Genomic DNA, 57671 nt, shown 5'->3' with positions numbered 1-57671 from the left:
AGCGTGCTCCCCGGCGTGCCCACCCACCGGCTAGGGCTCTCCGCGCCGCTCGACCTGCCCTACAAGCTCCGCCACCACGCCGTGGACGGCTACCGCCTGGCACTGGCGGCCCGCGGGTTGGCCGCCTCCGGCTTGGATTCCGGCCAAGGCGTGGTGATAGGCCAAGACCGGGACACCGCCTTTTTCGTAGACACCACGCGCTACCAACCCTCTCTGAGTGCTGCTCTGGAGCAGCCACTACCCACTAAGCCGCGCCGGGTAAAAGAATGCGCAGTCTGCCGGTTCTGGCCGCTATGCCACGTTGAGCTCAAAACCCGCGATGACATCTCCTTGTTTTTGCCGGGTGACGAGGCTGAAAAGTTCCGCACACGGGGCATCGACACCGTGGGCAAGCTGGCAGCGGCCAACCTGGGCGAGGTCTCCACCCTGGCACGTGCATGGCAAGAAGATATAGCGCTGCTGCGCCGGCCCACCTTTGCCCCCGCACCCCGCGCCGACGTGGAAGTAGACGTGGACATGGAAGCCTACCTGGACCAAGGCGCCTACCTGTGGGGCGCGTGGCACGGCGGCAAATACCACCCGTTTGTAACCTGGAAACCCCTGGGCGGCGCCGCGGAAGCAGAGAACTTCCAAGCCTTCTGGAACTGGCTGCAAGGCCTACGGGACCGCGCCCACGCGGAAGGTAAAACGTTTGCGGCCTACTGCTATTCCGCAGGCGGGGAAAATCACTGGATGCTGGAATCCGCGCGCCGCTTTGGCCAGCCCACAGTAGAGGAAGTACAAGAGTTCATTTCCTCGGAAGAATGGGTAGACATGTTTGCCCTCGTGCGCCACAGTTTTGCCGCCACCGCCGGAATGGGCCTGAAAGTTGTGGCACCACTAGCCGGGCACACCTGGGCGGAAGATGATTTCAGCGGTGAGGAATCTGTCGATGCCCGCCGTGCCGCCGTCCACGGAGACCTGGCTGCCCGCCGCCGGTTACTGGAATACAACGAGGGCGACGTGCGCGCAACGTTGACTATCCGCGATTGGATGTCCCGGGGCGCGCCGGGCCTAGAAGATGTGAAACAGCGCCCATAATACGGCCAGGATCCCGGCGCCCACCAGCACCTCATGAGGATTGGCGGCCACCTCCGCCGGGCCAGCGGCCTGCTTGGTCAACACCGCCCGCTGGGCCTTAACGCCCCGGACCATAAAGACGGGGAACACAGCCAGCGGCGCCAGGCACAGCAGCGACATCACCACCTTGAGGTAGGAGTCCTGGCCCGTAATCCACAGCAGCAGCCCGCCGTTGATGAACGTGGCGCGCAGCAGCCCCCACCGGCCCATGGCCTGCAGTCCCGCGCGCACCGCCGCCGGGCCGCCGCCCACGGTAGTGGGGAGCAGGTAGGCCATCACGCCGATGAGCAGCTGGCCGGCAAACCCCACTAGCAGCGCAATGGTGGGCAGTTTGGGCTCCACCTGGGTAAGCAGGGTGACGGTGTAATAGGTCAAAGTCAGCACCAACCAAGTAACAGCGGCTAGGACCGACACGGAAGGGTAGTTCACCCCCTTGGCGTGGACGTTGCCCAGCCACTGCTGCCAGTTGAGAATCCAGCCGGCAGTGTAGATAACCAGCCCGGCCTCCGGGACGCCCAGGAGCGCGCCGCCGGCGGTAGCCACCACGCCCACGGCAAGCAGCGCCAACGCGGGGGTCATGAAACGGGTAATCCCGCTGGCACGCCACACGGCGGGAAACAGCACGGTAAGCGAGGCCGCCGCGGCTAGACCCACGAAACCGCCCACGTTGCACGCCACGTGAGCAATAATCAGCCGCGGGTTGCCCGGGTCCAGTGCCAGCAGGCCGCCAAAAAAGGCGCCACAAGGCAGCAAAGCAGCCGAAGCCGTGTACGCCGCCACGATTGACCGGAAGCGCTTGCCGCGGGCGTTGCGCCACTGGCTGAACAAGAACGCGGAGTGCCACAACATCAGCGCCGCCACAATGACGGCGCCGATGATAGTTACCGGCGCGATGGTGAACATGTTGCCGCACACGGTGATCAACGCGCCCACGTTGACGCCGTAAATCCGGAACAGCTGCGCGGGACGCGTGGAGTCATCCAGGCGCTGCTGGACAAACTTCTCCGTGAGGTGTTGGGACCAGATGAGAATGGAGTTAGTCAACACGCCCAGCGTGAAAATGTGGATGAGGACCCACGGGTAGTTGGGGATCACAAAGTGCGTGAGGCCGGCAACGATGAAGGCGAGCATCCAATACATCACCGGGCGGGAAGCCTTACGGTGCCATACGCGTGCAGACCATTTACTATCTTGTGCGGGGCGGCCCGGTGCGGTTGTCATTTTTCCAAGTTTAGTCGGAGAAACTCCCTGCCAACAACGCTAATAGCGCCACCGCAGCGCTCAGAGCTGTGATAACCGCCACGAATACGCCCCACGGGGCCACCCCAAAAACCCACCCCGTGGCGGCACCGACCACCGAAGAACCCAAATAATAAGAGAAGATATACATGCTAGATGCCTCCGCGCGGTCGTGCGTGGCGGCGGCCCCCACCCACCCGGAGGCGGTGGAATGCGCGGCGAAGAAACCGGCTGTAAAAGCCAGCAGGCCCGCCAGCGCAACCCACAGCGGCCCCAAGGTGGCCAGAGCTCCCGCCGCCATGAGCATCAGCGCGCCGGCTAGCGTGGACCTCCTGCCGTAGCGGGTAATAAGGCTGCCGGCCTTGGCCGAGGACCACGTGCCGGAAAGGTAGATGACAAACACCAGGCCCGCAATGACCGGTGGGATACCAAAGTGGTCAATGAGCCTAAAGCCAATGAAGTTATACAAGGAGACAAAAGCCCCCATGGTTAGGAAGGCGGTGATAAAAAACGCCGCCAGTTCCGGGTTTTTCCAGTGCGCAAGCAGCGCCTGGGTCTCCGTTCCCACCCGGATCTTCTTCGGACGGAAATGTTCCTGGGGAGGCAACAACAACGCCACTATCAGGGCAAAGAGCAAAGAAGCCGCCGCCGAGGCCCACAGTGCCCCACGCCAGTCACTAACCTCCGCTACCGCAGTGGGAATGAGACGCCCCGTCAGCCCGCCCACGCTGGTACCCGCTACGTAAATCCCCATGGCCTTGGGCAGCGCGCGGCTATCAAGCTCTTCCGCCAGCCACGCCATGGCCGTGGCGGGAGCGCCGGCCATCACCGCCCCCTGGGCCCCGCGCAGGAAAATCAACTGCCAGCCAGTGTGCGCAAAGGGAACCACCAGGCCCAAGCCCGCCGCCGCCAGCGCGGAGATGATGAGGACGCGGCCACGCCCGAAGCGCTCCGAGAGGATGGACGCCGGCACCACACACAACGCCAGGCCGCCGGTGGCAGCCGAAACCGTCAGTGCGGCCTGCGCGGAAGAAAGCCCCAAAGCGTCCACTAGCACAGGCAACATGGCCTGCGTGGTGTAAAGGCCGGAAAATACCGCCATGCCCACAAACAGCATGGCAAGCGTGGCGCGACGATTGCGTGACATGATGGCCTCAATGTTGCCCCAGAGGGTCAAAAACTACCAAAGGCTGCCCCCGCACAGTGGAATACCACCGCGGAAGACAGCCACAGGTCAGGCGCTAAACTTACTTGCTAGCTGCAGCCAAGCGCTGTGCAACGTCATCCCAGTTGAAGACGTTCCAGACGGCCTCAACGAAGTCAGCCTTGACGTTCTTGTACTGAAGGTAGAAGGCGTGCTCCCACATGTCCAGCATAAGCAGCGGGGTGAAGCTGAGGGCAGCGTTGCCCTGGTGGTCGGTCACCTGATCAATGATGAGACGGCCGGCGGTGTGATCATAACCAAGGACGGCCCAGCCGGAGCCCTGAATGCCGGTAGCGGTCGCGGAGAAGTGTGCCTTGAACTTCTCAAAAGAGCCGAAGTCACGGTCAATGGCCTCAGCCAGCTCACCGGTGGGCTCACCGCCGCCGTTGGGGGAGAGGTTCTTCCAGAAGATGGTGTGGTTGACGTGGCCACCCAGGTTGAAGGCCAGGTTCTTGGACAGCGCGCGAATGCGATCTGGGTTGGCGTCACCGTTACGCTCTTCTTCCAGGGCCTCCAGTGCGGCGTTAGCGCCGGCTACGTAGCCCGCGTGGTGCTTGGAGTGGTGAAGCTCCATGATCTCAGCGGAGATATGAGGCTCAAGCGCGTCATAGGCGTAGTCAAGGTCCGGCAATTCATAAATAGCCATAATGTAGATGTTTCCTTTCGTTGGGTACAGCGCCCATGGTAGGTACGTTATGCGACTTTGGCCACAAAGGTTTACCTAACTTTTCCTGGCTGGGTGGGGGCATAGACTGGCATAGACTATTGAGAAAAAGAAAGCAGCAAAGCGAAAGGAAAAAGGACATCCCATGTTTTTGTTCAAACCGGAACCCAAAATTGTCCCCCGGGACCAGGCCACACCCGGCCGTACCGAACCCATCCTGGCCGACCCCGCCCCGCACGCCGTCCTGGGAACCCCCATCACCGGCCCCTGGGAGGAAGGCCAGAAATCCCTTCTCGTGGGAATTGGCTGCTTCTGGGGCGCGGAAAAGCTCTTCTGGGATATCCCCGGTGTGAAGTCCACCTCCGTGGGATACGCCGGCGGCACCACCGAAAACCCCACCTACTTTGAGGTGTGCCAAGGCCGCACCAACCACGCGGAAGTAGTGGAAATAGTCTACGACCCCCAAGAAGTCAGTCTTGAGGACTTGGTAAAAACCGCGCTGGAGGCCCACGACCCCACCCAAGGCTTCCGGCAAGGCAACGACGTTGGCACCCAGTACCGCTCCGCCTTCTACCTCCACAGCGAAACAGAGCGCGCCGCCGTCCAAGCACTCGTGGACAGCTACGCCCAGAAGCTCCGCGCCGCCGGTTTCCCCGAAACCACCACCGAGGTCAAACTCCTGGCGGACACCGACTCCGGGAACTACTACCTAGCTGAGGAAGAACACCAGCAGTACCTGCATAAAAACCCCGGCGGATACTGCCCACACCACTCCACCGGCATTGCCTGCGGCTAGACTCCAAGCTCAGCCCACCGCAAGCGGCGCGCCCGAGCACCCGGTGCGGGTCAACCGGGTGCGCACGCCACCTACCGAACCCGCATGAACATAAAGCTATACTGGCACCCATGCATATAGTCGCCCACCGTGGCTACTCCGGGAAATATCCAGAGCTTTCCCCCGAAGCCTTTGAAAAAGCACTCCAGCTGCCCATTCACGGGGTGGAGTGCGACGTTCAGCTCACCCGTGACGGACAGCTGGTGGTTAATCACGATGAGACTTTGGACCGCACCTCAGACCGCTCCGGGACCATCGCGCAGATGGACTGGGAAGAAGTGCGCAAAGCCAAGTTATCCAACGGTGAGAACATCATGTCCTTCGCAGAGCTGCTGGAACTGATCAAGCCCAGTAACCAACACCTCTACGTTGAGACCAAACAGACCTTCAACTACAACCCCGAACTCGAAGAACAAGTCTTGCTGGGGCTACGCCACGCCGGGCTCATTGAAGACCCCCGCGTTCACCTGATTTCCTTTTCCCACCGCGCTATCCGCAAGATGGCCCACATTGCCCCCTGGATGGACCGCTTCTATCTGCGCCGGGAGTTCGAACGGATAATCAACCGCCCAGACCTACTCTTGTCCAAGCCCACCGGCCTGGGACTGTCCCTGCTGCGGGGCAAACTCCAACCGCAGGCAATCGGCGCGCACGGCCTTCCCACCTACATGTGGACTGTGGACAGCCCGGAAGATATGAAGTGGGCGTGGTCCAACGGAGTCGACATTTTGGCAACAAACCAGCCCGAAGTAGCCCTCCACGCTATCAACTACTAGTGCGCCAGGTATCCTAGTCAGCATGGCTAAGAAGAATAAGAAAAACAAAGAGCAACTTCCCGAGGGAATGTCCCGCCGTCAGGCTAAGTTAGCCGCGCGCGCCGCAGAGCGTGCCGCGCTGGAAAAGGATCCTCGCCCCTTTGGTGGCCTGGCCGCTGAATCCCAACTAGTTGCAATGCAGGAATTCGTTCCTTCCGCATATGCCAAGCTGGCCGTCAAGGGCTTTGACAAGGACGTCTACGTAGCCACCGTGCTACCCGGCGCTTCCGCCGCCCTAATCCGTGATGATGAATTTGGCGGAGACGCCTTCGTGGGCCTGCAGGTGCAGTCCCACACCCAGAACCCAGGCCGCGACCTGGCCTACGCCCTCAACTGGGTCAAAGAGCACGGACCGGGTTCCACCCTCCAATCCACCGCAGCAGACGGTTCCCAGCCCAAGCTGGAAGAACTCCTGGAAGAAGACTCCGTACTAGATATCAAGACCTACCAGGACTTCAGCTGGTGGATGCCGGAGGGCGCACAGGTTCCGCCGCAGGTGGCGCAGTCCATGCGTGCCGCTAATGATTCCGTAATCCCTTCCCACCAGGTTGGCCTGGATGCTGAGGGCTTCGTAGGAACCGCGTTCTGGGCAAACGCCGGTGGCAACAAGGCACATATCCGGTGGGTCCGCCCCGTCGAAGATGAAGACGCTTTGCTGGCCGCCCTGTCACGCGTAGCCGCCCGTGGGGACCTGCACCTTGGTGAGGGCACCAAGTTTGCTGGCGTATTCCGCACCCACGGTATCGTGGCTCCCGTCTTTGACCTAGACCCGGCCGTTGACCACAAGTCTTATGAGGACCAACTGGCCCGCGTTAACGCCGCCTTGGAAGAAGAGCTGGGCAATGACGCGCAGCTGACCGCCGATGAGCGCAAGCAGCTAGAAAACATCAAGTCCCGCCAGGTCACCCTGCGTTAAGCGGCAAGCGCTTAACTCTTTCGCCGCTGGGGACTGCACCACTCCCAGCACCGCCAGCCCGGCCGCGCCACCCGCGCGCCGGGCTTTTGCGTGCGCCCAGAAAAGACCGGTGTAAAGGGCCCTGAAACCACGAAGCCCGGCCACCACAAGGTGGCCGGGCGGCGGGGCACATTAGCGTTTGAGGGAGTCCCAAAGAGCGGCGGTTTCGGCGTCGTTCCACAACACCACATTGCCCACCTCTGTATCAGCAAAGCCGTCCACGGGGACGGTAACTTTCTTCACGTCATCTCCCATCGCCGTAGCTACGCGGACAAGGTTCCACACGTGGTCACCATTGCCCACTACAAATGAGCTGGCGGTGTGGTCAATGAGGGAGAACAAACGGAAGGGATTTCCCAGGGTGCCAAAGGAGAAGATCTTCTCCCGCAGGGCGGTAAAGAGTTCCCGTTGGCGGGCCACCCGGTCCAGGTCCCCCAGCGCAGTGGCGCGGGTGCGGGCGTAGCCCAGGGCGTCGTGCCCCTGCAGGGTCTGGCAGCCGGCCTGAAGGTCAATCCCCGCGAGTGGGTCCTGGATGGGTTCTTGTACGCAGAGGTCCACACCGCCTATGGAGTCAACCACGTTGGCCAAACCGCCCATGCCAATTTCAGCGTAGCGGTCAATACGCAGACCCGACCACTGCTCGATGGTTTGTCCAAGTAACGGTGCCCCGCCAAAGGCGAAGGCGGCGTTGATTTTATCCATTCCAAACCCCGGGATGTCTACGTAGGAGTCACGCGGGATGGACACTAAAGTGGCGGAACCCTTGCGCGGAATGTGCAGCAGCATGATGGTGTCTGTGCGCCCGGCACCCACGTCCCCGCCGGTGCCTAGCGCCAACTGTTGTTCTTCGGTGAGCCCCTGCCGGGAGTCGGAACCTACCAATAGCCAGTTGGTGCCGGGGGTGTTGGCCACGTGCGGGTAGTCGAGGGCGTCATTGCGGGTGAGTTTGGTGTCAGCCCATAGCGTCATAAGCACCAGTGCGACAATCAGCGCCAGGATGGCTACGCCGGTGCAGCCTAGTCCGGTGGCTATGGGGTTGGAACGTTTGGCACGCCGGTGCCCCCCGGCAACCACCGGTTGCGCGTGACGCGTGGCGTGCGCCGCAGCGGGCGGCTGTTGGTACCCCGGCTGGGGCGGGTAACCCCGGGGTGCGGCTGGCTGCTGCTGGTAATTCGCACGCGGCTGGTAGCCCTGCTGCTGTTGCCCCTGCGACTGCCATCCGGGAGTCCTGGGCTGGTAGCCCTGGGAAGGCGGGCCTGCTTGGCGGGGCGGTTGCTGGCCCGACGGTTGCTGGCCGGGCGGTTGTTGGCGGGGCGGTTGTTGGCGGGGCGGTTGCTGGCGGGGCGTCCGGGGGCGTGGCGGGCTGGGCCTTCCGGCCTGTGGTGGTGACAAAGGCACGCCCGCAGCCGGGCGGCGCCGGATGGGGCGGCCGTAGCGGTCGGTTAGTGGTTTGCCGTCTGGGCCCAGGACGTAGTCCTGACCGGCGCGCCGGGGGTCGGCTTCGTTTCCATTCATGGGCTATACATTACCGCGTGGGATTGCCAAGGACGGTCAACGTTTAAAGACGGCTCCCGGGGATCACTGCGGTAGCCCAGCAAGCCGGGCGGGGAGTGGAAGGTGTGAGCCTGGATGTGCTCACAGCCGTATCCCCAGGGCATAGCCCAGGAACGCAACAGCATCTATGAGGAAGTGCGCCAGGATTAGCGGCCAGATCTTTCCGGTGCGGTAGTAGACGTAGCCAAACAGCAAACCCATGGCTATATTGCCAAAGCCGGCCGAGACCCCCTGGTACAGGTGGTAGGAGCCGCGCAGCGCAGCGGCGGCCAGGATGGCAGCGTAAGGGTGCCAACCTAAATTCCGGACGGGAGAGTTGCGCGTTAGGCGGGAGAGGAACCAGAAGATGACCACAACTTCTTCCGCGAAGGCGTTGGCGGCTGACCGCAGCAGCAGCGTGGGCATTTCCACCCAAGGGTTGTCAAAGGTGGTGGGGATGACCTCCTTGGTCCATCCCAGGTGCAGTGCGGTGAGGTAGAAGATGAGCCCGGGAATCCCAATGAGCGCGGCTAGCAAAGCACCGCCGCGCCAATCGCGCAGCTGTAATTTGGGAAGGCGCAGCCCTTCACCAGCCAGGAGGAATAGCGCTAGAAAACCCCAGCTAAACAACACGCCTGCGGAACAGAGTTGTAAGCCAAAATCAATCCACCACACTTGCGCGTAGGGGGTGGATAGCGCGACGGACTGGTGGTTTAGGGCTTCAGGGCGCAGGTAGGCGTCTGCCAACCGGAGTGCAGAGCGCAACCCGGCCATGCCAAAGGAGAGGGCTAAGACCAGCAGGATTTCTTGGCGTAGGCGTGTCATGGGTGCAGCTCCGTGGCTAGTCCTAACAACTCTTCCTCAGAAAGTGTGATGGCTCCCAGCTGGATCCCAACCGGTTGGCGGCCTGGCACCGGCCAGGGCACGGAGATGGCCGGAAGCTGGGCCACGTTAAACAGCGAGCCCCAGGGGGACCAACAAGTTTGGGCGTCAAAGGCCTCGGCGTGGTCTTCCAGGGCGTGAAAAACTCCGCCCGGCGGCGGGTCGTAGGCCAGCGTGGGGGAGATGATGGCGTCCACGCCCCAGTACCGGTGTAGATAGTTCGGGAGCTGGGCCCCGTGGCGGTGCGCCGCAGCCAGTTGGGCCGGGGTAACCGCGCGGCCTTGCTGTCTGACCCATTCCACGTAGCCGGAGGCCTCCGGGAGTCCCGCCAGCCGGGAGGTGAAGATGTGCCGGAAAGCGCGGAAGGTTTCACCGGCCGTTGAGTAGGCGTTCACCGGTGTGCAGTCGTAGCCGCGCGCCGAAAGGGCGGCTTGCGCCTGGGCCACGGCGTCTGTCATGACAGGTGCTACTCCCGTTTCGGCAAACAGCGGCTGGGTGAGGATTCCAATTCGGGCGCGGGGTCGGGAGGGGGTGAGTTGGTGCAGGTAGGCTGCGTCCGCGACCGTGCGCGTGATAAATCCCGCTACACCCAGGTCAGTGCCGGCCGGTTTGAACCCCACCACCCCGCAGGCGGCCGCAGGCACGCGGATGGAGCCGCCGCCGTCGCTGGCGTGGGCGGCGCGCAACAATCCCCGCGCCACCTGGACTGCGGCCCCGCCCGATGACCCGCCGGGCGAGCGCCCCGGCCAAAGCGGGTTATCTAGGCCCGGGGTGTCCACCCACAAACCCAGTTCCGGGGCGGCCGATTTCCCCACAATCGTGGCGCCCTGGGATTCAAGTTCCGCGAGGAAAGGGTCCGTGGAGGTAGCAGCGTGGGTGCCGCGCATGGTGGGCATTCCGGCTACGTCTTGGAGGTTCTTGGCGGACAAAATCCACCCGTCCAGGCGCCCGCGCCCGGTGGGGCGGCGCGAAAGATCCAGGTGGGTAAACCCGTGCTGGGAAGGCGTTAAACCCGCCACGTCGTGGCACAGTTGCCGAAGGGAAAAGTCCATGGAGCTAGATCCTAGCGGGGTAGGCTAGGGTGCATGTCTTTAACCGTCGCATACCTAGGCCCCGCCGGCACCTTTACTGAGGCCGCCCTCCACCAATTTGAGCTGGGGGAAGTTGCCGGTATTCCAGTGTCAAGCCCGGGGGAGGCACTTGACTTGGTCCGCAGTGGCAAGGCTGACCGCGCGGTGGTGGCGGTAGAAAATTCGGTAGACGGCGCGGTCACCGCCACCTTCGATGCCCTGGTTGCCGGCAAGCGCGTACAGATCTATCAGGAAACGTCTCTTGAGGTGGCTTTTGCCATTATGTCCGCCCCAGGGATGACAGGGCCGCAGACCATCACTACGCACCCGGTGGCATATCAGCAGATTCGCAAGTGGGTGGAGCACAACCTGCCGGGAGTAAGTTTCATGCCGGCTACCTCCAACGCGGCGGCGGCGCAAATGGTGGCTGAAGGCAAGGCGGACCTGGCCGCAGCACCCGCGCATGCAGCGGAGATCTACGGGTTAGATATCTTGCATAACCAGGTGGCGGACGTAGCGGGTGCCACCACCCGGTTCATCCTGGTTGGCCCACCGGGCAAGCCCACCCCGCGTACCGGAAGTGACGTCACTTCCGTGGTCTTTACCCTGCCTAACGAGCCCGGAACGCTGGTTGATAGCTTGCAAGAGTTCGCCTACCGGGGCGTTGATATGGCCCGGATTGAGTCCCGGCCCACCCGCACTGAAATGGGAACGTACCGCTTTTACGTGGATATTGATGGCCACCTTGATGACCCCCCGGTGGCGGAAGCCCTGCGCGCTCTTTATCTGCGGGCCAAGGAGCTTATCTTCGTGGGCTCCTGGCCGGTGGAGGGCAGAACCACCCGCCACGATGAACAAAAACTCCGGGCGGCTAATACTTGGGTGGCGCGTATGCGCGAAGGTCAATAGGCTAGGGATTATGCGTATCTATCTAGTTCGTCACGGCAATACCTACTCCAACGTCAACCACATCATGGATACCCTGCCTCCCGGCGCGGAGCTCACAGACACAGGCCGCCAGCAGGCTACGGACGTGGGGTATGAATTAGCGGATCTGATTGAAGGCACGCCCCGGGTGTTGTCTTCGGTGGCCATCCGTGCGCAACAGACCGCCATGGCGGCCATGCGTTCTTTTGAAAAGGCCCGCGACATGCAGCCGCACTCCATCCGCATTGAGCCGGTTATGGGCGTGCAAGAAGTTTTTGCCGGAGATTATGAGATGGATGGCTCTGAGGAAGTGCGCCGGGAATACACTAACGCGCTCCACGGGTGGCTCTACGGGGACAAGCAAGCCCGCATGAAAGGCGGGGAGACTTGCGAAGACGTCCTGGCGCGCTACCAACCGGTGTTGGAAGAAGCCGTGGCCGCCGGAGAAGGCCCCTTGGTGGTCTTTTCCCACGGTGCCGCCATCCGGGTGGTGACCCGCTGGGCCTGCAACGTGGACCCGGACTTTGCCTATTCCGGGTATATCTCCAATTGCAGTTTCACCGTTATGGAAACCGGTGGCAAACCCTTTGGGGAATGGACTCTTGAGCGGTGGGCGGACTTCGAGCTGGAATAACCCCCGCGTGCCGGTGGCCCCAAGCTCCCGGCACTTCCGGCACTTCCAGCAACTAGGCGCTTAGCCCCACCCCAGGTGGTGTAGTTCGTGTTCTTCCAGCCCAAAATAGTGACCTAGTTCGTGGAACACGGTGACCTCTACCTCGTGGGCTAACTCCTCTTCGGTGTTGCATGCCCGTTGGAGAGCTTCGCGGTAGATGAAGATGGCGTCGGGTAAAAAGCCCGTGTGGTGGTGCGTGCGCTCCGGGAGGGGAACGCCCACAAACAGCCCCAGGGTCTCCGGGTGGCCATCGCGGAAATCCTCCACCTGGATGACCAGGTTGCGCATGCGCGCTACGAATTCATCCGGGACCTTATCCAGCGCGTCGTTGACCATCTCTTCAAAGCGCTGCTCGCTGACCCTAATCATGGCTGGCGCAAAGGGTTGCGGACCGGTTGCTCGGTAGGTGGTGCGCCGTTGATATTCAGCGCGGCGCGGCCGCCCTTGGCGGATCCCACGATGGTGGAAAAGGACGAGGTTTCCGGGTTGACGTGCATCAAGGAGCAGTTGACGGAGTACGTGCCGCCCGCCCAAGAGCTTTCCAACACCGAACCCCAGTAGGGCGAAAGCGTGGACTGGTAGAGGTTTTCTTCCCCACCCAGGTAGTCCTCGGAAGCGCGGGTACACACCCCGTTGAGGAAGTCATTTTGTTCATCCGGAGAGGGAAAGCGGTCCGGGAATTGCTCACGTAGGTTGATGACGGCCACGGTTTCTAGCTGGTGGGGCTCGCTGCAGTCCACGGTGCGTAGGGTCTGGCGCTCGTCGACCATACGGCAGGCACCGGGGGCGGCGATATTAGCCTGATCCGCCGCCGCTACCTTGCCTTCGGTGATAAGCGGTAACCCGGAGGCGTCGGTGGTTTGCAGGCCGCAGAGCATGGTGCGGTCCCCGTTCACCCAGCTTTTTTCCGGAGGCAGGATGGGGGCAATGGAGAATTTCCCGGTGGGGTCGTACTTGCCGTCCAGGTACTTCAGCGTGGCTCCCTGGCACAGCTCCTCGCGCAACTCCGCCTGGCGCTCGAGCGACGGCAGAGGGGACTGTTGCCCAAATTCGCTGGTGGGATAGACCGCCAGATCTTCCCGGGAGGCAACCTCAAACCGGTGTGGCTGCTCGCAAGAGACTTTTTGGAAGTTGCTCACCGTCCCCTTGTCATTCTGGTCCCAGGTCACGCAGTCCCCGGAGGTGGCGTCCGTGAAAGAGACCAGTTGGACCGGGGCGGCGGCGGAACCGGAGGCTAGGGTGCCGGCGGCGGCGCTGGTGGTAGGTTGCGCGGTGTTCGCCGGCAGGCCCCCGGTGCTGGTTAGGCCATAAGCGGCCAAAAACACGCCCGATGCCGCCGCAGCTACCAGCGCCGTATTCACAGCGGTGGCGGTGCGCAAGGTAGAAAAAGTAGTCATTATCTTCTCCAGCCTAGTCTGTTTCCTATGTTTCCAAAGCCCGGGCCACCCGGGTAGTGAGATGGTAGCGGTCAGTTCGGTACAAGGAGGAACACCATTCCACCGGCTTTTCACCCGAAACTGAGAACCGGGTGATGTGCAACAGTGGGGTGCCGGGGGCGATGTCTAGCAAGATGGCATCGGCAGCCGTGGCCGCTACCGCCGTAACAGTTTGCTCCGCCTCCGTTATTGGCACCTCGAAGGTGGTGTCCAGCAGGCGGTAGATGGACTCGTACGTGGCGTTTTCTAACAGCGTGGCGGCGTAAACCGAGTTATACCAGCCATCATCAATCGCGTAAGGCTGGCCGTCGCCTAGCCGCAGGCGCCGCAGGTGGGAGTGCGTGGTGTGCGCCTCCGAGCCAAAGAAGTTAGCCACCTCCTCCGGCGCCGGGGCGCGGCGGCTGAGCAAAATTGTGGAGGAAGACTGCACGTCTTGGGCATTCATCTCATCTGAAAAAGACGCCAGGTGCAACCGGGAAACCAGCGGGTTGGGGGCCACAAAAGTGCCCTTCCCACGCACGCGGCGCAGCAGGCCCTCCGCCACCAGATCACCGATAGCGCGGCGGACCGTGATGCGCGATACCCCGTAGGTATCTTCCAAAATACGTTCTCCCGGCAAAGCGTCCCCGGGGCGGAGCTCCGTGCGGCACAGTTGCTTCAAAATCTCTTTGAGCTGCGCGTGTTTGGGGAGGGGCCCATCGGTGAGGATGTGCGGGTTGTCTGTCATGTACGACATTCTAAGATACTGGTTATATCCGGACAATTGACGGATGGGTGGGGTAGTATAGGCGCGTGATTGATCTCAAATTTCTCCGTGAAAACCCTGACCTAGTCCGCTCCTCCCAGGAAAACCGTGGTGAGGACCCGGCCCTGGTAGACGCCCTGCTGGAAGCAGATGAGCGCCGGCGCAAAGCCATCGTTTTGGCCGATGAACTGCGCAGTGAGCAAAAGGCTTTTGGCAAAAAGATCGGTCAAGCCGCGCCGGAAGACCGGCCCGCCCTGCTGGAAGGCTCCAATGAGCTCAAGGCCAAAGTCAAGGAAGCGGAAGCCACGCAGGCGGAAGCCGAGTCCGAGGTAGCGCAGCTGCAATACCAAATCTCCAACGTGGTGGAAGGCGCACCCGCCGGCGGGGAAGATGACTTTGTGGTGGTGGAAGAAGTAGGGGAATTACCCAACTTTGACTTTGAGCCCAAAGACCACCTGGAACTGGGTGAATCCCTGGACCTGTTAGACGTCAAGCGCGGTGCCAAAGTAGGCGGTGCCCGTTTTTACTACCTCACCGGTGACGGTGCCTTCCTGCAGTTGGGCATGTTGATGCTGGCCGCGCAGAAGGCCCGCGCCGCCGGGTTTAAACTTATGATCCCGCCCGTCCTGGTACGCCCGGAAATCATGGCCGGAACCGGCTTCCTTGGCCAGCACTCCGATGAGATCTACTATCTGCCCAATGATGACCTGTACCTGGTTGGCACCTCTGAGGTAGCCCTGGCCGGCTATCACAAAGATGAGATCATTGACCTGTCTGAAGGCCCGCTGCTCTACGCCGGCTGGTCCTCGTGCTTCCGCCGGGAGGCCGGCTCCCACGGCAAGGACACCCGCGGTATCCTGCGCGTCCACCAGTTCGACAAACTAGAGATGTTTGTCTACTGCAAGCCGGAAGAAGCAGCTGATATGCACCAGCGCCTACTGGCCATGGAAAAAGACATGCTTGACGCCCTGGAACTTCCCTACCGGACCATTGACATTGCCGGCGGGGACCTAGGTTCCTCCGCAGCCCGCAAGTTTGACAATGAGGCCTGGGTTCCCACCCAAGGCACCTACCGCGAGCTGACCTCAACCTCAAACTGCACCACCTTCCAGGCGCGCCGCCTGTCCACCCGCTACCGTGATGAGAAGGGCAAGACCCAGTACGCGGCCACGCTCAACGGTACGCTGGCTACCACCCGGTGGCTGGTGGCCATCCTGGAAAACCATCAGCAAGCAGACGGCTCCGTTGTGGTACCGGAGGCACTGCGTCCGTTTGTGGGCAAAGACGTGCTCACACCAACGAAGGGCTAAAAACATGGAAGCTATGGAGATCCGGGAAGGGCTGTTCCGCGTCCCCGCCAGCCTGCCCAAAGTAGACCGCCACGCCGAAGCCGGGGAACGCGTCTACCAAGGGTTTATCCACCTGATCAAGCGGGTTTTCCAGCTCCAGGGCCTCAAAGTCACCATCGTGGGCGCGGAAAACATCCCGCAATTTGGCGGGGCGCTCATGGCGTGTAACCACACCGGCTACTATGACTTCATCTTCGCCGGCGCGGCTCCCTACATGCGCGGGCACCGCCTGACCCGGTTTTTGGCCAAGAAAGAAATCTTTGACATCCCCGTGGTCAAGTGGCTACTAAAACCGATGAAGCACGTTCCGGTAGACCGCGCTGCGGGCGCGGGTGCCATAAATAGCGCGGTGGAACACCTGCAATCGGGCCGCCTAGTTGCTCTTTTCCCCGAGGCCACGATTTCCCGCAGTTTTGAGCTCAGGGAATTTAAAAACGGCGCCGCCCGGATTGCCCACCAGGCCAGGGTCCCCCTCATTCCCATGGTGGTTTGGGGCTCCCAGCGGATTTGGACCAAAGGTGGCGTGAAGCACCTAGGCCGGAGCAACACCCCCGTCTACGTCCGGGTAGGCCAAGCAATAGAGGTCACCGGTGACTGGGACAAAGACACCCGCACGCTGAAGCAGACCATGTCCGAGCTGCTTGATCAGGTCCGCGCAGACTACGCGGCGGAGTATGGTCCCTTTGACAACGGATTGGAATGGATGCCGGCGGCCCTGGGCGGATCCGCGCCCACGCTGGAGGAAGCCAACCGGATGGATGAGGCTGAGCGGGCCGCCCGGCAGCAGGCGCGTGAGGACAAGGCCCTTTACCGGGCCCACCGCGCGACCGCCAAAGAGGAACGCAAAATTGCCAAGCGCGTGAAGAAGGCTTGGCGCCGGCTCCGGAGGGATAACTAGGTGCTAGAGGGAAGGCCGGCACCGCGTTTGATTGCCAGTGACATAGACGGCACGTTGCTTGATTCAAACCACCGGGTGTCCAAGCGCACGCGTGAGGTTCTGCTTCGCGCGGTGGGTGCCGGCGCGCACTTCGCGCTGTCCACCGGCCGGCCCTTTAGGTGGGTGGCGCCGGTACTGGAACAGCTTCCCATCCGGCCACTGTGCGTAGCTTCCAATGGCGCGGTTATTTACGACTCTTCCACCGACAAGGTGGTTCTGGCGCACGAGCTTGCCCCAGCCGAGCTTAAGGAAATAGCCACTGCCGCCATAGCCGCGTTCGATGGCCACGGCGGGGTTTCTTTCGCAGCGGAGCGTTCCGCAGAAAGCTCCCAGGTGCCGGTGGAGGAGCTATATCTGGTGGACCCTTCTTATTCGGAGAATGCCATTTACGACGGCTTTGGGGTGGCTAGCCGCGAAGATCTTCTGGCGCAGCCCTGTGTGAAACTCATGCTGCGCAACCATGTCCTGTCCGCCACGCAGATGTTCGAGCTGCTATCCGCGCACCTCGATCCAGGCATGGCGCACATTACCTATGCCATTGATGATGGCCTGCTGGAGCTGTCCTCGCCGGGAGTGACCAAGGCCAAGGGGGTGGCCTGGCTGGCCGCGCACTACGGCGTAGAACAGGAGGACACCATCGCTTTTGGTGACATGCCCAATGATGTGGAGATGCTGCGGTGGGCCGGCCTGGGGGTGGCAATGGATAACGCCACTGCGGCAGTCAAAGACGCGGCGGATATGGTCACCGCTGCCAATCATCAGGCGGGCGTGGCCAAGGTTTTAGAGCGCTGGTTCTAAAATTAGGCGACCATCCCGGTTGCTTTCTTTTTGCTTATTATTTCTGAGGGCTTAGTATCCTTTACCGTGCCCAATCTGGTGTTTTACCTGCGGTTATGGCGGGGATTTCTAAGCCGTTCCCTCCAGCTTCTCCCCCACACAGGGGTGGCCGCTGCCGCTGGGTCAAAGGGCTTAAAGCCAGGTAAGTAACCTCGCTTCCAATAGCGCTAATCACGCCTAAATGTAAATAGGAGATGTTTCACACATGAGTTACCGGCCATCGGCGGTCCTGAGCCCCCAGACTCACCGCGAATCCTGGAAAAAGCTCGGGGAAGAACACTTTGACCTAGTCATCATTGGCGGGGGCTCCGTGGGGGCCGGCGCGGCCTTGGACGCCGCTACCCGCGGCCTCAAAGTGGCCTGCATTGAGGCACGCGACTTCGCGGCCGGCACCTCCTCACGGTCGTCCAAAATGTTCCACGGCGGCCTGCGCTATCTGGCCATGTTTGACTTCGCACTGGTGGCGGAGTCCCTCCACGAGCGCGAGCTGTCCATGTCCAAGCTAGCCCCGCACTTGGTTACCCCGCTGCGCTTCCTCTTCCCGCTGACCCACCGCGTGTGGGAGCGCGCCATGATGTTTGCCGGGTTCTCCCTCTACGACCTCATGGGCGGTGCCAAGTCCGTGCCCTTCCAGAAGCATCTGAGCCGCCAAGGTGCGCTGAAGCTAGCCCCCGGCCTCAAGCACGACGCCCTGGTAGGTGGCGTGCGCTACTTTGACACCTTGGTTGATGACGCCCGCCATACCATGACGGTCCTGCGCTCCGCCGCGCACTACGGCGCCACGCTGCGCACCTCCACCCAGGTCGTGGGCTTTGAAAAAGACGGCCAGCGGGTCACCGGTGCCACGGTCCGCGACGCTGACACGGGGGAGACCACCGTCATTCACGCCGACGCCTTCATCAACGCCACCGGCGTGTGGACCAACGAAATCCAGCAACTGGCCGGGGTGGAGCCCACCTTCACGGTCCACGCCTCCAAAGGCGTACACATTGTTATCCCCAAAGACCGCTTCGAAGGGCATGCCGCCATCTGCTTTGTCACGGAAAAGTCCGTCTTGTTCGTAATCCCCTGGGGCGAGTACTGGATTGTGGGCACCACCGATACCGAGTGGGACTTAGACCGCGCCGACCCCGCGCCCACCGCAGCGGACATCAACTACATCCTGGACCAGCTCAACCAGCGGGTGAGCAAGCAGATCACACACGAAGACATCGTGGGCGTCTACTCCGGGCTGCGCCCCCTTTTAGCCGGGGAGTCGGACACCACCACCAACCTCTCGCGCAACCACGCCGTGGCCCGCGTAGCACCTGGGCTCACCTCCGTGGCCGGCGGCAAGTACACCACCTACCGCGTAATCGGAAAAGACGCCGTGGACAAGGCGCTGGAGGACGTGCGCGCCAACGCGCCGGAGTCCGTCACGGAACACACTCCGCTGCTGGGGGCGGATGGCTTCCACGCCCTCAAAAACTCGCTTCCCGCCCTGGCCCGCCGCCTGGGTGTGACCGAGGACCAGGCCAGCCACCTGCTCTACCGCTACGGCTCCCTGCTTGATGACGTCGTGGACAACGACCCCGCGGGCCTTCGCCCCATCCCGGGCGCGCCTGCCTACCTGGAGGCGGAGGTCCGCTACGCCGTCACCCATGAGGGCGCGCTCCACCTCGAGGACGTCCTAGCGCGCCGCACCCGAATCACCATGGAATATGGCCACCGCGGGGTGGACTCAGCGCAGGCCGTGGCGGATATCATTGCTCCGCTTTTGGACTGGGATGAAAAGACCAAACGCGCGGAGGTTGAATCCTTTATCGCTCGCACCAAGGCCCAGCTGGCCGCAGAAAAAGCCGTCACTGACCAGGCCGCCAACGCCAAGATGGCTCAAACCCCGGACGTCCGCCACCACTTGGATGAGTCCCAAGATGTCATCGATCCCAACTAGCGGCCACCCGGCCAGTGTGGTGGCGTCCAGCGCCGCCACAGGTCCTGGTCCACTCGCTCCGACAATCTAAGTACCTCATCAAGAAAGGCTTCACACCATGGGAAAGAAAAAGTACGTGGCGGCGCTCGACGCCGGTACCACCTCCACCCGCACCATCCTCTTCGACCATGAGGGAAACATCTGCTCCATCGGGCAATACGAGCACGAGCAGATCATGCCCGAACCCGGCTGGGTGGAACACGATCCAATGAAGCTGTGGCAAAACGCCCGCCGCTCCATGGCACGCGCCCTGACTGACATTGACGCTGACTCCTCCGACGTCGTGGCGCTGGGCATAACCAACCAGCGGGAAACCACCATCGTGTGGGATAAAAACACGGGTGAACCCGTCTACAACGCCTTGGTGTGGCAGGACATGCGCACTGCCAAGATAGCCCGCGAGCTGGCCACCGTGGACGGCCAAGAAGACCGCGACCGCTGGCGCGAGAAGGTAGGTATGGGGATAACCACCTACCCGGCGGGCCCGCGCGTGAAGTGGATCTTAGACAACGTAGAAGGAGCCCGGCAGCGCGCCGAGGCCGGAGATCTCCTCTTTGGCACCGTGGACTGCTGGCTGGTGTGGAACCTCACCGGCGGCGTGGACGGGGGCCGCCACGTCACCGACGTCACCAACGCCTCCCGCGCCCTGCTCATGGACATCCACACCCTGCAGTGGGATGAGGAACTTTGCCAGGCTATGGACATCCCCATGTCCATGCTCCCGGAAATCCTTCCCTCCGTGGGGGACTTTGGGCACACCCGCGACAAGGGGCCGTTGGCAGATGTTCCAATACGTGGCGTACTGGGAGATCAGCAGGCAGCCACCTTCGGGCAGGCATGCTTTGAGGTTGGAGACACCAAAAACACCTACGGCACCGGCCTATTTCTGCTGCAGAACACCGGCACCCAACCCCACATCTCCGACAACGGTTTGATTACCACCGTGGCCTACCAAATTGAGGGCCAGGATCCGGTCTACGCGCTGGAAGGCTCCGTAGCCATGGGCGGCTCCCTCATCCAGTGGTTGCGCGACCAACTAGCAATTGTGCCCACCGCCTCCGCAGTAGAGCCCATGGCCCGCGAGGTCAAGGATAACGGCGGGGTCTATATAGTTCCGGCCTTCTCCGGGCTGTTCGCGCCGCGTTGGCGCGATGATGCCCGCGGCGTCATTGTTGGACTTACTCGCTACTCCAACCGCAACCACCTAGCGCGCGCCGCTCTAGAGGCCACCGCCTACCAAACCCGCGAGGTTATTGACGCCATGGTCGCGGACTCCGGCACGGAAATTACTAAGCTCAAGGTGGACGGCGGCATGGTGGCCAATGACCTGCTGATGCAGTTCCAAGCCGATGTGCTCAACTCCGAGGTCGTGCGCCCCGTAGTCACTGAAACCACCGCCCTCGGTGCGGCTTACGCTGCCGGCCTGGCCGCCGGTTTCTGGGAGTCCCTAGAAGAGCTGCGCGAGCTTGCCCGCGAGGACAAGGTGTGGGAACCACAAATGGACCGCGCGGAAGTAGCCAAGCTTTACCGCGGTTGGAACCGCGCCGTTGAGCGCTCCTACGACTGGGTTGAAGACCAGGAGTAGGACTAGAGAGCCCTAGCTATGGCCTCCAACCACCGGTTAACCGGCAGCCCCATGCGGATAGCCTGGTAAGCCAAAGCCAACAAGACCGCGCCCAGGGCCACACCAATGATTGTCTCACCAACCTGTGGAGATACCGTGATTCCGGCAAAGGAAGACGTGGTATCCGTGCGGCTGGAACCAGGACCAGAGCTGCCATCCGCAGTGCCAATACTGGATTTCCGCCCCGGTTCCGGGTCTGGTGCCGGGGCAGGGTCTGGGGTCCCGTTGGTTATCGCGACATATTTCCGGTGGGCGTCGGCACGCAGCTGCGGCCAATATGGCACCGTGTTCTCCCCCGGGCACTCCGTGAAATGCAAGTCGCGGTGGCCCAGGAAGGACGGTCCGTTGTAGGTTGTACCGGCGGGGAAACGGCTGCCACGGAATCCGCCCGAGCGCAAGGAAGTCTGCCCCGCCGGGTCAAACCCGGAGCGCGCAGCCTTCCAGCCAGCTATCTCCGCCGCTGACTTCAGCATGGCCTGGCTGGGCTCGTTCGCGGAGTAGTCACCCAGCATGGACACGGACCAGTTGTTGGTGTTAAAGCCACCCACGTGCGCGCCCTGGACCGCGCGATCCAAGCCGCCATACCGGCCCTCATATAGCGTTCCAAAGCGGTCCACCAGCACGTTGTAGCCAATATCGCACCAGCCTAGAGTTTGCGCATGGTAGTGGTAGACGCCACGAACTTGCGCGGCGGCCTCTGCGCGGGTGTAGTTGGTTTTGCCTGCCGTGTGGTGCAACGTGACGGCCTGGTTGCGGGCGTCGTAGTAGGGATCCAAGCAGCGCAGGGACTCATCCGCGCCCCAACCCGCGCGGGAGACTACCAATGGCATACCAGCGGAGTCCAGGTTGGCCATCTGTGCAATACCAGCTTGGATGTTGCCGTCAATAAACACTGCTGAAATTCCGTCAACATCCCCGGTGGCTTTGACCTCTACGTCGGTGGTGTCGCCCAAGAAGGCAGGTTCCGTTCCGTTTTTCTTAGAACCCGGGGAGCTGATGAGCTCCATGTCATACCAATCAGACCAACTGCCGTCTTCCTGCTTGGCTCGCACAAAAGCGGTAGTGTCCCGGTCACCCTCCCACGCCAGCGCCAGGAGATTAAAGGGCTCATCTCGATGAAAAGCCTTGATGGTCTCAGTCTGGGCGCTCCGCGCAGCACGCGCCTCTGACACAGGTGTACCGGAGGCAAAGCTGACCTCCACGAGGGTGGTTTTAACGGGGCCGGAACCAATTTCCATCGTGGGAACAATTTGGTTGGGGCTGAAAATTACAGCTAGGAGGACCGCTGCGGTGGCGGTCATAGCTACTAGAAAATTGAGGGATCTACTAAGCACTTTCATCTCTTATCAAGTTAGGGGGGAATAATCCTGATCATGCTACACAGCTACGGCAAATTCGACACGCCGGAGGTGATACTCGGCGCGTGCCAGTAAACCGCCCTAGGCTTAGAAACCATGACTGCATATGACCTCATTGTTGTTGGCTCCGGCTTCTTTGGCCTTACCGTCGCCGAACGCGCGGCCTCCCAGCTGGGCAAGAAAGTTCTCATCGTGGAAAAGCGTGGCCACTTAGGTGGAAATGCTTATTCCGAAAAAGAACCGGAAACCGGAATTGAGGTGCACAAGTACGGCGCACACCTATTCCACACCTCCGTGGACCGCGTGTGGGAATACTGCAACCAGTTCACCGAGTTCACCGACTACCAGCACCGCGTCTTTGCCATGCACAACGGCACGGCCTACCAGTTCCCCATGGGGTTGGGCCTGATTAACCAATTCTTTGGCCGCTACTACTCCCCGGATGAAGCCCGTGAGCTCATTGCGGAGCAGGCCAGCGAGTATGACTCCAAAGAGGCCCAGAACATGGAAGAAAAGGCCATCTCTTTGATTGGCCGGCCGCTGTATGAGGCCTTCATCCGCGATTACACCGCCAAGCAGTGGCAGACCGACCCCAAGGATCTGCCCGCCGGCAACATCACCCGCCTGCCAGTGCGCTACACCTTCAATAACCGCTACTTCAACGATAAATATGAGGGCCTGCCCAAGGACGGCTATGCCGCTTGGCTGGAGAACATGGCCGCCCACGAGCTCATTGAGGTGCGGCTGAACACCGATTGGTTTGAGGTTCGTGATGAGCTGCGCGCCCAATCTCCCGATGCCCCCGTGGTCTACACCGGCCCCCTGGACCTCTACTTCGATTATTCAGAGGGCGAGCTGGGCTGGCGCACCTTGGACTTTGACATGGAGGTTCTCAACACCGGAGACTTCCAGGGAACACCTGTGATGAACTACAACGACGCGGATGTGGACTACACCCGTATCCACGAGTTCCGTCACTTCCACCCGGAGCGCGAAGGCGTCTACCCGAAGGACAAGACGGTGATTATGAAGGAATACTCCCGCTTCGCGGAGAGCGACGATGAGCCTTATTACCCCATCAACACTCCGGAGGACCGCGAGAAGCTGGAGGCCTACCGCAAGCTGGCTGCGAATGAGGCCAAAGACAACCAGGTTCTCTTTGGCGGCCGCCTGGGCACCTACCAGTACCTGGACATGCACATGGCAATCGGTTCCGCCCTGTCCATGTTTGACAACAAACTAGTTCCGTTCTGGGAAGAGGGCAAGCCCCTCGAACAACCACGCGGCCACTAAACAGTCACAACCACAACCACAGCCATAACCACTGCACTGTCAGATTAGCGGGGTGCCTAATCTGACAGTGTTTGGGTGTTTTGTGGAAAGAGTGTCAGATTAGGGGGGTGCCTAATCTGTCAGTGATTGGGCGTTTTGTGGAAAGAGTGTCAGATTAGCGGGGTGCCTAATCTGTCAGTGATTGGGCGTTTTGTGCCAGAAGTGTCAGATTAGGGGGGTGCCTAATCTGTCAGTGTTTGGGCGATTTGTGGAAAGAGTGTCAGATTAGCGGGGTGCCTAATCTGTCAGTGTTTGGGCGTTTTGTGCCAGAAGTGTCAGATTAGGGGGGTGTCTAATCTGTCAGTGATTGGGGGTTTTGTGGAAAGAGTGTCAGATTAGGGTGGTGTCTAATCTGTCAGTGTTTGGGCGTTTTGCCGAAAGAGTGTCAGATTAGCGGGGTGGCTAATCTGACAGTGTTTGGGCGTTTTGTGGAAAGAGTGTCAGATTAGGGGGGTGTCTAATCTGTCAGTGATCGGGTTATTTGTGGGAAAAGTGTTAAATTAGAGAGACTTGAACTAGTAAATGGCAGGTGGAGTGGAATGTTCCGTACCGGGATTCAGCGGCGAGACGAACTGCAGAGGCAAGTCGATATTATCCTCGAAAGTGAATTAGATGGTCGCCTGGAAGCTGCCCATGAAAGCCAGGCGATCGATTTTAAAGAGGAAGCCGGTCGACGTCGTGGTGTGGAGCTAAGCGCAAGCGACCCGAAGAATCCGGTTGCGGCCACGAAGTTGGCTAACGAGGTAGCCTGCATGGCCAACTCTCCAGGCGGCGGCGCTTTAATAGTGGGTGTAGAGGATTCCGGACGGATCTTGGGCACCGAGCTGGATATTGATTGGCTTCGTCAGAGAATTAATAGCGCAGTAAAAGTTGCTCCGGATATTACCGCGAGAAATGTCAGTGGGTTGAGGGTTCTGCTTATTTTCGTTGCTGAGTCACCGGAGCCGGTTTACGACACCTCGGACAGACTCAGGTGGCGTGTAGGTGATTCGTGTCAGCAGGTTGATCGTTCGGAGTGGTGGGAGCACCGTCGAAAGGCAGAAAACCATGACCCGATGGCCGCTGCTTCTTCCAGGTCGTTAAGTGATGTTAGCCCAGTAGCTTTACTAGTTTGTCGTCGATGGATGGGGGAAGCTGCTGAAGCCTTGAGCGATAGAGAGCTGCTTAGTCGAATAGGTGCGATAGGTAGCGATGAGAGACTCTCCGAGGCTGCGGCGCTTCTTTTTACTCCTGTAGACCGCACTTGTCTGGAACTTACGCAGTTCACTGTCCCGGCTGGCCAGATTGAAAATCGCGTGATGCCCAAGTCGGGAACCTCCTTAATCGAGCAAATCGACGAGGTTGAGCGTGCTGTGTCCGTAATGAACACGAAGATGACCGTGGAACTGGGGCCAAGCCATGTTTCGGTATCCAAGGTTCCTCGACTAGCTGTTCGTGAGGCCTTAATGAACGGCGTTATTCACCGAGATTGGAATCGTTCAACGCCCACTGAGCTGCGGTGGTACAGCATGGATTCCACGTTCGAGGTTCGCAGTCCAGGCGGGTTTGTTGGCGAAGTTACATCACAGAATATTCTGAGTCAGCGTGAAGCACGCTATCCAGCCTTGGCAGACCTTTTTAGGGCAATCGGGCTGGTCGACAAGCAGGGGGTTGGTGTGGACCGCATGTATCACTCAATGATAACCCTGGGTCACCGGCCGCCGGAGATTACAGAAACTGAGGGTGCTTACGTTGTGACGACTCTTCGGGGTGGTAGCCCAAACGTGGCGGTCACTAAGTTAGTCGAGGCCATCCGGCCTGAGGAACGTCGGCAGGACTACCGCTTGTCGATTGTCATCCATGAGTTACTGCACAAGCCGTTTGTCACCATTGCTGGTATTGCTGACGCCCTGCAAACCTCGGAAGAGTCCGCGCGCGCTGCTGTGGACATAGCGAAGCAGACTGCTGTTGGCGGGGAGCCCCTCGTTTATAAGTACCAAGAGGTTTGGTTGCTCAGTCAGGCAGCTATAGGAATTGTGCAGAGAAATCAGCCAAAAGATGTGCTGTTTCCGTTGGTTGCTTACCGGACTACGGACGAACAGGAGCTGCGGAAAGTGGTTAGCTCCTGGCTAGAGGCGCACCCTGCAATTACTACCGGCGACTTAATGGTGCTGGCCGGTGTATCCAGGGGTACGGCGCGGAAGAATCTGGACAATTTGGTAGAAGGAGGCCAGCTGCGTGCGGTTGGTCAGGGGCGGGGCTCGCGCTACGAAGCGGCGTCTGCCTGAACAGCGTAGGGTTTGTTTGTGACTAGTTGGTAGTTATTTTCCGGCTGAGGTGGCCTTCCGTGGTGCCCCCCTATCCAGGCAACAACAAACCCACCAACCCAAACCCTATGGCCCGAAAACGTCAATAACCCCGGCGATTTACTCCTACTTTCGTAGTGCAGGGATCGCTCCGAGGCTTTCAAGATAAAGGCTAACGTATCCATGCTGGATAATCCAAGACCACACCACCGGGCCGCTATCTCAGTGGTTTTCATCTGCTCGAATGAGCCGGTATGCCGACCATCCAGCACCAGAAGCGCTCTACCTCTGGAACACTCGCCTCACGAAGATCTATCTCGCTGAACTCAGCTTTGATTTCTGGCGTTTCCTCTTAAGCAGTCACTATCAAGCGAGTATCTGGCCTCAGGTAGAGAAGGCTTTAAAACAAAAACCTAACAGCAGACAGCAATTCGAAGCCCTTGTAGTCATTGTTTACGAAATGAGAAACAGGTGCTCTCATCACGAATCAATCGTCCAACAACGCGATATAGCCTGTGAAGTCGCACATCTCGATTCTGTTGATAGCGCCATCCAAATGGTGGCGAATTTCATTGACCCTCATGCTGTGATATGGATCAAGGACAATTCCCGCGTCCCCGCTATGCGAGCACAACGCCCTTAGTCATATACCTCACTAAGATAGGAAACTGGGACACTCACCGACTTCGACTGGATTACTTGGCGGAGCAAGGTCAACAGCATGCGGTTGGTCAAGGGTGGGGTTCGCGCTACGTTGCGACAACAGTCAACTGAGAGGTCGCCGACTTCGTCTGCGCGTAGCCGGGTCTGAGGCGAAGTCCCGCTGCGGTCCGTCACTGTGGCCCCGCCGTGGCGCGAGGAGAAGCGCGCGAGGGGTCTATATTTATGAGAATGAACTTAGCTCAGCGCATCCACGGTCTTGACTTGGCTCGGGCCGTGGCTATCTTCGGGATGATTTATGCCCACCTCACCCAGTTCAGTTTTCCCGGTGCTAATTTGCCGCACGGGTATTCCTCAGCGCTGTTCGCGGTGCTGGCGGGAGCGTCGGTGTCCATCATGGTTCACCGCGGTCACCGGCTGCCGCAGCTGCTCCTGCGCGGGGTGATCATCATGGCCATTGGTCTTTTCCTTATGTCCACGCAAACCGGGATTGTGGTGGTACTCAACTCCATCGCCTGGATTCTCTTCCTCATGGGCCCGGTGGCCGCGTGGCCGGTTCCCCGGATTGCGGTGCTGGTTGCGGCGCTGGTGGTGGTGGGGCCGGGGTTGGCCGCGGCGGTGTTGGCGGCCGATATTTACAACGAAACGGTCAGCGGCGTTTATCCGCTCTTGGCGTGGTTGGCTTATGGCGCGGCTGGCGTGCTCATCCACCGCGCGTTGCTTGATAGGCGTGCCGCGCAGGCGGTGGCGTTGGTGGTCGGCGCGCTGGCAGTGGGGCTTAGCTACCGGTTCCGCTATCCGGAGGGCTACGGGACGGACCCCGGGAAGGTTATTGGTGCCGGCGCGGCAAATGGGCATTTTATCGAGGATTACCTGGATATAGCCCCGCATTCGGGCGGGCTGGCGGACGTGGTGCTGAGCATAGCCTTCGCGGTCGCAGTGATATCCCTCTGCCTGTTGCTGTGCAGCCTAAAACCCGCCGCGCAGGTCACGTACCCCGTGCGCGCGGTGGGATCCATGGCGCTTACGGTGTACGTGGCCCACGTGTTGTTTACCGGCTGGGTGGTGTTTGGTGAAGTGGGGGAGCCGGCACCGGCGGATTCCTATTCCTCCGCAGAGCTCTCCGCCGCGTCGGACATCCCGTGGCCGCAGTACCAGGAGATGGTTGCTAATTCCCAGGGCTACGACGGGCTTTATGGCAAGGAGGAGGCCTGGTGGGATAGGGGCGTTACCCCGCCGCCATCAACCGAGGGCGTTGGACAGGTTGGGGTGAGCGCGGATGATTGGTATTTCTGGGAGACGGTTGGTGTCTCAGTGGTGTTTGCCAGCGCGTGGAGGTGGCGTTTCCGGCGCGGCCCGGTGGAGGAGTTGGTGGCCCGCGCGGTGAAGGCGGGAAGTTAACCTTCCATTCACCACATGGGCCGGCCAGGTGACGGGAAGGCGCCGGACTCGCGGCAGCTTGAGGGTTTACGGCGCTGTGCGCTGGGGAATTGCAATCTTAATTGCTTGGTTTAAACCTAACGTTTGACTTTTCCCACCAATCGAGTAAGGTGAACGGTAGGTTAACAAAAGGTGTTAACTTCCGGACCCTACAGAAAGCGAGTAGCAATGATTAACATTTCGCACCGCCTGGAAACCCTCCGCGAAGACGTCCTTCGCTCCTACGGACACAAGCACTCCGTTGGCGCTATTAACGCCAAGTTCGATGAACTTTGTGCACACCACATGAACCATGCACGTATCAAGCGCTTCATCCCGGTAATCGTTGAGCGTGAGATGGCTGAGCACTTTGGCGCCCACCGCATTCACGTGCGTTTTGCCTCCGGGTCCAACCCGGATCTGGCGGCTGCCGCCGTGGCGCTGACCAAAAAGCACGCGGGTGACGCCCTGGTGGTTGACGCCGCTGTAGCTCACCCCGAAAACGCCGCCACCTCGCACCTGTCTTCCGTTCTCAAAGAACGGGGTGTTGGCGCCGGGCGCGAGCGCTACCTGGAGGAGCGCCGTCTGGTTGATATGCCTGACTACATTGTCTACCTGGGCCGGGATATCAAGCGTGATGAGGCCGGGCGCGATATCAAGATCTGGGATCTTCCCGCCGCCGGTTCCATGGAAGAAACCCGGGAGTTGGCCGATGATCTGGAGGCCCGCGTTCTCTACATGCTCAACCGTTTAGAGATTGCCCCCGTCACGGCTGGCCAGAAAGCTACCGTAAAGGCATAGGCGTAGGACACCCGGAAGTTCAAGCTCCTAGATACCCCGTTGGGTCCCACCGCGAAAGTGGTGGGACCCAACGGGGTTTTTAATAGTTTCCCTGGGGGAGGGCGGGTGTGGGATGGTGGCCATCACATTCGGTGGGGGTAGTGACAAAAGGCGCAGGAAGCTATAACCTATAAGTGTGAACGGCGTAAAAGATCTACTTTCCGCCTGGCACACCTCAAAAGGCTCCGGCCATTTTATATCGACTCTCCAAGTGCGCAGCTAGCAAGGATGGCACACCATGATTGACCCTGAAGGCCTAACCATCTCAGCCCCAGGCGGCCTAACCGCTGTTATTTCCAGACGCGGTGGCTCCGTGGAGTCGCTGACCTGTCAGGGAAAGCCTTTGCTGGAGTCCAATGCTAAGGATGTCGATGCCCGCTTGGGGGCAGCCCTGCACCTAGCGCCCTGGCCCAACCGCCTGGACGCCGGGACCTTTGATTGGCAGGGGCGCACCCGCACCATGGACATCAATGAGCCGGAGCGCAACAACGCCCTGCACGGCTTGGTACACCTGAAGCAGTGGGACGTTGTCGCGGCTAACAAGGAGGCGGCAACCGTCACCCTAGGCACCGATATCCCTGAATGGCCGGCCCGCATCGAAGTAACGTACACACTCGGCGCGGACGGACTGCGGGTGGACGTGGAGGCAACCACCACGGCGGTATCGGTGCCTTTTGCCTGGGGCTGGCACCCCTACTTCAGTGCGCATGGCGCGCCCGTGGATGAGTGCACACTGGAGATCGACGCCAAATACAACCTGGTCCTAGATCCGGATCGCATGTTGCCCACGGGTGATACGCAACCGGCCAGCGCCGTCCTCCCGCAAGGGGAGATTGACGGCGCGTTTTTGGATCACGCCTTCCGCGTTGCCCCCGGAACCACCGTGCGGCTGCGCAACCGGGAAGGCCACGGCGTGGCGCTCACCTTGAGCGACAACCTCCCCTGGGTGCAGATGTACACCCCGGATAACTACCCGGGGCGGGGACGCTCCATTGCCATTGAACCCATGAGCGCGCCTCCCAACGCGCTTGCCACGGGCACGGACGTTTTCACTTTGACGCCCGAAACCCCTTTTAACTGTCACGTAACTATCTCTAACCTCTAAGAAAGGCCACGCTATGAATGCTGCAACAGCATTGCGGCTTGACGCCACGTGGGTTGACTACCTGCTAGTCGCCATCTATTTCATCTTCGTCTTGGGGATCGGCTGGGCCGCGAAATCGCGCGTCTCATCCTCCATTGACTTCTTCCTCTCCGGGCGCGGGCTCCCCGCGTGGGTCACCGGCTTGGCTTTTGTTTCTGCCAACCTGGGCGCGGTAGAGATCATCGGCCAGTCCGCCAACGGCGTGCAGTACGGCTTCCAGACCATGCACTACTTCTGGATTGGTGCCGTTCCCGCCATGGTGTTCCTGGGTATTGTGATGATGCCCTTCTACTACGGCTCCAAGGTCCGCTCCGTTCCGGAGTTCATGCTAAAGCGCTTTGGCAAAACCGCGCACCTGGTCAACGCCATCTCCTTTGCGGTGGCGCAGCTGCTCATTGCCGGTGTGAACCTGTTCCTGCTGGCCAAGGTCGTCAACGCCCTGCTGGGTTGGCCGCTGTGGGTGGCGCTGGTTATTGCCGCCGTCATTGTGCTGTCCTACATCACGCTGGGCGGGTTGTCCGCAGCCATTTACAACGAGGTGCTGCAGTTCTTCGTGATTATGGCCATGCTTATCCCTATCACCGTGCTGGGCATGATGAATGTGGGCGGCTGGTCCGGTCTGAAGGAAAAGGTGGCTAATGAGTCCCACTTCCACACCTGGCCGGGCGTGGAAATCTCCGGTTTTGAACACCCCATTGTTTCCGCCATTGGTATTACCTTCGGCCTGGGCTTCGTGTTGTCCTTCGGTTACTGGACCACCAACTTCGTTGAGGTGCAGCGCGCCATGGCTTCCGAGTCCATCTCCGCGGCCCGCAAGACCCCCATCATTGGTGCGTTCCCCAAGATGTTCGTTCCTTTCCTGGTGGTTGTTCCGGGCATGGTTGCCTCCGTTACCGTCGCAGAGTTGATGGGCGACACCCCCGTCGGTGAGCCCAACGAGGCCGTGCTCTACCTCATGCGTGACCTGCTTCCCAACGGCTTGCTGGGTGTTGCCATTGCCGGTCTGCTGGCTTCCTTCATGGCCGGTATGGCCGCTAACATCTCCGCGTTTAACACGGTTATCAGCTACGACATCTGGGAGACCTACGTGGTCAAAGACCGCCCGGATGACTACTACCTGAAGTTTGGCCGCCTGGCCACCGTGGTTGCCACCCTGGTGGCTATCTTCACCGCCCTTTTGGCGCAGAACTTTGGCAACATCATGGACTACCTGCAAACACTGTTCGGCTTCTTCAACGCCCCACTGTTTGCCACGTTCATTCTGGGTATGTTCTGGAAGCGCATGACCCCCACCGCCGGTTGGACTGGCCTGGTGGCCGGTACGCTGTCCGCAATCCTGTACTGGTGGGTCGCGTCCTTCACCGGCGCTGAGGCCACACTGTTCAACCTGCCGGGCCAGGGCACCGCGTTCATTGCCGCCGGTATTGCCTTCACCGTGGATATCGTGGTCTCCATTGTTGTGTCTATGTTCACCGAGGCCAAGAAGGACTCCGAGCTGGTGGGCTTTGTCCACTCCGTGACGCCAAAGAACCACTTCAACGACGGCTCCGAGGACGGCGCCGCGTGGTACCAGCGCACCGTGCCACTGGGTATCTTGTGCATGGTCATGGTCATCATCCTCAACGTCATCTTCGCCTAACCCCTGCAACTTTGCTAAAGGAAAATCATGCGTACTACTCAACCTAAAAAGCACACCGCGGGTGCCTTTGATATCCGCAACGTCATTGGAGCTCTCGTTGTCATCTATGGCGTCATCCTGGTCCTGGCGGCCTTTGCCCTGGACCCGGGCGTCAACCCCGCCACCGGAGCGCCGAAGAACGCCATGGAGAACTTCTGGGCCGGACTGGTAATGATCCTGGTCGCCGCCGCCTTCTTTGCCTGGGCCAAGCTGCGCCCTGTCGTGGTGGATGAGTCCAAGATCGATGAATCCAAACTAGAGGCGCACTAGGACAATGCTCAGCATCACCAAGGCCAAGCTGGCGGATGGGCGCGACATCATCTACTTTGATGACGCCGGTTCACAGCACCCGGACCGCGTGTTGGAGGACTCCCGCGATTTGCCCCAGGTCAACCCGGCCTCGGAGATCCGCCGGGATCCCTTAACCGGGGATTGGGTGGCGTTTGCCGCCCACCGGATGAACCGCACGTTCATGCCGCCGGCTAATGAGAACCCGCTAGCGCCCACGCGCCCCGGTCAGTTGCCCACGGAAATCCCCAGCCCGTCCTATGACGTGGTGGTCTTTGAAAACCGCTTCCCGTCTTTTTCCATGGACATCGAGGTCCCGGCTGACTTCCAGCACGACGTGGATGGGATGGGGCTGGTTGCGCGGGAGCCCGCGCTGGCGCGCTGCGAGGTCGTGTGTTTCACGCAGGACCCGGAGCTTTCCTTCCGTGACCTGCCGGTGGAGCGCATTCGCACCGTCATTGAGGCGTGGGCGCACCGCACGGCGGAGCTCAGCGCGTTGGACGGCGTCAAGCAGGTATTCCCCTTTGAAAACCGGGGTGCGGAGATTGGGGTCACCCTTCAGCACCCGCATGGCCAGATTTATTCTTATCCGTTTTTCTCCCCGCGCTTGGCCGCCATTGTGGACAGCTGCCAGGAGGCCGCGGCGCAGGGGCGTGACCTCTTCCAGGAGATTTTGGATAAGGAGGTGGCCGCCGGCACCCGCGTGATTACGCGAACGGAGCACTTCACGGTGTTCGTGCCGGCCGCGGCCAAGTGGCCGGTGGAGGCCATGGTCATGCCCAACCGGCAGGTGGCGGACTTTACAGAGCTTTCCGATGCCGCCAAAGCAGACCTCGCAGTCCTACTCAAGGATCTGTACGGGGCCATGGACCGCTTCTTTGAGGGAGTGGACAAACCCCCGTACATCGCGGGCTGGACGCAGGCACCCGCCAAAGCGGCGGACCGCGCCGGGACTGCGGGCAGCCCGGTGCGTATGCACCTGCAACTATTTAGTCTGATGCGCTCACCGGGGCGGATGAAGTACCTGGCCGGATCCGAATCCGCCCAGGCAGTATGGATTTCTGACACAACCCCGGAGCGGATAGCCGCCCGGTTTAGGGAGATTTGGACATGTGGATAAAAACTCGCAGCAATGACCAGCTGGTGGCAGACGCCAAGGCGCTTTTTGACAAGCACTTTGACGCACAGCCCGTCGGCGTGTGGGCAGCACCCGGGCGGGTGAACCTGATCGGTGAACACGTGGACTACGCGGGCGGAGTATCTATCCCGTTCGCGCTGGAACAAAACACGGCCGTGGCCGTGGCAACCCGCAAAGACGGCAAGCTGGTGATGGTCTCCGACGCAGCCGATGAACCAGTCAGCGTTGACCTTGCTGCGGTTGGCCCCGGCAGCCCAGACAACTGGGCCGGCTACGTGGCCGGTACCGTGTGGGCGGGCTTAAAAGACGGGGGCATCCCGTCCTGCGCGGGGCTGAGCATTGCGGTGACCTCCGATGTCCCGGTGGGCTCTGGCCTATCTAGCTCCGCGGCCTTGGAGTGTTCTACCGCCGTGGCGGCCTATGAACTTGCCACCGGCCACGCCCCGGATGACGCCGCGCGTGCGCGCCTGGTCAAGGCCTGTATGCGCGCCGAAAACGAGGTAGTGGGCGCGTCCACTGGTGGTCTGGATCAAAACGCCAGCCTCTTTGGCAAGCGCGGCCACGCCCTGGAGTTGGACTTTTCCTCCGGCGCGTTGGACCTGGTGCCTTTTGACCTGGCCGCGCGGGGCAAGGTGCTGCTCATCGCGGACACCAACGCCCCGCACTCCTTGAGTGACGGCCAGTATGCCTCCCGCCGAGGCGTTATCGACGACGTACAAGAAGCCCTGGGCGCAGGCCCCGGTGCCACGTTGCGCGATATCCCGGACGCGGTTGACCGGGCGTGCGCCTGGGCCAAGGACACCGGCCGCGATGAGGACGTCGTGCGCCGCCGCGTGGCTCACGTGGTAGAAGAGACCGCGCGCACCCTGGAGGCCGCCCAGGCCTTGAAAGAAGGCAACCTGGACCGCTTTGCCGAACTCATGCGGGACTCCCACTTGAGCCTGCGCGATCAGTACGAGGTCACCACCCCGGAGCTGGACAGCGTGTTTGACGCGGCCGGCCAGCTGGGTGCCCGCATGACCGGCGGCGGCTTTGGTGGCGCGGTCATCGTGCTGCTGGACCAAGACAAGGTCGATGACACCGTGGCCGCCATCGAGTCCGCCGCCAAGGACAGGGGCTTCCCGGAGCCCACCTTCCTGGTGGCGCTGCCCGGTGAGGGTGCTCGCCGCCTGGCTTAGAACCCGCGCCCCGCGGCGTCCTCAACAGACGCGGTGGGGTCACCTTCACTTTTGCCCCGCATAGCTTCCCCAACTAACGAAGGAATAGTCTTGAAAATTGCTCGTATTTCCACAGGTGACCGTACCCTTTTTGCCCGTGTGGCAGATGGCTTCCACGTCCTTGACGCCACGGACCTGGTGGAGGCTGCCACCGCTGCTGAAACCGGTGAAGTAATCACCGACGCGAAGCTGCTGAGCCCAGTGACCCCTTCCAAGGTGGTGGCCATGGGGTGTGCGTTCCTAGCCGAGGACCGGCCTTTTGATCCGGAAACAGACCGGGAGCCTTTTTACTTCCTGAAGCCGCCCTCGGCGATAGTGGGCCCCGGCCAACCGATTGAGGTCCCGGAAGTAGCCAGCGGCGCAATTTTTGAATGCGAGCTAGCGGCGGTCATCGGCAGCACATGCAAGGCGGTAAGTGCGGATAACGCCCTTGACTACGTGCTGGGCTACACCGTCTGCAACGACATGTCCGCGCCCGCGCTGATGAACAAAGACGGGCAGTGGTCACGCGGCAAAGGCTTGGACACCTTCTGCCCGGTGGGCCCGTACCTGGAAACCGAGCTTGCCAACCCGGATGACACGGCAATCAAGGCCCACCTCATCCGCCAGGGGAAGCGCCTGAACCTGGTGGACTCCACGACCGCCCGCCAGATCTGGTCCGTTGCGCAATCCATCGCGTACTGCTCGCAGTACATGACGCTGGAACCCGGCGACGTCATCAGCATGGGGTGCCCACCAGGACCCATCCCCGTTGAACACGGCGACGAAGTAGTCATTGAAATTGAGGGCGTTGGCACCCTTGCCAACCCCGTGCTCAACTTCTAGGACTCCGTGGGCTATCGGGGCAGTTGGCTTTTGGCGCAGGAGCTTTAACTCGCGCGACCAACCTTGAGCGTAAGGCCCGGCTTATGGAGTTCTACGGGCCAACAAGGGAGGACAAGATGTGGGGCAAGCATCTCCAGTGGCTATGGGTATTCTGCGGGAGATCGGAGAGAATCGACTTTTAGGCTAGGCTTAGCTTTGCTTTACTAGGTAAAACTGTGTATGGTTCATAAACTAGAGTATGAGTTTCTTCAATCAAAAGGATGATTTAAATTTCAAACCTTTTGGAAAAGATCGATGGAGTCTCTCATAGGATGGCTTCGGCCGGATTGATAAAGAACTTCTGGTTGTCCCCGTCACTCTCTTAAGTTTCCTGTAGTTCCTAGGGAAAGCTCATCAAAAGCTTTCCGGCCCGCTCTATTCGCAAACGGGGACTAGGACATAAACCAAAAGAAAGTACCTACATGAAGAAAACTCTCAAACCACACGCCTCGTCCCGTGCTATCGGCGGCCTTCTCAGTGCTGCGCTGGTGGCCTCCGGCCTAGGCGTTGTTTCCGCTGTTCCTGCTCTTGCTGAGACCACTGAATGTGCCAATTTCGAAGCCAAGCCTGCAAAGGGCTTGGAAGGCACCTATTCAATCAAGGACGCAGATTCGAAGAACTTTGCCTCTGGTGATACCATCTCCGTCACCGGGGTTAATGTTCCTCCGCGCGAGGGTGGCTCCATTGCCTTCAAGCTGGATTTTGGTGGCGTTACCTGGCCAGATGATCAAAATGACAATCTTTCTGCCGGAGCTGGGGGAACGGCACTAATCCTTCCGGCTGAGAATTTTGCTGACGGTAACTTGAACATCGATCTGGTTCTACCTGAGGGACTCCAAGACGGCAAGCATGTTCTCAATATTCTTGTCGGCAATGACGGTCAGGACCCACGGGGTGGCCAGCACATTGAGTTCCTGGTGGACTCGGCTCAGACTAACGACGGACATTGTGGGACCATTGCAGCCCCTGCGGCCACGGTAGCGGAAGCTTCCGTGAGTAAGGTTACAGGGCACGCGATTGACCATCGCAAGGGAAATCTTGCAGGTGACGTTGTAGTCGAGGCCTCCGCTTCCGGTTTGGCAGCTGGCGCTGCATTGACCATCAGTATCGACGGCGTTCCAATCAAGTTTAGTGAAGCACCAACCTCCGGACCAGAGGGGACCTATAAAGGGAAGGTTACCATTCCTAAGGGTGCAGCCCTGGCCGGTGAGCACACGCTTACCGTTAGTGATGGTACGACTTCAGCTGATGCCGCTTTCTCCACCGGTGTTTACGCAGCCATCAGTCACGCTGGGGCACAGGGTGCAACCGCCACCGCAAACGTCACAAACCTTCCTGCCGGTTCGAACGTCACCGCTGTGGGTGTTGCGGGCAACTCCTGGTGGACTGGTACCCAGGCTGCCATGGCAGATGGCAGTGTCACTCTTAGCGACGTTGAGATTCCAGCTGACGCACCTTTTGGTCAGCCAATCGTAATTACCTACACTATTGGTGGGGAAACCAAGACCGTTGAGACCGGTACCAAAGTAAGCGCTACTGTGGCACCAGAAAACGTTGATCACTACGACGTAAAGTCGGTTAACTTGGGCGATGGTCTGTACCAGACCGCCATCAATAACGACACTAACGAAATCTTCGTTACCCGTTCCAACCGGACCAAGTACTCCACCCTGTACAAGCTGGATGCCACCACCTTAGAAGTCAAGCAGGAGGTTAACCTTGAGGGCAACCCTAAGCTGGACAATGAAATCCTAGCTGCCTACGGAATTGGCCTAGATAAGAAGCGTGATTGGATTTGGGTTACCAACTCCCGCCAAAACACCATCGCTGCTTACAACCAGAAGGATCTTTCTCTGGTGAAACAGTGGCCAAAGAACTTCGTTGGTCACCCACGTGATATCGTCATCGATGAAAAAACTGGCAAGGCTTGGATCTCCTCAGTATTTAACAAAACCGATGATCCCACCAAGTTCGACCGTGGCAACGGCAACGTTGTAGTGGTTGATTATGACGGGAAGAGCAATAAGGAAATCGATTTGGGTCAGTTCCCGGTTCCGATGTCCCTGGAGCTCGATGTAGATAGCAACTACCTGTATACCGTATCTCGGAATAGTCCTAAGATAGCCCGCATCAACACCACTACCGAGGAAGTTGACATCTTTGATATGCCTGCCGACAAGGTAGACGGTGGCGCAGGTGTAGCTCTGGATACTAAGCACAACAAGCTTTACATTGCGGCTACTGGTAGTGGCAACACCTTGGTATTCAATGCTGCGGATGGCTCCTTCCAAAAAGAAATCCGCACTGGTGCGGGTGCAATCTCGGCTCGTTACAATCCAGTCGATGAGCGTGTCTACGTTGGCCACCGTGACGCAAGCACGGTCGTAGCTATTGACTCGAATACTGATGAAATCGTGGCTCGATTCGATTCCGGCGTCTGGTTCAACCATGTCAACGTGGGAGCTGACGGTACAGTCTACGCTGTGGACAAGTCCTCCCAGAACCCGGCTAGCGCTGACCGTGATCATGACCACCTCTTTGCCTTCAAGCTGAAAGAAGAGATCCCTGGGAAGCCCGGCGCCCCCGGTGACAATGATCAGAGCAGCAACCAAACGTCCGGTTCTTCCAATGGTAAAGATGAAAAGACCCCAGAGTGGCTGGTTCCGGTTCTTTCTGTGGGCGGAGTCCTAGCATTCCTAGGCCTACTGGCAGCCGCATTGCCGATGATTGCAAAGCACTTGGGAATCAACCTGGAGCAGTTTGGTATCCGTCTACCTTTCTAAACCCCAGGTCTTCCTGGTTAATAGGTAGGGGTTATTCTTAGCTCCTATTCTGTTGCCTTTGTGACTGGCCGCAACTGATTCTTCGATCCGAAGAACCGGTTGTGGCCGTAGGTCGTTTTTATGCCTAAAAATCCGCTGCTTGGTTACTGTCTTAGATTGTCCCGCGAGCTTCGTAGCCGGGACAGTGGGGCTAGTGCCCGCGAGGTTCGGCCGCTTTAGAAAGCTAAGAGGGCAACCTTATTGATGTTTGTAGCGTTAGGGAATTCGCGCTAGTTATACCCGTGGGCATTGCTCATAGGTGTACCACAAATTAGCCTAGCCTTTGCACATTTAGGTTAGGCTGACTAGAGTGGTGAATCAAGAGTTGGTGTCAAATTCAATCCTAAGTTGTAGTGCCTCTTCGGTCGGGGGCGCAGCGGTTGGTGGCTCTTCCTCTCTCATTTGACTGTCCTTACGGCTGGCTGGTGAGCTACTCGTCCAAAATGCGGGAGCTGTTTGCCAGAGCCTCTCTAAAAAGAAAGATTCATCCATGATGAAATTTACAAAGCCTAGTGCCACGCAACGTGCTATTGGCGGACTTCTCAGTGTTGCACTTGTAACTTCCGGATTGGGGGTTGTGACGGCCACCCCGGCGTTCGCGGCAACTTGCGCGGATCAGTACGAAGTCCCGGACTCTTTCGGTGATCTCACAGGTACCATCGAAATCGAGGGTGCGGAAACTCGTAATTTCCGTGCCGGCGAAGTCATCACGGTTCGGGGTACCGGCTTTACCCCTCGCAAAACTGATTCCGCATCGGGTTACCTATCCTTCAAGATTGACAAGAGTGCTAACGAGTTGTGGAGCAAGTCCGCGCAGGCGGCCGGCTCAAATCTGGATACTGATGACGGGAAAGAAAGTTCAATTGCGCTGCGTTTGCCGGCAGAGAAGTTCGCCGATGGTAGCTTTGAAGTGCAGCTAGTCCTGCCACAGGGAATGAAGGATGGCAAGCACCGTTTCTCCATCCTTGGGGGCAATGACATGCTCAAGCCTTCTGGTTCCAAGACTGTCGACCTCTACATCGACAACACTGGAGTAAACGACGGGCACTGTGGGACCTTGGAGATTAAGGGGCCTGTTCGCTCTGTTCGTGGCTCCGCTATTGATGGCCACCATGGCAAGGCTGGCGTGATTGCAGTGGGCCTGGAAGTGGATGGCCTAGCTGCTTCTCAGCCAGTGACTGTGTCCCTGAACGGTGAGGCGCTAGAGTCTCGCAAGCCACTGATGACTGACGAAAACGGTGTGTTCACTGGTGACGTTACCGTTCCGAAGGGCAAGGCTCTGGCGGGAAGTCATACACTGACCGTCAGTGACGGTACTAGTACCAAGGAAATTACCCTGGTAACCGCCGTTTACGCGGCATTAAGCGGCCCAGCTATCCAAGGCAATAAAACTACCGTACATGTAGCTAACTTGCCTGCCGATGCCACCGTCACCGCCGTAGGAACCGCCGGGGCGCAATGGTGGACCGGCAGCCAATCGGGGGTCGAGGGCGCTGCAGTTTTGGATGATGTCACCGTGGCCAACGACGCCCCTTACGGCGAGCCCGTAGTTGTCACCTATACCCAGGGCGGAGCGGAGATGACCGTAGCGCTTGAAGACACCGTAAACGTTTCTGACTCCCCGGTTAATGAGAATGACTATGAGGTGCGCAAACTGGATTTGGGTTCAGGTCTCTACCAGAGCGCTATCAACAACGAAACCGGTCACCTTTACGTGACTCATTCAGGCTTTGACAAGGGTGCGAAGCTTTTCAAGATCAATGCCAAGACCCTAAAGGTTGAGAAGGAAATCTCCATCACCGAGAAGTTCAGTGATGAGGAGCAGTACCCTAACGCAGCTTTCGGTATTGCTGTGGATAACAAGCGCGGACTAATCTGGGTCACCAACACCCTTCAGAACACAATTGCCACCTATCAGCAGTCCGACTTGCAGCTGCAAAAGCAATGGCCAAAGGGCTTTGTAGCCCATCCGCGCGATGTTGTCATCGCCGAAGATGGTAAGGCCTACATCTCTTCTGTTTCCCGCACAAAGGGTTTGGTCAAGGTGGTAGATCTAGACGCCCACAACAACTCGGACATTAACTTGGTTGATTTCCCAGTGACCATGGCTTTGGATCTGGACCGTGTAAACAACAAGCTCTATACGGTTTCGCGTCAGAACCCTCGTATTGCTCAGATCGATCTGGCAAGCGGTGAGACCAGGTACTTCAACCTCCCTGCTGATAAGGTTCGTTCCGCTTCCGGTATCACGGTAGATACAGAACACAATAAGCTCTACGTGGCCGCCAATGACTCCGGAAACACTTTGGTCGTTAACGCGGAAACCGGTGAGCTTATTAAGATAATCCCCACCGGCGCGGGAGCCCTGAGCGCCCGCTACAACCCCGTTGACAAGCGAGTCTACGTCGGACATCGTGGCGACGGTTCCGTTGTTGCTATTGACACAAACTCTGATGAGATCGTGGCTAAGCTGCCCGCCGCACCTCATGTTAACCACATTACCGTCGGCGCAGATGGAACCATCTACGCAGTGGACAAAGCAACCCAGGTCAATGAGGAAAATGACCACCTCTTTGAGTTTAAGCTGAAGGAAATTCCGGCACCAGACCAGCCGGAGAACCCAGACCAGCCGGAGAACCCAGGTAAGCCGGGAAATCCTGGGAAGCCGGGCGATGATTCCTCTGAGGATAGTTCTTCTTCCGGAGAGCAGAAGAAAATTCCTGACTGGGGCATTGCGCTGGCTTCTATCGGCGGAGTAGCTGCTTTCCTGGGGCTTATCGCTGCCGCTCTTCCTGTTCTGGCAAAGCAGCTAGGAATTAACCTACAGCAGTTCGGTATCCGCCTTCCGTTCTAAGTAGATAAACCCTGACTAGCGGGGAAGGGGCTTACGGTCCCTCCCCCCTTCGTCGGAAATGCTTAATGTGCTTTGAGCAATGCATCCAGATCTTCCTGGCTTTGTTGCTGAAAGAACAAAAACCACCAGCGCCGGAAGCGTTAGCGCGAAAACGAAAACAAAATTGAGGTTTCACTGCATTATGTTCAGCTCGAAAATTAGCCGCCGAGGATTTTTCTCCGCTGCGCTCACCGGCCTTGCCGTAGTGGGGCTCGCTGCGTGTTCTTCTGAGCCGCCTGCGGATACTCAATCCGGTACAACGCGTGTGGTCAAAGACATTGAGGACCTCGACGTCGAAGTTCCCGAGCATCCGCAGCGGGTGGTGGCGCTGTCTGAACCCACGCTTGACAACCTCCTGGCCCTAGGGGTTACACCGGTTGGTGCCACGGCCGGCCGCGGGCAGACTACCTTACCCAATTATCTGCTTGACCAGGCGGGGGATATCCCAATTTTGGGCAATGTGGCTCAGCCCAACTTTGAAGCCATTGGCGCTGCCAAGCCAGACCTGATTTTCGTGGACGGCACGAGCGTAAACAACAACCCTCCCGTCGTGGAGGCGCTTCGGCATATCGCGCCGGTGGTCTACACCGGCTGGGCCGGCGGGGATTGGCGTACTAATCTGCGCTTGACCGCCGAGGCCATGAACATGGCGGACAAAGGCGAGGAGATCATCGCCGATTATGACAAGAAAGCCAAGGACGTCGCCAAGAAGCTGGGGGATTACGGTGACTCGACCTTCAGCGTGGTCCGTTGGCAGGGCAACAGTGCCTCGCTTATCCTTAACGAACTTCCCGCTGGGCGCGCACTCAAGGACGTCGGTTTGAACCGTCCTCCTGCGCAGGACCGCGAGGGTCGCGGCCACTCCGATCCCGTGTCGCTGGAGAACCTTCAGGATATTGACGCTGACTACATTTTCTTCGGCACCCTGGGCGGCTCCGCCGTTAACAATCCCACTGCGGGCGGCAGTGCCGATGTCGCCGACGCCATCAAGGCCGTCGAAAAAGCTCAGGAGCTCCCCGGGTTCACCGACCTGGAAGCGTTCCAACAAAACCACATCATTCCGGTGGATGGCTCCGTGTGGACTTCAACCGGCGGGCCGCTCCTGATGAACCGTCTTATTGACGACATCGTGGAAAAACTGGTCTAGACAGACGAAGAATTGGAAATTATGCACATCAAGAACTCTTTCTCTCGCCCGCTCCGGTCTGCCACTGCGGTGGCGTTGGGCTCTGCCGTGGCCTGTTGGTGCGCCTTCCCGGCGGTAGCGCTCGCGACCGCCCCCGCCACCACCCCGGCCGCTACTACCGCAGCTCCCATTCCCGCCACTCCCGCCGCTCCCGCCACCACCTACTCCACCGCTGACACGGCCGCAACAGATTCAGCGGCCACGCCAGCACCCCTCGTGCTAAATCAGGCAGAGGTTGGATCCCAACCGGCCGAAGATACGCAGACGCTGAACCTCGTCTCGGCATTGGCGGCCGCCCAGAAAGAGGATGAACTGATGTCGGTGGATATCGGTGGTGCCAATATTAAGATCCAGCGTGACGTGGAATCGGGCGGAATGGTTCGCCTAATTGGCACCGGATGGATAAACCAAGAAGGCAAGGGCTCGACCGTCACCATCAAGGTTAACCACCTGGTGGGGGACGTGGTTTCACAGTACAAGCGCGGTAGTGAGGACACCGGCAACCTCTCCGAAGATGACGTGATTTCTCACCCCAAGAGCGGTGAGAAAGACCCCACCATTTTCTGGCAGTTCAGGGCCAACTATGACGGCACCTTTGATGTCCAAAAGCGCCTTCCGCTGCACCTCGAACCCGGTCAGATGTTGAAGTTTAACGTGGCTTCCGGCTTGGTGGAGGGCGATATCTCGCGAAGCTCCGTGACCCCGTCCCTGCGGGTAGAAGGCCAGCAGTGGGAGGAGCCGGAAAACACCAAACCTACGTGTGTGCCCAGCACCACTCCACCTTCGGCCACGGTGAGCGAAACTCCGGATGCGGACAACCGCTTGCATATCGAAGGCAGGGGTTTTTGTAACGCGGATGGCGGCGGCGCGCGCGTGGCCATCAAGCTTGATGAGGCTAACGTCAAGCACGTCCAAAAGTTCAAAGTTCACGACAATCCCACAATTTGGCAGATAGTCAACGCGGACGACACCACCGGTGATTTCGCGGTGGACGTCCAGCTCCCGGATGGCACCCTGGATGGGCCCTACGGCACCCAGGCTCCGTTCGAGGACGGCGAGCACACCGTCCGTATCCTGTCGGGTTCTTTGCAGGAGGGCGACGTGAAGATCAGTTTGCCCATCGCCCCGAACCGTTTCCCTTTCGTGATCGGAGAATATAGCCCGGCCGGTGTGCCAGATCCTCTCTCTTATGAAGAGGACTTGGTAGATAGTGCCAAAAACGGTATCAAGGTGGACAAGCAGGGCACCGGAGTCCTGGTTACTGTGCCTGATAGTAAACAAGGTGATTGGGTCTACGTGAACGCCTATATCGAAGACGGGTCGCCGCGGATTCCTTGGAGCGACAGCTGGTTCCAGTTAGACGCCAATGGGCAGGTTTTGTTGCCGGAGACTGAAGACATTCCGGAGGGGCCTCTCAAGGTAACCGTTCAAGGAGGCAACCGCGGTGAGTTTGGCAAGTTCCTGGGCTGGCAGAACTTTGAGTACGCCCCCAAGACCCAAGACGACGCTTCCGATCAGGGCAACACCAAAGACGGCGACAAAACTCAAGACGGAGACAAGAAGAAAAAGAAACTCTCCGAAGTCGGTGCCTTAGAAGCCGAGATCAAGAAGATGAACTCCGAGCTGAAGAAACTGGATAAGACCGTTGGCGGATCCAAGGATAAGGATGCGAAGAACTCCACCGCTGACCGGGAAGCCGCTACTACTGGGGACTCTAATAAGCCCCCCAAGAAAGTGGTGCGCCGGGTAGTCAAGCGCGTAACCCGCGGTGGTAGCCAGAACACCAGCAATAGTGCGAGCCGCAGCAATACCGGCCGCAGCAACACCGGACAGTCCTCCACTGGCGGAAGTGCTGGCGGTGCCAGCTATGACAGCAAGCCCACGAGCAAGGGCAAGGCACCAGCCAAAAGCTATAAGGAGTTCAACGCACAGAACTCGCACAAAGTCAGCGGTTCGCTCAAGGATGAGACGCTCACGCTGAAGATTCCTAAGCTCAAGACGGGCCAGTGGGCTAACTTGTGGGTCTATACCACTGACCCCACCGCCAAACCCGTCGATGCCGGCTGGGTTCAGGTAGACAAAAATGGAGAAGTTGTTCTTGATACCTCCGGCCTGCCTGATGGTGATTACACCATTGCTGCCACAGATGCCAAGGACAATCTGGTCGGATGGTTGGATTTGGGCCTGGGAGCCCCGCAGGCGGAGCAAGAGGATCCGGCTAATGCTAGCCCGAGCGCTCCAGACGAAGACCCCGCCGCAGTAGATCCTGCGCGCCCCAGTGGCCAGATGACAGCCCTCGACTGGTGGTTGATTGCCGGTTCGGCCATGGTTCCGTTGCTAACTGCAGGCGTCCTCGCCGCTTTCCGTCGTAAATTTTAGAAATCAAAAAGGAAAATCATGAACAACACTAATTCGCGCTTGGGCGCAAAATTCCGCACCTTGGGTGTGCTCGGCGGTACCGCTTTCCTAGCCTCCTCCATGGCTCCGCTGGCCTTAGCTCTTCCCCCTGGCGGGGCGGGAGATGACACCCCCGGTACCTATTCCTCCGTCTCCCCTTCGGAAGTTGAGCAGTGTGGCTACCTGGATTTCGAGGTGGGAGGCTTCCCGGCCGGGGAGATTGTCAACATCAAAATTGATGACGGCGCGGGGTTTGGTGGGGATATGTCTGTCCAGGGCCAGGGCGTGGTAGCCCGGCACAAGATTAACAGCGACGGTACCGCCTCTGGTTCCATTGAGGTTCCTTGCGACCTCCCGCCGGGCCAACACCACCTGCGTTACTTGGCTACCGAGGGCGAAAGGAACCTGGGTTATACCAACCGCGGCGGCTCTAACTTTACTGTCATCAAGGCCGCCAACGACTCCGCGGATAACTCCGGCGGGGGCTCGAACAGCGGGGATTCTGACTCTGATTCCAACTCCAACTCCGGCACCACCTCCACCGGAACAGACAGCAACCGCGGGGGCTCCCGCGTGGTATCCAACCGTGGCTCCGGCAACAGCAACCGCAATAGTAACCGCAGCAACTCGGGTTCCCGCCAACAAGAGGAAGAAATCGTAGAAGAAGTCATCTACGTTGAGGAAGGCGGCCAGAACCAGGCTCGCAGTCAATCCATTGGCAACTCCGGTGGCTCGAACTCATCCGGCGGATCCGCGAACAAGCAGGGCGCCAAGAAAGAATCCTTGGATGATTCGGTAGCCAAGCCCAAAATCGCCGACTCTAAGTCTTCCAAGTCAAAGACCACTTCCACGGCTACTGCAGCTAATTCCGGCATCTTCGACAAAGACAAAGACAAGCCTAAAGACGATGACTCAGTGCTGGCCGCGGACTCCTCCGGCCCCAACTCCACCCCGTACGTCGGGCTGTTCGTGGGGTTTGCCATCCTTCTGGTGGGAATGACGGCCATCAATGCCTGGCTGCTGATGCAGCGTCGCAAATAGATGGGCCTCAGATTAAGGCGGGCTAGTTTCGTTGCGTTGATCCTAGCGTTGCTGGTTATGGTGGCGGCGTCGCTCGCTTTGGGCTCGAACGCTCTGTCCCTTTCCGAGGTTTACACGGCCCTGACTGGCGATGGCGGCACAACCGCGCACACCGTCGTGGTGGGCCAGCGCGTGCCCCGCACGCTGGTGGTTATCATCGTTGGTGCCGCCCTTGGCGTGGCGGGGGCCCTGATGCAGGCCTTAACCCGCAACCCCTTAGCTGACCCCGGCATTTTGGGCATCAACGCGGGGGCCTCCCTTGCCGTGGTGGCCGGTGTGGCCTTCGCCGGGGTGCAAGGAATTGGCAGCTACGTTTGGCTAGGAATGTTGGGCGCGGTGGTGGCCAGCGTTGGCGTGTATATCTTGGGCGGCGTAGGCCGGGCTTCGGTCACCCCGGCTCGCCTGACCCTTGCCGGCGTGGCTATTTCGATGGCCATTTCCGCCTTCGTGCAAATGGTGTTGCTGAGCAATCAGCGCGCATTTAACGAATTCCGTTTTTGGGCCTCCGGCTCGGTGGAAGGCCGTGGTTGGGACGTGTTTGGCACCGTGGTGTGGTTTATCTTGATTGGCCTTGCCCTGGCATTCATCGCGGCACCGGCCCTCAACGCGTTAACTCTAGGTGAGGAAACCGGCAAAGCCCTGGGCGTCAAAGTGGGCCAGACCCGGACTTTGGTGGTGGCTTCCGTGACGCTGTTGTGTGGCGCGGCCACCGCAGCGGTAGGGCCCATCATGTTCGTGGGGTTGGCCGTTCCTTACCTGGCGCGCGCTATCTGCGGAGCAGACCAGCGGCTAGTTATCCCCACCTGCGTCATCGCGGCGCCCGTGTTTTTGCTGCTGGCCGATATCGTCGCCCGCGTCATCGTCATGCCCCTGGAGATCCAAACCGGAATCATGTCCGCGCTGGTCGGCGGGCCAGTATTTCTCTACATCGTTCGCCGCAAGAACCTGGAGACTTTCTCATGACAAATTCTCGTTTCCATTCTGTGGCCGGGGTACGTCTGGAAAAACGTGCCGTGAGAACCGGGTTGGTGCTCATCGCGCTAATCTTTTGCGGAGTGATTCTGGGCCTTAGCCTGGGGGATTACCCCATGAGCTTCCAGCAAACCGTGGCCCACCTGTTTGGCCTGAGCAATGACCCGCTGGGCCAGTTCTTCGTGCGTGGGCAGCGGCTGCCCCGTGTTATCGCCACGGTAGTGGTAGGCGCGGGACTGGGCGTGGCCGGCTGTATTTTCCAGCAGCTCTCCGGAAACCCTTTGGGTAGCCCGGATATCATTGGCTTTACCGTAGGCTCTGCCACCGGTGCGGTGGCCACCATCACCTTGTTCAACGGCTCCCCGGTGCTCATCTCCGCGGGTGCCATTGTGGGCGGCCTTCTCACCGCAGTGACGGTATATTTCCTAGCTCTGCAAAACCGCAAGCTATCGGCCATCCGTCTGGTGTTGGTGGGTATCGGTATGGCCTCCATTCTGCAGGCGCTCAACGGCCTGATGATTGTCAAAGCCTCGCTTAGTGCCGCCCAGACTGCTATGCAGTGGATGGCCGGTTCGTTCAACGCTACTACATGGGGTGATGTGGGCTTTGGAGTCAGCGCCGTGGGCACCTTGGTTCCGCTAGCGCTTCTGCTTTCGCGCCCGCTGGGCGTCATTGTTACCGGTGATGACCTGGCCACCGGCCTGGGTGTGCGCGTGGAATACTACCGGCTGCAGCTCATCGGCGTAGGAGTGCTGCTCACTGCGCTGTGCGTAGCTATTTCCGGCCCCGTTGCCTTCGTAGCGTTGGCTGCGCCCCAACTCGCCCGCCGCTTAAGCCGCGGCTCCGGGGTGGGAATGGGCAACGCAGCACTGATGGGTTCTGCGCTGGTAGTAGCCAGCGATTTGGTTGCCCAACGCGCGTTTGCCCCCGTTCAACTGCCCGTAGGTGTAGTCACCGGCCTACTTGGCGGTATTTATCTGGTGTGGCTACTGGCCCAACAATGGAGGAAGTAAGAATGCAAACCCCTGCGCTAAGCGCTAAAAACCTGTACGTGGGTTACGGTGGCACGAACATCATCGATGGCCTGGACGTGGATATCCCCCGCGGTGAACTCACCGTGATTGTGGGGCCAAACGCCTGCGGCAAGTCCACCTTGCTGCGCTCGCTTATTCGCGTGCTTTCGGCGGAGGGCGCAATCTACCTAGATGGCAAAGACATCAAGAAGATGGGCTCCAAGGATATCGCCCGCCAGATGGGTTTGCTGCCACAAAGCCCCGTGGCACCCGAAGGCATTGTGGTCTACGACCTAGTTGCCCGCGGGCGCTATCCGCACCAGGACATGCTAGGGCGCTGGACAAAGGCGGACGAAACCGCCGTCAATAGCGCCCTGCGCCGCGCCCGCGTGGAGGCGTTCCAGGACAAGCGCCTTGATGAACTCTCCGGCGGGCAGCGCCAGCGCGTTTGGTTGGCCATGGTGTTGGCGCAAGACACTCCTATAGTGCTCTTGGATGAGCCCACTACTTACCTGGATATTACGCACCAGGTGCAGGTGCTCAACCTGGCGCGGGACTTGCACCGCAGCGGCGTCACGGTGGTGACCGTATTGCACGAGCTGACCTTGGCCTTCCGCTACGCCACTAACCTCATCGTGATGAAAGACGGGGCAATCCAGGCCCAGGGGCCGGTAGATGAAGTGGTGACAGAAGACCTCCTGCAGGAGGTCTACGGCCTAAACTGCCGGTTGGTTGAGGACCCGGAGTCCGGCCGCCCCATTGTGGTTCCGCGCCTCCTGGACGCTGAGAATCCCTAGCTAGAAGCCGGAACCGCCATGGGCCCCGCCGGGCTTGCGGTGGCGCTAAGCGATTGCTCCAACATGGCGCGCCGGGCGTGCAGCACCGCTACGGAGATGGCCAGGGCTATGAGCGTGAATGCCAGGAGTGCGCCCACCGGGGCCCAGTAGCTGACATCGTGGATACCGTCAGTAGCGCGGATAAACGCCGTCTTGGCGTAGGTCATGGGGTGGATGAAGTGGAACAGGCGCAGGAACGCCGGGATGGCCACAACGGGCCACACGCCGCCGAAGACCATGATTCCCAGGGCGTAGAAGCCCAGACCGAACCCGCCGCCGGCACCGCGCCCAAACAACACTTGGAACAGCTGGTAGCAGGCCGCGCCACACGCTGCGGTCAGCGCCAAGACGGGGAGGACGGTGGCCCAGCTAGCCGGCTGCCAGCCCATGGAGTGGGAGAGCGCGGCCAGCACGCCCAGTACCACTGCGTTGGCGGCGGTCTTGAGCGCCCACGCGCCTAGTACGGCGGTGGTGCCGTGGTTGCGGCGGCGGAAATAGACGGGCAGTAGCAGCGCCAAAATCAGCATGATGAGGAACCCAAAGACCATTACCAGCAGCATGGATACGCCCCCGGATACTTCCTTTTTGGTGGGGTCTTCCGCGCTGAGGATGGTTTGCACCGGGTGCGGGTTGGTGGAGGTGAAGTTGATGGGAACGGCCATGTTTTGCGCGGAGATGTCCGGTTTGGCAATCTTCGGTGCGTTGGCCGCGCCTTCGCTGAGTTTGGTGGAGAGTTGGTCCGTGCCATCTTTCAGCTTGTCCAGGCCGGCCTTGAGCTCCCCGCCGCCGTCTTTGAATTTTCCGGTGCCCTCTTTGAGCTGGTTAGCTCCCGATGCCAGCTGCCCCGAGCCGTCCGAAAGCCGCGCCACGCCGGTAGTGAGTTTGCCGGTGCCATCCGCGAGGCGGTGGGCACCGTCTTGCAGCTTGACCATGCCGCCGCGGTACTGCGCGTTCGGGTCCGCGAGGTTGTAGTGCAGCAACGCGGTGCCATCGCGGAGTTTGTTGAGCTGGGCCACCATGTTCTCATCACTGCCTGGTGTGAGTTTGGTGGCAAGGTCTCCGACCTTGTTGGCCTGCTCCACCATGCCGGCTGCTCGGAGTACTTGCTCCGCTTGCGCTAGCTGCGGGGCGGCGGCTTCCGCCTGGGTTAGGAGGGGAATGAGTTTGTCGGTCAGCTGCACCACGCCGGCATTGATCTGGCCTGCGCCGTCAGCAAGTTTGTCTGTACCGGCAACTAGGGTGTCCATGCCGCCGGCTAGTTGGTTGGCACCCTGGTCTAGTTTGGTTGCTCCTTGGGAGAGTTCGCCCACGCCTGCTTGGAGCTTGCCGGTTCCGGCGGCCAGTTTGGCTGCGCCTTCGTCTAATTTGACGGCTCCTTCGGCAGCTTTGCCGCCGCCTTCTTGGAGCTTGCCGGCGCCTTCGTCTAGTTTGCCGGCGCCTTCGGCGGCGTTTTCTAGGCCGGTGGATAGTTTCACCACACCCGAGATGACCTTGTCGGCGTATTTCTTGGTAATAGCGTTTTCCACGCTGGTCTGCACCTTGGGAATGAGGCCGGCGGTGATAACGGAGCTGTTGGTGCCGTAGTAGTCGTTGGTGGCAAATTCAATTTCCGGGCGCACCGGGTTCTCGCTGATGATGGTCACGGCCTGTTCGGAGAATACCTCGGGGAGCGTGACAACCATCATGTATTTGCCGCGGGTTAGCCCTTGTTGGGCCTCCTCCGCGTCAACATCGGTGAAGTTCAGGTAATCGGTATTGAGCAAGCCTTCCACGATTTGGTCGCCGTAGTTAATGTATTCACCGCGGCTTTCTACGCCGGCGTCTTCGTTAACCACGGCCAGCTCAATGTCGCGCAGGTACTTGGAGGGGTCCCACATGGCCCACATCATGGTGCCGGCTATGGCAATCGGCGCCAGTAGCAGTAATACAATTGCAATTCGCGCAAAAACGGAAGTGGGGCGCCAATTCAATACGCGGTGCCAGCCCAGGGACTGTTCGGTCATGGGGTTCCTTTCACCCAGTCTATTTTGTTTCGCAAACAATCTTAAAACTTTTTGAAAGGAAAGCTAAATCCCCGCCCGGGAACCTACTGCCGGGGCGGGCTTGCCCTTAGAGGCGAATACCTAGGTTGTTGGCCGCAAAATCCCGGATTTGCGGACCGTTAAACATAGCTACCAACCCCAGTACGGTGATAATTCCAATCAGGGACAGTGCAATGGCGGAAGCGTTCTTGGGGTTTTCAAGCTCCGTGAAAGGGTTCGATTTATCGTAGTTGCGGCCCTGTGTGCAGGCCTCGAAGGAGGCGAGTAGTTCGTCGACCACTTGTTGTTTAGCGGGATCTCCCCAGTCGTGCACCTCGCGGTTGGATTTCAAGGCAGCGTGGTCTGATTTGGCCAGGTCCTTGGGCTTCTTACTCACCCAGGTGTAAACCCCGCCCACGGATTTTTCTTCCTGGCTAAAGGTGAAGTTACAGGTGTTGCCGTGAATATTCATGGTCACAGCGCCGGCGCTGGGCGCTGCTAGGGCGGTAGAGGCCAGCGCCACGGCGGTGGTAGCTGAAATGAGAGAGCGTTTCACGTGGGGTTCCTTAAAAACTTTTGGGTGGTGGTTTCCCACCAAGAGACGAAGATGGTTTCCTTCAGCATACTATTTCTGCGCTATGTGCGGAACCCATCTGCGCTGGAAAACCCCAAAATAGCGTCGGCTACCGCCCGGCAGCGCTGCGGCGAGCACCCTCCCCGGGCCCGCCAGGTAGCGCCGGAAAACTAATCTCCCGCGCCGTGGCACTCAGCCCCGCGGCGGGTTAGCTATTACCCTGGGGAGGAGAAGTCTGCATAAAAGGAGAATCGTGACTACACCCAAAGCCCATGAGCCACTCGCGCGAATCTTGCTGCCTAGCCGCGGCGAGCCCAACGACGTGCGCACGCTGTATCTTCTTGAGTCTGAGCAGAATAAGGACCGCCTGCGCTGGCAAGACCGCACGCAGGTAACCATTCCGGCCGGATCCGAGGCCTCGTTTGAAACCTATTTCAACGCCTTCCCCGCCGCTTACTGGCGCCGGTGGTCCCAGCTGAACTCCGTGATTCTTGCCCTGGACGTGGAAGGTGAGGCCACATTGTCTTTCTTCCGCTCCAAGCAGGATGGCCAGCGTATTGCCATTAGCCACGAGCACGTGACGGATGGCCACCACGAGTTTGAGCTGAAGCTCAACAACTTCGAAGACGGCGGCCTGCTGTGGTTTGACGTCTCTGCTATCAAGGAGTCCACCATCACCGACGCGGCCTGGTGCTCCCCGCACGCGCCCGCCCCGCAGCGGCTTCCCGATGGCACCCAGTACCCGGCGCAGCCAAAAAAGGTTGCCGTGGGAATCCCTACCTTTAACCGCCCTGCCGATGCCGTCGCGGCGCTCACCGCCCTAGGCAGTGATCCCTTCGTAGATGACATCATTGACGTCGTCCTCATGCCCGACCAAGGCAACCAGCACCCGGCGGATGAGCCGGGCTACGCGGAGGCAGTTGCGCACCTGGGGGAGCGTTTCCGCGAATTCCGCCAGGGCAATCTGGGCGGATCGGGCGGGTATTCCCGCATCATGTACGAGGCGCTAGAAAACACCGACGCCCCCTACATCCTTTACATGGATGATGACATTGCCATCGAGCCGGACTCCATTTACCGCGCGGTGCAAGCAGCACGCTATGCGGAAAGCCCATTCATCGTGGGCGGGCAGATGCTTAACCTGCAAGAGCGCAGCCAGCTGCGTACCACCGGAGAACAGGTCAACCGCAGTGACTTCATGTGGGGCCCCGCCCCGCATGCGGTCTACGACCATGACTTTGCCAAGTACCCGCTGCGCGCTATCGGGGACGCCCAGTCTCGCCTGGACCCGAAGAACTACGACTCCCGCGCACTGCACCGCCGCGTGGACGTGGAGTACAACGGCTGGTGGATGTGCCTATTCCCGCGCGTGGTGGCGGAGACTATCGGCCAGCCGCTGCCGCTGTTTATCAAGTGGGATGACACGGAGTATTCTCTCCGCGCAGCCCAGCACGGGTTCCCCACCGTTACCTGGCCAGGTGCTGCCATCTGGCACATGGCGTGGGCTGATAAGGATGACGCCATTGACTGGCAGGCATATTTCCACCTGCGCAACCGCCTAATTGTGGCCGCGCTCTACCACGAGGGTAGCCCTAAGGAGATCATCCGCTCAATCTTCAAATCCACCCTCAAGCACGCGATGTGCATGGAATATTCCACCATGGCCATCCAGATTGAGGCTATGGGGGACTTCCTGGCCGGGCCGGATTTCCTGTTCGAGATTTTGGAGACTTCGCTTCCACGCATCGCCAAAATCCGCGGCGAGTACGCCGACGCCGTCATCATCGAGTCCGCAGACAAACTCCCCGCCCCCACTGGCGCGCCGGGCGTGCCCACCCGCAACGTCGGCGGGCGCTTGGGCAAAGTAAAGAAGCTGCCGTGGCTAGCAAAGGCGGTCAAGCACCTGGTGAGCAAGGAAGACCCGGCCCACCACGAAGCCCCGCAGCTTAACCTCACCCCGGAAGAAGCTCGCTGGTTTACCCTCGCGCGGGTAGATTCCGCCACCGTGACCACCGCCGGCGGCACCGGAGTGGCCTTCCGCAAGCGCGACCGCGCGCTCGCTGGGTCCCTCATCCGCCAGACTCTCGAGTTGCTCGAGCAGATCGGTGATGACTTCGATGAGCTGCGGGAAGACTACCGCGCGGCCCTACCGGAGCTAACCAGCCGCCAGTCCTGGAAGAAGGTGTTCGATGCCCAGTAAGCTCTCTGTGGCGGAATCCCGAATCCTGGAAAGCATCCAGGACGCCGCCTTCGACGTTCCCGGCGTACTGCCCACCGCCCGCGGGCTGAGCCACTTTGGCGAGCACGCCCTGGGCTGGATGGGCAGCGCCGCCGCCGTGTACGCGTACCAGCGTTTTTCCCGCTCGGATGAGCGGGCCGCCCGGAAGTGGGCGGCGGTGGGCCTAAGTGCCTTCAGTGCTCACGCGGCATCGGTGGTAATAAAGCGCGTTGTGCGCCGCCGGCGCCCGGATTATTCTTACGTCCGCGTGGGGGTGAGCACGCCCTCGAAGCTTTCCTTCCCTTCCTCGCACTCCACCTCCACCGCCGCCTTCCTCTGGGCGGCCGCGCGGGTGACCGGAAACCCCGCCTTCGTGGCCGGCATTCCCGTCATGATGTGCTCACGCATGGTCCTGGGCGTACACTACCCAACCGACACCGCGTTGGGTTCCGCCCTGGGCGTTGGCACCGCAGAAATCATTTACAGGTTAGAGGAGGCCTCTGCATGAACCGTGAGGATACCGGCACGCCCAGCGTCCTGGACTCGGAACCGCACACCGAAGGCGTAGAAACCGGGCGCAAACGCACCCCGCCCAAAAACCTTCCTGACGCCATGGTCAAATCCCTGCGCCCCAAGCAATGGGTTAAAAACGTCCTAGTCCTGGCCGCCCCCGCAGCGGCCGGCGCGGAAACGCTATTCCATTCCCGCGTGGTCCTAGATGTGGTCCTGGCCTTTGTGGTCTTCTGCCTCGCGGCGTCGGCTATCTACCTCATCAACGACGCCATGGACGTGGACGCGGACCGCGCGCACCCCACCAAACGTTTCCGGCCAATAGCCTCCGGCATGCTGCCCATCAAGCTGGCCTACGTCATGGCCGTGGCGCTGATTGCGGCCACTATCGGCTTGTCCTTGCTGGCTACCGCCGGGACTTCCCTGGCCGTAGTCATGGCCGTCTACATCACGCTGCAGCTAGGCTACTGCTTTGGCTGGAAACACATGCCGGTCATTGATATCGCGTTGGTCTCCTCCGGCTTCATGCTGCGCACCATGGCCGGCGGCGTGGCCGCAGGCATTGTCCTATCCCAGTGGTTCTTGCTGGTAGCGGCGTTTGGTTCCCTATTTATGGCTTCCGGCAAACGCTATTCGGAGATCTTGCTGGCCAAGCGCACCGGTGCCAAGATCCGGAAATCTTTGGAGGGCTACACGGACACCTACCTGCGGTTTGTGTGGACGCTTTCCGCCACCGCAGTGGTCATGTCCTACTCACTGTGGGGTTTTCAGTTATCCAATCTCACCGAAGGCCCAGCCGGGGTGATGTACCAGGTGTCCATGGTGCCGTTTACCATCGCCATCCTGCGTTATGCCGCTGACGTTGACCGCGGTAACGGCGGCGCCCCAGACGAAATCGCGCTTGAGGACCGCGTGCTCCAAATCCTGGCGCTGTTGTGGATGGCTTGCATCATCCTCGCGTCCTATGTGATTCCGGCATTCTTCTAATAAGCTGCTAGATTTTTAAGAACTATGTCTAAGCTCGCTGAATACCGCAACCCCCGGGTAGCCGGCCCCTACGTGGTGGCGGCAGTTGTTGGTATTTTGGCGTTTTGGGGCGGGTGGACCCGCCGGTGGATGTCCGATGACGGGCTCATCGTGCTGCGCACCGTCCGCAACCTCATTGCGGGCAACGGCCCCGTCTTCAACATCGGCGAGCGCGTGGAAGCAAACACCTCCACGCTCTGGCAATACCTCATCTACGCAACGCAGCGGCTCACCGGAGCCCAACTAGAAAGCATCTCCCTGGCCCTAGCGCTGGGCCTATCCGTGGCCGCGCTCGCCCTGGGCTCGTGGGCCACCGCACGGATCTACACCGCCGTTACCGTCCCCGCCGGCGCGCTCATTTACCTAGCCCTGCCCCCCGCGCGCGACTTTATGACCTCCGGGCTGGAATGGGGGCTGTCCATCTTCTACCTCGCGGTCCTGTGGGCACTGCTGCTGGCCTGGGCGCGCGCGGAGGGGCAACGCTTCGAGCTGTGGCTGGCATTCTGGTGCGGCGTTTCCTGGCTGGTACGTCCGGAGCTGGCGCTCTACGGGGGCATCGTGGGCCTTATGCTTTTGCTCACCGGCAACCGGCGCCTGGCCGTGCTGGGCGTGGCGCTGCCGCTGCCCGCCGGGTACCAAATCTTCCGCATGGGCTACTATGGCCTGCTCACCCCCCACACCGCGGTGGCCAAATCAGCCAGTGACTCCGCCTGGGGGCAGGGGATGCACTACGTCCTAAACCTGGTGGGGCCGTACTGGCTATGGCTACCCCTGCTGCTCATTGCTGTGGCCGGCGGATGGGCGCTGCGCCTACACGCCCAACGCAGCGTGCTCACTGTCAGCATACTAATGCTGGTGGCGGCCGGGCTGCACACCCTCTACGTCATCCGCGTGGGCGGGGACTTCATGCACGGCCGCATGTTGTTGCTACCGCTTTTCGCGGCGTTGCTACCCGTCCTGGTGCTGCCGCTCTCCCGGGCGCGCGCGTTCCTGGCCTGCGCGGCAGTAATTATTGCGTGGGCGCTGGTGGTGGTGGCCCGCGGAAACAACTCAGACTGGGCGCTTTTCCAAGGAAAAGTGACCGTCGTGGACGAGCGAGAATTTTGGACCTACGCCACCCAACGCGATCCGGGCGACGGCCCGCTGTACGCAGATGATTTCCGCGACGCGCAGGTGCTCAATGGCTTTGAGCCGGCCCTGGGCGAACTAAGGAACGGCGAGGCCGTGGCCTTGCGGTACTTGGAAGACCGCGAAACCGGGACATTCTCCTGGCTCACAGTCTCGCGCGAGCCCGGTCTCCAGGGCCCGCCCAGCCTCTATTTCATCAACATGGGCATGTCCTCAGCTTTCTCACCTTTGGACATCCGCGTACTGGACAACATTGGGCTTGCCACACCCATGGCCGCGCGCCAGCCCCGCATTGAAGGCGGAAGAATAGGCCACGACAAGCTGCTTTCCCGCGAATGGCAGGTAGCAGACACCGCCGTGGACATTGACCAGCTGCCCCCATGGATTGACCATGACAAGGCCAAGCTGTGTAGGAAAGCGCTGGAAACGCCAGTATTCCAGGAGCTTTTTGCTACTTACCGCGCGCCTTTGACGCCGGCGCGCTTTGTGGACAACATCCTCTGGTCGCTGAACGAGGGCCGCACACTCGAGCTTTCCAGCGACCCCCGTGAATACCTGAACTAAACCCCATTCGCTAACCGCGGCATCCCGAGGTCTTTTGCCGAAAGAGTGTCACGGGCGGGACTTTTGCTGCCTGGTGGGCTAATATTCTCTATATCTAGCCGTTATTAGAATGTAACTTTAATTCCGGCATTTCAACCCCCAAAAGGAGAAGCATGACGTATCTCTCTTCCGCTGCGATGGTATCTGCCCGTGGATCGCAGCGCATTCTTGCCGCTGCGGTGGCCATTATTCTTGCCTTCGGCCTGGCCGTGATGGTGGCCCCGCAGGCCCGTGCGGCCAACCGCGACTGGCTGCGGCCCGATTCCACGGGGGCCTGCGAATGGGACGGCGTGGGCTACTGGGTTCAGCGCTGTGACGTCTGGTCCCCCTCCATGGGGCGTAATATCCAGGTCCAGATCCAGCCCGCGCAGCGCGGCGGCAACGCCGGCCTCTACCTGCTTGACGGCCTGCGGGCTACCCGTGAGACCAACGCCTGGGTCAAAGACGTCAACGCTGCGCAGGTCTACGCTGACCACAACATCACCCTGGTCATGCCAGTGGGTGGCACCGCTTCTTTCTACATGGACTGGGAAGGGCCCGCGACCTACGACTACCGCCAGCCGGTAAAGTACCAGTGGGAGACCTTCCTGACCAAGGAGCTCCCGCCGTACCTGGAGCAGCACTTTGGCGTGGCGCGCAACAACAACTCCATCATCGGATTGTCCATGGGCGGGTCTGCGGCCATCACCTTGGCCGGCAAGCACCCCGACCAATTCCGCCAGGCCATGTCTTACTCGGGTTACCTGAACTACACCTTCCCCGGTGCGCATAGCCTCATGCGCTTTGCGCTGTGGGACGCCGGCGGGTTCAACGTCAACGCCATGTACGGCTCCCTGTTCAGTCCGCGCCGGTTTGAATCAGACCCCATGTACCAGATTCCGGGCCTGCGCAACACGGACGTTTACATCTCCGCCGCCTCCGGCATTCCGGGACCAGCTGACCGCAACATTGCCCTGGAGCACCACGCGGCCGGGATTCCGCTTGAGATCTTCTCCTTGTTGACCACCAAAGCCTGGGAAGTAAAGGCTCGTGCCATGGGGATCCGTGTTACCAGTGACTACCCGCCAACGGGTGAGCACAACTGGGCAACCTTTGGCCACCAGCTGGTCCGGACCAAGAAACAGGTGCTGGACGTTATGAACGCGTGGTAAAAGCCCTCTAGGCGCGCACGTGTGGGGCAGTAGGTTTTCCTACTGCCCTTTTTGTGTGCGCTGGCTAGGCTTGCCGGTGCCGGTGACGCTGCGGCTAGTGGTCCGGCGGCGGGTGCTGCCGGTCAGGGTGCTGCTGCGGCGGGTGCTGCGGCGGCTGGTGGTCCGGCGGCGGCGGTTGCTGCTGGTGGCCCGGCGGCGGCTG

47 protein-coding genes (1 of these 47 running past the window's edge) are annotated in these 57671 nt (G+C 60.1%); 35 read left to right on the top strand and 12 right to left on the bottom strand.

Annotation, left to right across the window (positions count from 1 at the left end; genetic code table 11):
• Positions 1–1080, top strand: partial view of a TM0106 family RecB-like putative nuclease gene (locus tag F4V58_RS11180; RefSeq protein ID WP_245802996.1) — the 3' portion only. The gene continues 378 nt to the left of window position 1, outside the view; only the last 1080 of its 1458 coding nucleotides appear in the window; its start codon lies beyond the left edge, outside the window; the stop codon is at positions 1078–1080.
• Here the strand turns inward: F4V58_RS11180 and F4V58_RS11175 are convergent.
• From F4V58_RS11175 to F4V58_RS11165, 3 genes are all read right to left on the bottom strand, one after another.
• The gene (locus F4V58_RS11175; RefSeq protein ID WP_245802995.1) at positions 1054–2340 is read right to left on the bottom strand and encodes a copper oxidase; all 1287 of its coding nucleotides are present in this window, start codon (positions 2338–2340) and stop codon (positions 1054–1056) included. The two genes, F4V58_RS11180 and F4V58_RS11175, sit on opposite strands and share 27 nt — an antisense overlap.
• 10 nt (positions 2341–2350) lie before the next feature.
• Positions 2351–3505 (bottom strand): MFS transporter, encoded by a 1155-nt coding sequence (locus F4V58_RS11170; RefSeq protein WP_075736733.1) that lies wholly within the window; start codon positions 3503–3505, stop codon positions 2351–2353.
• A gap of 100 nt (positions 3506–3605) precedes the next feature.
• Entirely contained in the window at positions 3606–4208 is a 603-nt protein-coding gene (locus F4V58_RS11165) for a superoxide dismutase (protein WP_075736037.1), read from the bottom strand.
• 163 nt (positions 4209–4371) lie between these two features.
• Between F4V58_RS11165 and msrA the strand changes: the two genes are divergently transcribed.
• From msrA to F4V58_RS11150, 3 genes are all read left to right on the top strand, one after another.
• Positions 4372–5022, top strand: coding sequence for a peptide-methionine (S)-S-oxide reductase MsrA (gene msrA / locus F4V58_RS11160; RefSeq protein WP_075736035.1), 651 nt, complete (start codon positions 4372–4374; stop codon positions 5020–5022).
• Between the two features lie 110 nt (positions 5023–5132).
• A complete protein-coding gene (locus F4V58_RS11155; RefSeq protein WP_075736033.1) occupies positions 5133–5837 on the top strand; it encodes a glycerophosphodiester phosphodiesterase family protein in 705 nt (234 codons plus the stop codon).
• 22 nt (positions 5838–5859) lie between these two features.
• On the top strand, positions 5860–6792 hold the full coding sequence (locus F4V58_RS11150) for a DUF5926 family protein (RefSeq protein ID WP_075736031.1): 933 nt from the start codon (positions 5860–5862) through the stop codon (positions 6790–6792).
• A gap of 171 nt (positions 6793–6963) precedes the next feature.
• Here the strand turns inward: F4V58_RS11150 and F4V58_RS11145 are convergent, their stop codons facing one another.
• The 3 genes from F4V58_RS11145 to F4V58_RS11135 form a co-directional block, all read right to left on the bottom strand.
• Entirely contained in the window at positions 6964–8346 is a 1383-nt protein-coding gene (locus tag F4V58_RS11145) for an LCP family protein (RefSeq protein ID WP_075736029.1), read from the bottom strand.
• 120 nt (positions 8347–8466) lie between these two features.
• Positions 8467–9189 carry a CPBP family intramembrane glutamic endopeptidase gene (locus F4V58_RS11140; RefSeq protein ID WP_075736027.1) on the bottom strand — a complete coding sequence of 241 codons (723 nt, stop codon included), beginning with the start codon at positions 9187–9189 and terminating at the stop codon, positions 8467–8469.
• Positions 9186–10298 carry an amidase family protein gene (locus F4V58_RS11135; RefSeq protein ID WP_075736025.1) on the bottom strand — a complete coding sequence of 371 codons (1113 nt, stop codon included), beginning with the start codon at positions 10296–10298 and terminating at the stop codon, positions 9186–9188. The genes F4V58_RS11140 and F4V58_RS11135 overlap by 4 nt, the downstream gene beginning before the upstream one ends.
• 33 nt (positions 10299–10331) lie before the next feature.
• Between F4V58_RS11135 and pheA the strand changes: the two genes are divergently transcribed.
• The gene (gene pheA / locus F4V58_RS11130) at positions 10332–11225 is read left to right on the top strand and encodes a prephenate dehydratase (protein WP_075736023.1); all 894 of its coding nucleotides are present in this window, start codon (positions 10332–10334) and stop codon (positions 11223–11225) included.
• Positions 11226–11235: 10 nt separating this feature from the next.
• Complete coding sequence (locus F4V58_RS11125; RefSeq protein ID WP_075736021.1) at positions 11236–11877, top strand: histidine phosphatase family protein; 642 nt, start codon at positions 11236–11238, stop codon at positions 11875–11877.
• A 60-nt stretch (positions 11878–11937) separates the two neighbouring features.
• Here the strand turns inward: F4V58_RS11125 and F4V58_RS11120 are convergent, their stop codons facing one another.
• From F4V58_RS11120 to F4V58_RS11110, 3 genes are read right to left on the bottom strand one after another with little or no spacing between them, the layout of a single operon-like run.
• Positions 11938–12285 (bottom strand): metallopeptidase family protein, encoded by a 348-nt coding sequence (locus F4V58_RS11120; RefSeq protein WP_075736019.1) that lies wholly within the window; start codon positions 12283–12285, stop codon positions 11938–11940.
• Entirely contained in the window at positions 12282–13313 is a 1032-nt protein-coding gene (locus F4V58_RS11115) for a septum formation family protein (protein ID WP_075736017.1), read from the bottom strand. Before F4V58_RS11115 ends, F4V58_RS11120 begins: the two co-directional genes overlap by 4 nt.
• 25 nt (positions 13314–13338) lie before the next feature.
• Positions 13339–14079 (bottom strand): GntR family transcriptional regulator, encoded by a 741-nt coding sequence (locus F4V58_RS11110; protein WP_245802994.1) that lies wholly within the window; start codon positions 14077–14079, stop codon positions 13339–13341.
• A gap of 65 nt (positions 14080–14144) precedes the next feature.
• Here F4V58_RS11110 and serS point away from each other — a divergent pair, with 65 nt between their 5' ends.
• The 5 genes from serS to glpK all read left to right on the top strand — a co-directional run bounded on the left by serS (position 14145) and on the right by glpK (position 20777).
• Entirely contained in the window at positions 14145–15407 is a 1263-nt protein-coding gene (gene serS / locus F4V58_RS11105) for a serine--tRNA ligase (RefSeq protein WP_075736013.1), read from the top strand.
• Between the two features lie 13 nt (positions 15408–15420).
• Entirely contained in the window at positions 15421–16344 is a 924-nt protein-coding gene (locus tag F4V58_RS11100; protein ID WP_150385808.1) for a lysophospholipid acyltransferase family protein, read from the top strand.
• Positions 16345–17181 carry a Cof-type HAD-IIB family hydrolase gene (locus F4V58_RS11095; protein ID WP_075736009.1) on the top strand — a complete coding sequence of 279 codons (837 nt, stop codon included), beginning with the start codon at positions 16345–16347 and terminating at the stop codon, positions 17179–17181.
• 244 nt (positions 17182–17425) lie between these two features.
• Complete coding sequence (locus F4V58_RS11090) at positions 17426–19153, top strand: glycerol-3-phosphate dehydrogenase/oxidase (RefSeq protein ID WP_075736007.1); 1728 nt, start codon at positions 17426–17428, stop codon at positions 19151–19153.
• Positions 19154–19250: 97 nt separating this feature from the next.
• Positions 19251–20777: a glycerol kinase GlpK gene (gene glpK / locus F4V58_RS11085; protein WP_075736005.1), complete on the top strand. Its 1527-nt coding sequence runs from the start codon at positions 19251–19253 to the stop codon at positions 20775–20777.
• Between the two features lie 2 nt (positions 20778–20779).
• Here glpK and F4V58_RS11080 read toward each other — a convergent pair whose 3' ends face one another.
• The gene (locus tag F4V58_RS11080) at positions 20780–22117 is read right to left on the bottom strand and encodes an N-acetylmuramoyl-L-alanine amidase (protein ID WP_075736003.1); all 1338 of its coding nucleotides are present in this window, start codon (positions 22115–22117) and stop codon (positions 20780–20782) included.
• A 153-nt stretch (positions 22118–22270) separates the two neighbouring features.
• Here F4V58_RS11080 and glf point away from each other — a divergent pair, with 153 nt between their 5' ends.
• The 19 genes from glf to F4V58_RS10985 all read left to right on the top strand — a co-directional run bounded on the left by glf (position 22271) and on the right by F4V58_RS10985 (position 48199).
• Positions 22271–23467 (top strand): UDP-galactopyranose mutase, encoded by a 1197-nt coding sequence (glf, locus tag F4V58_RS11075; protein WP_075736001.1) that lies wholly within the window; start codon positions 22271–22273, stop codon positions 23465–23467.
• A 578-nt stretch (positions 23468–24045) separates the two neighbouring features.
• Positions 24046–25773 carry a DUF5635 domain-containing protein gene (locus F4V58_RS11070; RefSeq protein WP_075735999.1) on the top strand — a complete coding sequence of 576 codons (1728 nt, stop codon included), beginning with the start codon at positions 24046–24048 and terminating at the stop codon, positions 25771–25773.
• Between the two features lie 262 nt (positions 25774–26035).
• On the top strand, positions 26036–26434 hold the full coding sequence (locus F4V58_RS11065; protein WP_075735997.1) for a hypothetical protein: 399 nt from the start codon (positions 26036–26038) through the stop codon (positions 26432–26434).
• Positions 26435–26682: 248 nt separating this feature from the next.
• Positions 26683–27852 (top strand): DUF418 domain-containing protein, encoded by a 1170-nt coding sequence (locus F4V58_RS11060; RefSeq protein WP_075735995.1) that lies wholly within the window; start codon positions 26683–26685, stop codon positions 27850–27852.
• A 207-nt stretch (positions 27853–28059) separates the two neighbouring features.
• Positions 28060–28671: a protein tyrosine phosphatase gene (locus F4V58_RS12745; protein WP_211272756.1), complete on the top strand. Its 612-nt coding sequence runs from the start codon at positions 28060–28062 to the stop codon at positions 28669–28671.
• 277 nt (positions 28672–28948) lie between these two features.
• Positions 28949–29815 (top strand): aldose epimerase family protein, encoded by an 867-nt coding sequence (locus tag F4V58_RS11050; RefSeq protein WP_075735993.1) that lies wholly within the window; start codon positions 28949–28951, stop codon positions 29813–29815.
• Between the two features lie 13 nt (positions 29816–29828).
• Positions 29829–31493, top strand: a complete 1665-nt coding sequence (locus F4V58_RS11045; protein ID WP_075735991.1) for a sodium:solute symporter family protein — start codon at positions 29829–29831, stop codon at positions 31491–31493.
• Between the two features lie 27 nt (positions 31494–31520).
• Entirely contained in the window at positions 31521–31802 is a 282-nt protein-coding gene (locus tag F4V58_RS11040) for a hypothetical protein (protein WP_075735989.1), read from the top strand.
• Positions 31803–31806: 4 nt separating this feature from the next.
• Positions 31807–32940 (top strand): galactose-1-phosphate uridylyltransferase, encoded by a 1134-nt coding sequence (galT, locus tag F4V58_RS11035; RefSeq protein ID WP_075735987.1) that lies wholly within the window; start codon positions 31807–31809, stop codon positions 32938–32940.
• Positions 32925–34136, top strand: a complete 1212-nt coding sequence (gene galK, locus F4V58_RS11030; RefSeq protein ID WP_150385807.1) for a galactokinase — start codon at positions 32925–32927, stop codon at positions 34134–34136. The genes galT and galK overlap by 16 nt, the downstream gene beginning before the upstream one ends.
• A 90-nt stretch (positions 34137–34226) precedes the next feature.
• A complete protein-coding gene (locus F4V58_RS11025) occupies positions 34227–35000 on the top strand; it encodes a fumarylacetoacetate hydrolase family protein (protein ID WP_075735983.1) in 774 nt (257 codons plus the stop codon).
• A gap of 461 nt (positions 35001–35461) precedes the next feature.
• Entirely contained in the window at positions 35462–37822 is a 2361-nt protein-coding gene (locus F4V58_RS11020; protein ID WP_075735981.1) for a YncE family protein, read from the top strand.
• A gap of 529 nt (positions 37823–38351) precedes the next feature.
• Positions 38352–40715: a YncE family protein gene (locus F4V58_RS11015; protein ID WP_075735979.1), complete on the top strand. Its 2364-nt coding sequence runs from the start codon at positions 38352–38354 to the stop codon at positions 40713–40715.
• Positions 40716–40896: 181 nt separating this feature from the next.
• Positions 40897–41901 (top strand): ABC transporter substrate-binding protein, encoded by a 1005-nt coding sequence (locus tag F4V58_RS11010; RefSeq protein ID WP_075735977.1) that lies wholly within the window; start codon positions 40897–40899, stop codon positions 41899–41901.
• A 21-nt stretch (positions 41902–41922) separates the two neighbouring features.
• On the top strand, positions 41923–44319 hold the full coding sequence (locus F4V58_RS12610; RefSeq protein WP_075735975.1) for a hypothetical protein: 2397 nt from the start codon (positions 41923–41925) through the stop codon (positions 44317–44319).
• Between the two features lie 18 nt (positions 44320–44337).
• Positions 44338–45378 (top strand): hypothetical protein, encoded by a 1041-nt coding sequence (locus F4V58_RS11000; RefSeq protein ID WP_075735974.1) that lies wholly within the window; start codon positions 44338–44340, stop codon positions 45376–45378.
• 36 nt (positions 45379–45414) lie between these two features.
• Positions 45415–46380, top strand: a complete 966-nt coding sequence (locus F4V58_RS10995; RefSeq protein WP_245802992.1) for a FecCD family ABC transporter permease — start codon at positions 45415–45417, stop codon at positions 46378–46380.
• A complete protein-coding gene (locus tag F4V58_RS10990) occupies positions 46377–47402 on the top strand; it encodes a FecCD family ABC transporter permease (protein WP_075735970.1) in 1026 nt (341 codons plus the stop codon). Before F4V58_RS10995 ends, F4V58_RS10990 begins: the two co-directional genes overlap by 4 nt.
• 2 nt (positions 47403–47404) lie before the next feature.
• On the top strand, positions 47405–48199 hold the full coding sequence (locus F4V58_RS10985; protein WP_075735968.1) for an ABC transporter ATP-binding protein: 795 nt from the start codon (positions 47405–47407) through the stop codon (positions 48197–48199).
• On the opposite strand, the gene F4V58_RS10980 is transcribed toward F4V58_RS10985, so the two are convergent.
• Together F4V58_RS10980 and F4V58_RS10975 are read right to left on the bottom strand one after the other, a co-directional pair.
• Positions 48196–50241 (bottom strand): YhgE/Pip domain-containing protein, encoded by a 2046-nt coding sequence (locus tag F4V58_RS10980; protein ID WP_075735966.1) that lies wholly within the window; start codon positions 50239–50241, stop codon positions 48196–48198. The genes F4V58_RS10985 and F4V58_RS10980 overlap by 4 nt on opposite strands.
• A 106-nt stretch (positions 50242–50347) precedes the next feature.
• Positions 50348–50815: a hypothetical protein gene (locus F4V58_RS10975; protein ID WP_075735964.1), complete on the bottom strand. Its 468-nt coding sequence runs from the start codon at positions 50813–50815 to the stop codon at positions 50348–50350.
• 271 nt (positions 50816–51086) lie between these two features.
• On the opposite strand from F4V58_RS10975, the gene F4V58_RS10970 reads away from it, so the two are divergent.
• The 5 genes from F4V58_RS10970 (at position 51087) to F4V58_RS10950 (ending at position 57469) form a co-directional block, all read left to right on the top strand.
• Complete coding sequence (locus F4V58_RS10970) at positions 51087–53033, top strand: glycosyltransferase (RefSeq protein WP_211272755.1); 1947 nt, start codon at positions 51087–51089, stop codon at positions 53031–53033.
• Positions 53023–53559, top strand: a complete 537-nt coding sequence (locus tag F4V58_RS10965) for a phosphatase PAP2 family protein (protein ID WP_075735958.1) — start codon at positions 53023–53025, stop codon at positions 53557–53559. The genes F4V58_RS10970 and F4V58_RS10965 overlap by 11 nt, the downstream gene beginning before the upstream one ends.
• Positions 53556–54548 carry a decaprenyl-phosphate phosphoribosyltransferase gene (locus F4V58_RS10960; RefSeq protein ID WP_075735956.1) on the top strand — a complete coding sequence of 331 codons (993 nt, stop codon included), beginning with the start codon at positions 53556–53558 and terminating at the stop codon, positions 54546–54548. Before F4V58_RS10965 ends, F4V58_RS10960 begins: the two co-directional genes overlap by 4 nt.
• A gap of 24 nt (positions 54549–54572) precedes the next feature.
• Positions 54573–56279 (top strand): arabinofuranosyltransferase AftB family protein, encoded by a 1707-nt coding sequence (locus F4V58_RS10955; protein ID WP_075735954.1) that lies wholly within the window; start codon positions 54573–54575, stop codon positions 56277–56279.
• Positions 56280–56431: 152 nt separating this feature from the next.
• Positions 56432–57469 (top strand): alpha/beta hydrolase, encoded by a 1038-nt coding sequence (locus F4V58_RS10950; RefSeq protein ID WP_075735952.1) that lies wholly within the window; start codon positions 56432–56434, stop codon positions 57467–57469.
• Positions 57470–57671: the final 202 nt, after the last annotated feature.

Origin of the sequence: Corynebacterium phocae (assembly GCF_008693075.1) — a bacterium.
GTDB lineage: Bacteria > Actinomycetota > Actinomycetes > Mycobacteriales > Mycobacteriaceae > Corynebacterium > Corynebacterium phocae.
The sequence above is the reverse complement of the archived record's forward strand: the minus strand, read 5'-3'. Positions and strand labels throughout refer to the sequence as shown.

What these genes read in the sequence shown, in the direction of transcription:
- F4V58_RS11175 (WP_245802995.1), bottom strand. Translation starts at nt 2,340, where the DNA reads ATGACAACCGCACCGGGCCGCCCCGCACAAGATAGTAAATGGTCTGCA.
- F4V58_RS11170 (WP_075736733.1), bottom strand. Translation starts at nt 3,505, where the DNA reads ATGTCACGCAATCGTCGCGCCACGCTTGCCATGCTGTTTGTGGGCATG.
- F4V58_RS11165 (WP_075736037.1), bottom strand. Translation starts at nt 4,208, where the DNA reads ATGGCTATTTATGAATTGCCGGACCTTGACTACGCCTATGACGCGCTT.
- msrA (WP_075736035.1), top strand. Translation starts at nt 4,372, where the DNA reads ATGTTTTTGTTCAAACCGGAACCCAAAATTGTCCCCCGGGACCAGGCC.
- F4V58_RS11155 (WP_075736033.1), top strand. Translation starts at nt 5,133, where the DNA reads ATGCATATAGTCGCCCACCGTGGCTACTCCGGGAAATATCCAGAGCTT.
- F4V58_RS11150 (WP_075736031.1), top strand. Translation starts at nt 5,860, where the DNA reads ATGGCTAAGAAGAATAAGAAAAACAAAGAGCAACTTCCCGAGGGAATG.
- F4V58_RS11145 (WP_075736029.1), bottom strand. Translation starts at nt 8,346, where the DNA reads ATGAATGGAAACGAAGCCGACCCCCGGCGCGCCGGTCAGGACTACGTC.
- F4V58_RS11140 (WP_075736027.1), bottom strand. Translation starts at nt 9,189, where the DNA reads ATGACACGCCTACGCCAAGAAATCCTGCTGGTCTTAGCCCTCTCCTTT.
- F4V58_RS11135 (WP_075736025.1), bottom strand. Translation starts at nt 10,298, where the DNA reads ATGGACTTTTCCCTTCGGCAACTGTGCCACGACGTGGCGGGTTTAACG.
- pheA (WP_075736023.1), top strand. Translation starts at nt 10,332, where the DNA reads ATGTCTTTAACCGTCGCATACCTAGGCCCCGCCGGCACCTTTACTGAG.
- F4V58_RS11125 (WP_075736021.1), top strand. Translation starts at nt 11,236, where the DNA reads ATGCGTATCTATCTAGTTCGTCACGGCAATACCTACTCCAACGTCAAC.
- F4V58_RS11120 (WP_075736019.1), bottom strand. Translation starts at nt 12,285, where the DNA reads ATGATTAGGGTCAGCGAGCAGCGCTTTGAAGAGATGGTCAACGACGCG.
- F4V58_RS11115 (WP_075736017.1), bottom strand. Translation starts at nt 13,313, where the DNA reads ATGACTACTTTTTCTACCTTGCGCACCGCCACCGCTGTGAATACGGCG.
- F4V58_RS11110 (WP_245802994.1), bottom strand. Translation starts at nt 14,079, where the DNA reads ATGACAGACAACCCGCACATCCTCACCGATGGGCCCCTCCCCAAACAC.
- F4V58_RS11100 (WP_150385808.1), top strand. Translation starts at nt 15,421, where the DNA reads ATGGAGATCCGGGAAGGGCTGTTCCGCGTCCCCGCCAGCCTGCCCAAA.
- F4V58_RS11090 (WP_075736007.1), top strand. Translation starts at nt 17,426, where the DNA reads ATGAGTTACCGGCCATCGGCGGTCCTGAGCCCCCAGACTCACCGCGAA.
- glpK (WP_075736005.1), top strand. Translation starts at nt 19,251, where the DNA reads ATGGGAAAGAAAAAGTACGTGGCGGCGCTCGACGCCGGTACCACCTCC.
- F4V58_RS11080 (WP_075736003.1), bottom strand. Translation starts at nt 22,117, where the DNA reads ATGACCGCCACCGCAGCGGTCCTCCTAGCTGTAATTTTCAGCCCCAAC.
- glf (WP_075736001.1), top strand. Translation starts at nt 22,271, where the DNA reads ATGACTGCATATGACCTCATTGTTGTTGGCTCCGGCTTCTTTGGCCTT.
- F4V58_RS11070 (WP_075735999.1), top strand. Translation starts at nt 24,046, where the DNA reads ATGTTCCGTACCGGGATTCAGCGGCGAGACGAACTGCAGAGGCAAGTC.
- F4V58_RS11065 (WP_075735997.1), top strand. Translation starts at nt 26,036, where the DNA reads ATGAGCCGGTATGCCGACCATCCAGCACCAGAAGCGCTCTACCTCTGG.
- F4V58_RS11060 (WP_075735995.1), top strand. Translation starts at nt 26,683, where the DNA reads ATGAACTTAGCTCAGCGCATCCACGGTCTTGACTTGGCTCGGGCCGTG.
- F4V58_RS12745 (WP_211272756.1), top strand. Translation starts at nt 28,060, where the DNA reads ATGATTAACATTTCGCACCGCCTGGAAACCCTCCGCGAAGACGTCCTT.
- F4V58_RS11050 (WP_075735993.1), top strand. Translation starts at nt 28,949, where the DNA reads ATGATTGACCCTGAAGGCCTAACCATCTCAGCCCCAGGCGGCCTAACC.
- F4V58_RS11045 (WP_075735991.1), top strand. Translation starts at nt 29,829, where the DNA reads ATGAATGCTGCAACAGCATTGCGGCTTGACGCCACGTGGGTTGACTAC.
- F4V58_RS11040 (WP_075735989.1), top strand. Translation starts at nt 31,521, where the DNA reads ATGCGTACTACTCAACCTAAAAAGCACACCGCGGGTGCCTTTGATATC.
- galT (WP_075735987.1), top strand. Translation starts at nt 31,807, where the DNA reads ATGCTCAGCATCACCAAGGCCAAGCTGGCGGATGGGCGCGACATCATC.
- F4V58_RS11020 (WP_075735981.1), top strand. Translation starts at nt 35,462, where the DNA reads ATGAAGAAAACTCTCAAACCACACGCCTCGTCCCGTGCTATCGGCGGC.
- F4V58_RS11015 (WP_075735979.1), top strand. Translation starts at nt 38,352, where the DNA reads ATGATGAAATTTACAAAGCCTAGTGCCACGCAACGTGCTATTGGCGGA.
- F4V58_RS11010 (WP_075735977.1), top strand. Translation starts at nt 40,897, where the DNA reads ATGTTCAGCTCGAAAATTAGCCGCCGAGGATTTTTCTCCGCTGCGCTC.
- F4V58_RS12610 (WP_075735975.1), top strand. Translation starts at nt 41,923, where the DNA reads ATGCACATCAAGAACTCTTTCTCTCGCCCGCTCCGGTCTGCCACTGCG.
- F4V58_RS11000 (WP_075735974.1), top strand. Translation starts at nt 44,338, where the DNA reads ATGAACAACACTAATTCGCGCTTGGGCGCAAAATTCCGCACCTTGGGT.
- F4V58_RS10990 (WP_075735970.1), top strand. Translation starts at nt 46,377, where the DNA reads ATGACAAATTCTCGTTTCCATTCTGTGGCCGGGGTACGTCTGGAAAAA.
- F4V58_RS10985 (WP_075735968.1), top strand. Translation starts at nt 47,405, where the DNA reads ATGCAAACCCCTGCGCTAAGCGCTAAAAACCTGTACGTGGGTTACGGT.
- F4V58_RS10980 (WP_075735966.1), bottom strand. Translation starts at nt 50,241, where the DNA reads ATGACCGAACAGTCCCTGGGCTGGCACCGCGTATTGAATTGGCGCCCC.
- F4V58_RS10965 (WP_075735958.1), top strand. Translation starts at nt 53,023, where the DNA reads ATGCCCAGTAAGCTCTCTGTGGCGGAATCCCGAATCCTGGAAAGCATC.
- F4V58_RS10960 (WP_075735956.1), top strand. Translation starts at nt 53,556, where the DNA reads ATGAACCGTGAGGATACCGGCACGCCCAGCGTCCTGGACTCGGAACCG.
- F4V58_RS10955 (WP_075735954.1), top strand. Translation starts at nt 54,573, where the DNA reads ATGTCTAAGCTCGCTGAATACCGCAACCCCCGGGTAGCCGGCCCCTAC.
- F4V58_RS10950 (WP_075735952.1), top strand. Translation starts at nt 56,432, where the DNA reads ATGACGTATCTCTCTTCCGCTGCGATGGTATCTGCCCGTGGATCGCAG.